The following is a 47,935-nucleotide window of genomic DNA, read 5'->3' as shown; positions in this document are numbered from 1 at the left end:
GCCCGAGGACACGCGCCCTGCGCTGCCGGCGGCGGCGGCCCGCAGACTCGCGATGCTGCTCGCCGACCGGCCGGGCACGGGCGGCGGCGGGCGCAGGGGTACGGCACCGGATCTGATGGAGCTGCTGCCGCAGTGGCTCGCGACGGCGAACGCCCGCGGTTACGCGGCGCCTCCGCAGTTGCTGCCCGCCCTGCTGGACGCGGCCCGGGGGCGTACGGACCTGCGGCCGGCGGCGCTGGCGTTCGCGGGTTCGCGGGCCACCTGGCTCGCCCGGCTGAACCCGGACTGGCGGTTCGCCCTGCGAGCGACACCCGGCGGCGGAACAGCCCTGCCGTCGCCGCAGGACACCGCGAGCGTCCGACGGCTCTGGGAGGAAGGGCTGTTCGCCGAGCGGGTGGCCCTCCTCTCGGCGATACGCGCCCGGGAGCCGGCCGCCGCGCGCGAGTTGCTCGCGACGACGTGGGCGACCGAGCGGGCCGAGGACCGGCTGATGTTCCTCGACTCGTTGCGGACGGGTCTGGGGGCGGAAGACGAGCCGTTCCTGGAGCAGGCGCTGGCCGACCGGAGCCGCAACGTACGGGCCACGGCCGCGGAGTTGCTCTCGGCGCTGCCGGGTTCGGCGCTGGCGGCGCGGATGGCGGTCAGGGCCGGGGCGTGCGTGGCCGTCGACCACACCCAGGACAGGCCGACGATCGTCGTCGAGGCGCCGCACGAGTGCGACTCGGGCATGGAGCGCGACGGCGTCGTGGCGAAGGCGCCCGCGGGGCGGGGGGAACGTTCCTGGTGGTTCGGGCAGTTGGTGGAAGCGGCGCCGCTCGGGGTGTGGCCGGGGCGGCTCGGTGGGCGGACGCCCGAGGAGATCGTGGCGCTGCCGGTGGCGGACGGCTGGCGGAACGAACTGCACGCGGCGTGGTGTCGGGCTGCCGTACGGCAACGGGACGCCGGGTGGGCGCGAGCGCTGCTCGGGACACCCGCGGCGCCGGAGGCCGGGGGCCCCGGGGCGGTATCACTGGCGGAGCGCGCCAGGCTCCTGAACACGTTGGGCTCCGCCGAACGAGCCGATTGGGTCGCGGCGTTCATCGCGACCCACGGATTGTCCGAGGCGTTTCAACTGCTCGGGGTCTGCGGGGTGCCGTGGGCCGCGCCGCTCGGGCGGGCGGTGGTCGACGCGCTCAACATCGCACGGGACGCGGGAAGTTATCCGTGGAGTTTCAGCGGGGTGATGGGACTGGCGGAGCGGTGTCTCGATCCGGCCGAGGCGGGGCGGCTGGAGGGCCTGATGGCGGTGCCGGACGAGGGCGAGGACGCGAGCCCCGGGGCCGGCGGCTACTGGGCGGAAGCCTTCCAACGCCTGGTGACAACCTTGCGGCTACGGGCGGCGATGACGGAGGAGCTGGGGGTGGCGTAGCTCGCGCGCGGAGTGGGTTGACGCCCCCAACGCCGGCGGGCGACGGACGGCGGTCGGTGGGCGCGGTCGGTTCGGCCGCCGGGTCCGGTGATCCCGGGTCGCGGCGCAGTGCTGAGCAGCGAGGTACGGCAGGCTGCGGGCGGCGGGGTCCGGTGATCCCGAGTCGACACGGCGCAGGTCGGGGCGCCGGGCCGTGCGGATCACGGCGGGTGCGACGGAGCCGGAGCAGCGCCTGGCGGACCGGGGCGGCCTGGCGGGCGCGCAGCGGCGAGGCACGGCAGGCTGCGGAGGCCCGGTGATCCCGAGGCGGCACGACGCAGGGCGGAGCGGACGAGGTACGGCAGGCTGCCGGGGTGTGGGGTTGGTGATCCCGAGGCGGCACGGCGCGGCGCAGGGGGAGCGCCGGCCGTGCGGATGACAGGTGCGACGAAGCAGGAGCAGCGGCCGGCGGACCTGCTGCGCGGCGGCCTGGCGGGCACGGAGCCGGCGGGATACGGCAGGCAGCAAGTGCGACTACCTAGGGGCGCGGGGAACTGCGCGACCAGCCACAACGCACCCGCACCCGACAACGCACCTCGAACCCCTTGACCCACACGGTCCGCTTGACCCACTTGGCCCACTTGCCCACTGCACCCGCTGAAGCCGAGCGCAGCGGCTACGCAGGCTGCCGAACGTTCTCCCGGACCCAGTCCACGATCGACCCAGTCGTCGCCCCCGGCGTGAAGATCTCGGCGACGCCCTTCTCCTTCAGCGGAGGGATGTCCGCCTCCGGGATGATCCCGCCGCCGAAGACCAGGATGTCCTCGGCCTCCCGCTCCTCGAGCAGGTCGATCACCGCGGCGAACAAGGTGTTGTGGGCCCCGGAGAGGATGGAGAGGCCGATCGCGTCGGCGTCCTCCTGGATCGCGGTGTCGACGATCTGCTCGGGGGTCTGGTGGAGGCCGGTGTAGATGACCTCCATGCCCGCGTCGCGCAGCGCCCTCGCGATCACCTTGGCTCCGCGATCATGACCGTCGAGCCCCGGCTTGGCGACCACCACGCGGATCGGACCGGCTGTCACACCCATCACTGCCTCCATGAAGCGACTACGCCCATTCCTGTGTCCATGCCCGTATCCATTCCTACCGACTAGTACCGCACAGACCGGGAATGTGAACGAACGTTATCGGCACCATCACGCACCGTGCAGTTTCGCGGCGGACCCCGAGGGGGAAATCACACGTGGGACACGTTCGGGAGCCGCAACGAGGTCGCCGCACCGCCGCGCCGCAGGCCGCGCGCCACGGTGGTGCGGCGCGCCGGCGACGGCACGAAGGGCACGTAGGACAGGTAAGGCACGACAGCGGGGAGCCTCGTCGCCACACCGACAGGGCGGCTCGTCACGTCACCGGCGCAGCACCAGCACCCACACCACTCACCTCACCAGCACTACCGCATCCACCCGCTCCACCCGCTCCACCCGTTCCGTCGGCTTCACCAGCAGCCGCAGCCGCAACCGCAGCCGCCCCGGAACCCCGCGCCGCCCGCCGCACCCACCCCCCGCGCCCCACTCGCGCCGCGTCGACGACGCCCTCCGCCGCGACTTCCCATGAGCGCACACGGGGGACGGAGCTGTCCTCCCGTGTGCCGACAGGAGGTCGGCCATGAAGGTCACCAAGACGGCGCTGCCGTTTCTCCCGCTCTGCCAGCGTCTGCTTCCCGGCAGGCTGGCGGGACTCTCCCTGGCCCTCCTGAAGGCGACCGCGCTCGAGCTGGCGATCCTCGCGGGGCATCTCCTCCTCTACCCCTCCGGGATCACCCAGGAGCGCCGCTCCCCCCTCCCCCTGCTCCCCTCGCCCGAGGCCGGCGCGGCACAGCTGCCGACGGAGGCGAAGCCCCCGGTCGTGCTGCTGCACGGCTTCATCGACAACCGTTCGGTCTTCGTGCTCCTGCGCCGCAGTCTCGCCCAGCACGGCAGGCAGCAGATCGAGTCGCTCAACTACTCCCCGCTGACGTGCGACATCCGCGCGGCGGCGGAGCTGCTCGGCCGGCACATAGAAGGGATCTGCGAACGCACGGGCAGCGAGCGGGTCGACATCGTCGGGCACAGCCTCGGCGGCCTGATCGCGCGGTACTACGTGCAGCGCCTCGGCGGCGACTCCCGGGTCCGCACGCTGGTGACACTCGGCACCCCGCACTCCGGCACCCGGGTGGCGCCGCTGGCGAACGCGCACCCGATCGTGCGCCAGATGCGCCCCGGCTCGGAGTTGCTCGAGGAGCTCACCCGGCCGGCCCCGGGCTGCCGTACGCACTTCGTCAGTTTCTGGAGCGACCTCGACCATCTGATGGACCCACTGGAGACCGCCTGCATCGACCATGCGGACCTGATGGCGCAGAACGTCCGGGTGAGCGGGATCGGACATCTCSCCCTGCCCGTGCACCCCGCCGTGGCGACCGGCATACGGCAGGTGCTCGACACCGCGCGGGCCGGGGAGGAGACGGCCGGCCGGGCCGGGGGACTGACCGTGGCGTAACGGTCGTATCGACCACCGGACACAGGCCGCCAACAGTTCCTCGACAGCCGTCGGACCGCCAACCGACATCGAACAGCCTTCGAACACAAGGCCAAGGTCACGCCCACAGTCCCCCGAATCACGGCCGAATGCCCGTTTCCTGCGCGCCCGAAACCAGTTGAAGATTGTCGCGCCCGCATACCGCCGGGTACAGTCACCGCACTGCTCTGGCAGCCCCTGTTGTCGAGGCGAAAGAGAAGTTGGTGAACGACCGTCATCCGTCGGGGACCATGACCACCCCGACTCCGGCTTCCGACGCCGACTCGTCGCACTACGCGTCGTACGGCACCCAGGAAGCCCAGTACGGCGACTTCACCACGTACGGCGGCTATGACGCCACTGGTTTCGACGCCACAGGCACCACTGGCACCGCCGGCGCGCACGCCACCGGCAGCTTCGAGACCGACCCGCTCTTCGGCAACATGCCGGGCGACGGCACCGGTTCGTACGACGCCTCGACGTGGACCACGGGCGGTCACCAGACCCTGAACTACGACATGTACGCGGCCCAGCACCACGCCGCCTACGACACCGGCGCGTACGACGCCACGCAGTGGGGCGGCACGGACCACCAGCTGCTCTCCGTGATCCCTCCGCAGTCGGGCAGCACCGACCACAGCGGACAGTGGGACGCGAGCACCTGGAACCAGCAGGACCAGTCCGCGGGGCCGGCCGACCAGACCCAGCAATGGGAGTGGGGCACGCAGGCCTTCGACACCGGGGCGTACGACGCCACGCAGTGGAACACCGACGGCACGGCGGCCGACCCGCAGGCGACGGCCGGCTTCGAGCAGGTCGGGTACGGCGAGGGCCACACCTACGACGAGACCCACGCGTACGACGAGGCCCACCCGTACGGCGAGGCGAATCCGCACGGCGACACCTACGCCGAACACGCCCCGCACGACAGCGAGTCGGCCGCCCTGACGGCCACCGGCGAGATGCCCGCCGTCCACGACGCCGACGCCCCGCTCCTCGACGACCAGGAAGAAGCCGATCCGGCGCCGATCCCCGCCCAGGGCTCCCGCGTGGCCGCGCGCAACGCCGGCCGCTCCCGCCGCCGTATGCCCGCCAAGCGCTCCGCGCTGCTGACGATCGCCGTCCCCTCGGCGTGTGTCATGGGTGTCGCCGGGATCGCCGCCGCCTCGGTCGGCACGCTGACCGGCGACGGCCAGGAGACCTCCACGACCCTGGCGGATCCGACCGCCGTCAAGCCGGCCATCGCGAACAACAAGCTGGACACCCAACTCGAGAGCCTCTCGGCCGGTGCCGACGACTTCGCCGACCGAGCCAGCCGCACGCAGGAACGCATCGACCTCAAGGCCCAGCAGGCGGCCGAGAAGAGGAAGGCGGCGGAGGAGGCAGCCCGCAAGGAGCGGCTGCGTCCGAAGTTCGCCCTCCCGGTCGCACAGCGGGGTCTCAGTGCCTACTTCGGCCAGGCCGGCGTCAACTGGATGTCCGTCCACACCGGCATCGACTTCCCGGTGTCGTACGGCACGACGGTGATGGCCGCGACCGACGGCACCGTCCGGACGCAGTGGAACAGCGCGTACGGCAACATGATGGTCGTGACGGCGATGGACGGCACCGAGACGTGGTACTGCCACCTCTCCAGCTACCGCATCGCCTCCGGTACGACGGTCAAGGCCGGCGACCCGATCGCGTACTCCGGCAACTCCGGCAACTCGACCGGTCCCCACCTGCACTTCGAGGTGCACCCGGCGGCCGGTTCGGCCATAGACCCACTGCCGTGGCTGCGCAGCCACGGGCTGGACCCGACGTAGACCTCGGGCCCAGCCCCCCGGTTACAGCTTCTCGACCGGCGCGTACCGCAGCAGCAGCCGCTTCGGCTTCGCTTCCCCGAAGTCGATCGTCGCCTCCGCGTTCGCCCCCGTGCCCTTCACCCCGACCACCGTGCCGAGCCCGAACTGGTCGTGGGTGACGCGGTCGCCGACGGCCAGCGCCACCACCGGCTTCTCCGAGGTCCTGCGCGTCGCGAAGCCGGACGCGCCCGACGCCGAGGAGCGGGAGCGGGAGGACGACAGCGAGGCGGCGACCCCCGAGACCGGTCCCGCGGGAGCGGCGCTCGAACCCGTGCGCTTCCAGTCCACGTGCTGTGCCGGGATCTCCTCCAGGAAGCGGGAGGGCGGGTTGTACGACGGCTGCCCCCACGCGCTGCGCAGCGAGGACCGGGTCAGATACAGCCGCTCACGCGCGCGCGTGATGCCGACGTACGCCAGCCGCCGCTCCTCCTCCAGTTCCTTGGGCTGGCCGAGGGCGCGCATGTGCGGGAAGACGCCGTCCTCCATGCCGGTGAGGAAGACGACCGGGAACTCCAGGCCCTTGGCGGTGTGCAGGGTCATCAGGGTGATGACCCCGGAGCCGTCCTCGTCCTCGTCGGGGATCTGGTCGGAGTCGGCGACCAGGGCGACCCGCTCCAGGAAGTCGGAGAGGGAACCGGAGGCCTCGCCCTCGCCGGACTCCTGCTCGAACTCCAGGGCCACGGCGGCGAGTTCCTGGAGGTTCTCGATACGGGTCTCGTCCTGCGGGTCGGTGGAGGCCTGCAACTCCGCGAGATAGCCGGTGCGTTCGAGGACCGCCTCCAGGACGGTCGCCGGGCCCGCCCCGGACTCGACGATCGTCCGGAGCTCCTCCATCAGCACGTTGAACCGCTTCACGGCGTTGGTGGAGCGCGCGGCCATGCCGTACGCCTCGTCGACGCGCTTGAGGGCCTGCGGGAAGCTGATCTTCTCGCGCTGGGACAGGGCGTCGATCATCGCCTCGGCGCGGTCGCCGATGCCGCGCTTGGGGACATTGAGGATCCGGCGCAGCGGCACGGAGTCCTCCGGGTTGGCGAGGACGCGCAGGTAGGCCAGGACGTCCCGGACCTCCTTGCGCTCGTAGAAGCGCACGCCGCCGACGACCTTGTAGGGCAGGCCGACGCGAATGAAGACCTCTTCGAAGACACGGGACTGGGCGTTCGTACGGTAGAAGACGGCCACGTCACCGGCCTTCGCGTCGCCCGCGTCGGTGAGACGGTCTATCTCGTCGGCGACGAACTGCGCCTCGTCGTGCTCGGTGTCGGCGACATAGCCGGTGATGCGCGCGCCCGCGCCCGCGTTGGTCCACAGGTTCTTGGGGCGGCGGGACTCGTTGCGCTCGATGACGGCGTTGGCGGCGGTGAGGATCGTCTGGGTGGAGCGGTAGTTCTGCTCCAGGAGGATCGTCGTCGCGTCCGGGTAGTCCTCCTCGAACTGGAGGATGTTGCGGATGGTCGCGCCGCGGAAGGCGTAGATCGACTGGTCGGCGTCACCGACGACACAGAGCTCGGCGGGCGGCAGGTCCTGCTCGCTCGGCGGTACGTCCACCGGGTGCTCGGAGGTCCCGACCAGCTCCCTGACCAGCGCGTACTGAGCGTGGTTGGTGTCCTGGTACTCGTCGACGAGGACGTGCCGGAAGCGGCGGCGGTAGTGCTCGGCGACATCAGGGAACGCCCGGAGCAGGTTGACCGTGGTCATGATCAGGTCGTCGAAGTCGAGGGCGTTCGCCTCGCGCAGCCGCGACTGGTACATGGCGTAGGCCTGGGCGAGGGTCTTCTCGAAGCCGTCGGTGGCCTGGGCGGCGAAGTCCTCCTCGTCGATCAGCTCGTTCTTCAGGTTGCTGATCTTGGCGCTGAAGGACTTCGGCGGGTACCGCTTGGGGTCGAGGTCCAGGTCGCGGCAGACCAGGGCCATCAGGCGCTTGCTGTCGGCGGCGTCGTAGATCGAGAAGGAGGAGGTGAAGCCCAGCTTCTTCGACTCCCTGCGCAGGATGCGCACGCACGCGCTGTGGAAGGTCATCACCCACATCGCGTTCGCGCGCGGGCCGACGAGGTGCTCGACGCGCTCCTTCATCTCGCCCGCGGCCTTGTTGGTGAAGGTGATCGCGAGGATCTGGCCCGGGTGGACGTGGCGCTCGCCGAGGAGATGGGCGATGCGGTGGGTGAGCACGCGGGTCTTGCCCGAGCCGGCGCCGGCCACGATGAGCAGCGGGGTGCCGGAGTGCACCACGGCCGCGCGCTGGTTCTCGTTCAGCCCGTCCAGGAGCGCGGCCGGGTCCACCACCGGGCGGGGGGCGCCGTCGCGGTAGTACGCGTCCCGGTCCGGGGGCGCGTCGAACTTCCCACCGAACAGGTCGTCCGGAACGGGTTCCGGTACGTGCTCGTCCTCGGGCGGCGGCGGTTCTTCCCCGTGGGCCCTAGGGGCCTGGAGGTCCGCCAGGAAGCTGTCGTCAAAGAGGCTGCTCATCGCTCTCCGAGTCTAGGGTGCCCCACTGACACACCGCGGCCGCCCTGAGAACATCCACTCGGATCAGAACCCGATGATCTTCCAGACCTGTAAGTCGTCACAGATCACACCGGATGGACCACGGGGAGCGACGCCTGAGGTCAAGGTCACGAAAATGTATCGGGCATATCGAACATCAACCTTCACAGAGGCCACACCCGTTGGCTACCGTTCCCAGCAGGCCGTACGACCCCCACCGGCGAACGTCGCCGGGCCGCACGGCCTCCGCCGAGTCCGCAGCGCCGCCGCGCGCCCGGAGCCGGGGACCCACCGATACCTGGGGTGAATCGGCCGACTCCCGCGCAGGGAGCGCCGTAGGGCAAACCTTCCGAAGCTCCCGCCCGAACCCGACAGCTAACTCGGCAGGCGGAGCACGGAAGGAGTCGCCTCCCTTGGCGTCGCACCGCAAGTCGCGTCCCGTGGGTACGCGCGTAGCAGGCATACGGACCCCGGCCCTCGCGACGGCCGCCCTCACCTCCGTGGCCCTGCTGTCCCAGTCGGCGAACGCCGCGCCGGCCGATGACAAGCCGAGTCTCGAAGAGGTGGAGAAGAAGGTCGACGACCTCTACCGCCAGGCCGAGTCGGCGACCGACAACTACAACGCGGCCAAGGAGAAGACGACCACGCAGCGCAAGCAGGTCGACACGCTCCTCGAGGACGTCGCCCGGCGCACCGAGAAGCTCAACGAGGCGCGGGAGGAGCTCGGTTCCTTCGCCGCCGCCCAGTACCGCACCGGCGCCGGGGCCTCCGGCACGGCGACCTTCCTGCTCGCCGACACGCCGCAGGACTACTTCGACCAGACGCAGTTGATGGGGCGTCTGACGAACCGCCAGAAGGGCGCGGTCGACGACTACGTCTCCGAGCAGTCCGCGACGATGAAGAAGCGCCAGGAGGCCTCCCAGAGCCTTCAGACGCTCACCGAGACGCAGAGCGACCTGAAGACGGCCAAGGCGACCGTCCAGAAGAAGCTCGCCGACGCGCGCGAGATGCTGTCGGAGCTGACGGCCCAGGAGAAGGCGCGCCTCGCCGCGCTCGAGGAGCAGAAGCAGGAGGCGGCGGCCCGCAAGGCCGCCGAGCTGGCGCGGCAGCAGGCGGCCGCGGAGAAGGCCGCGCAGGAGACCACCGCCCCGCCGCAGGGGAGCACGTCGACGGCGACCGACTCCTCGTACGCCACCAAGGCCGCCAAGGCCCTCGCCTTCGCCCGCGCGCAGATCGGCAAGCCGTACGTGTGGGGCGCCACCGGGCCCGACTCCTACGACTGCTCAGGCTTCACCCAGGCCGCCTGGAAGGCCGCCGGCGTCGACCTCCCCCGCGTCACCTACGACCAGGTCAACGCCGGCACCACGGTCTCCCTCGCCGATGCCCAGCCCGGTGACCTGGTCTTCTTCTACGACGACATCAGCCACGTCGGCCTCTACATCGGCAACGGCATGATGATCCACGCCCCCAAGCCGGGCGCGTACGTCCGCGAGGAGTCCATCTTCTACGACGGCGAGTCGGCGATCCACAGCGTCGTGCGCCCCGCCTGAGGCACCGCCGGTCACCAGCGCGCGGGCGGGACTCCTGCGCCCGCGCGTAATCTTCGCGATTTCCGCACGCGCGCGTGCGCGCCCCTCCGGCACGGCAGGCGGAGCTTCCTAGCATCGGCACATGTCCGGTACCTCCCCGCACTCTCCCCTGCACGTCTGGTGGACGCAGCTCTCGCCCGCGGCCGGAGCCGCCGTGATGGCGACCGGCATCGTGTCGATCGGGCTGCAGCTGACCGGCCACGAGACGCTGTCCCGGATCGCCCTGGTGATCGGTTGCACGATCTGGCCGGCGCTGGCCGCCGATTTCGCCGTACGACTGCCGCGGGAGCGCGCGCGACGGTTCGCGGACGCCGGGGCGGCGGGCGCCCTGACGGCCGTGGCGGCGACCAGCGTCCTCGGCACCCGTTTCTCCGCGCTGGGCCGGCAGACCGTCGCCGAGGCACTGCTGGCACTGTCCGCGCTTCTGTGGCCGGTGCTGATCGTGTTCGCCGTCGGGCACGGGAAGCGGCGGATGCCCGGCGGGGTGTTCCTCGGCTGTGTGGCCACCCAGGGCCTCGCCGTGCTCGGCGCCACGCTCGCCGCGGCCGAGTCGGCGGCATGGCTCGCGCACACGGCGCTCGTACTGTTCTGGCTCGGCCTGGTCCTCTACTGCGTCGCGCTCTTCCGCTTCGACCTGCGCCAGGTGCTGGAGGGGCCGGGCGACCAGTGGATCGCGGGCGGCGCGCTCGCCATCTCGGCGCTCGCCGGCTCGAAGCTGATCGCCGCCGACAGCGCGCGCCTGTACCTGTGGAACGACGACGACCGCGGCGTCCTGCGTGCGGTGACCGTCGCCCTGCTGGTGCTCGGCCTGGCCTGGTACGGCGTACTGCTGGTGGCTGAGCTCGTCCGCCCCCGCCCGCGCTACGACGTAGGCCGCTGGGCCACCGTGTTCCCCATGGGCATGACCGCGGTGGCGATGCTGTCGGTCTCCGACACCGTGGACGTCCCGTGGCTCGAAACGCCGGGCGAGGTGCTGCTGTGGATCTCGGTGGTGGCCTGGTGCGCCGCCGCCGCGGGGGCGGTCGACTCCGCCCGCGCCGCCGTCAGGTCCACAGCACCGCGATGAAGATGTTGGCCGTGGTCAGCGCGCCGACCAGGCCGAACAGCCTTTTGTCCACCGTTTCGTCGTCCCGCTTCACATAGACGAGGCCGAGGATCACGATCAGCAGGGCGAGCTTCACGCCGATCTTGATGTTGTTGACGTGCTGGTCGTCGGCCTGGTTTAGGCCGACCAGGACGACGCCGGTGACCAGCATCGTCGCGGCACCGTGCAGCATCGCGGGGACGAACCGGGCGGTGCCCCGGCCCATCGCCTTCATCTGCGTGAGGAAGCCGCCGAGCAGCGCGGCGATGCCGATGATGTGCAGGCCGACGAAGAGATGGATGAGTACGTCCATGAGGCCGGAGCCTATGCCGGGCCGCGTGGGGCACCCGCACAGGCCCCTTCGAGAGATCTTGCATATATGCGGCACATAGCACTCGGCACCCGCCGTGGGTCCCGAAATCCCGACTTCGGTCAGCGCACCGCGCGAAGTCGACGGAGCCGGTCCGCGATCACGGTCACCTTCGGTCACCCGGCGGTCCACCGGCGGCAGTTCCGCACAACGCGTTACCTCCCCGTCACGGTCAGGTTTAGCGTCCTCCACCAGGTGACCGGCTCCCCACCGCCGCCCGGGCCAGGGGCGGCAGTCGGCCACCACCGCCGAGAAGGTCCGGCGGCGGCCCGCTCCCCCTGTGCAGGCCGTCGCCGGACGCGCACACCGCCCCGGGCGGTCGTACGGCCGCTCCCCCTGGCGTTCGTACGTCCCCGCAGCCCGGGGCGAGCGAGCGGTCGAGGAAAGGACGTGCAAGTCCACGTGGCAGCGCACCGCAAGTCCCGCAGACGCTCGGTCGGCGGCCATACGGTCCGTACGGCAGCGACGATCGCCCTCGCGGGGGCGGCGACGGCGACGGGCTTCGACGGGACCGGACACGCCGAGCCGCAGCTCACACCGACGCAGGTCAAGGCGAAGGTGGACCAGCTGTACCAGGAGGCCGAGGCCGCCACCGAGAAGTACAACGGCGCGAAGGAGAAGGCGGACGCTGCCGAGACCCGGCTGGGCACCCTGCGGGACGAGGCGGCCCGCAGGACGGAGCAGCTCAACGAGGCACGGGACGCGCTGGGTACGATCGCCGCGGCGCAGTACCGCGGCGGCGGCCTCGACCCCGCGATGCAGCTCGCGTTCACCGACGACCCCGACCGGTACCTCGACAGCGCAGAGTTCGTCGAACGGGCCGGTACCCGCCAGGCCGCCTCCGTGGCGAACGTACGCCGACAACTGCGGGAGATCGAGCAGTTGCGCGGGGCCGCGCACATCGAGCTGGCCTCGCTGAAGTCGCGTCAGGCGGAGCTGAAGCGCCACAAGAAGACGATCACCGGCAAACTGGGCGCGGCCCGCCGGCTGATGTCCCAGCTGCCGGCCGGGGAACACGCGGGGTTGCCGGCGGGCGGGGATCGAGCCTCCCGGGCCACTACGGGCGGGCGCGAGGAGCTGACGGCCCCCGGCGCGACCACCGACGTAGCCCCCGACTCCCGTGCCGCGGCGGCCGTTTCCTACGCCTACTCCAAGCTGGGCAGCCCCTACGTCTGGGGCGCCACCGGCCCGGACGCCTTCGACTGCTCGGGCCTCGTCCAGGCCGCGTACCGCTCCGCGGGTATCTCCCTGCCCCGCACGACCTACGCCCAGATCGATGCCGGCCGGCGCGTCTCCCGCTCCGAACTCCTCCCGGGCGACCTGGTGTTCTTCTACTCGGGCATCACTCACGTCGGTCTCTACATCGGCGACGGCCGGATGATCCACGCCCCGAACCCGTCGGCGCCGGTGCGGGTGGCGCCGATCGACGAGATGCCGTTCGCGGGGGCGACGCGGGTGGGGTGACCGTCAGACCAGGCGCCGTGCCGTCGCCCACCGGGTCAGCTCGTGACGGTTGGACAGCTGCAGCTTCCGCAGCACCGCCGAGACATGGGACTCGACCGTCTTCACGGAGATGAACAGCTGCTTGGCGATCTCCTTGTAGGCGTAACCGCGCGCGATGAGCCTCAGCACCTCCCGCTCGCGCTGGGTGAGGCGGTCCATGTCCTCGTCGACCGGCGGGGCGTCGGTGGAGGCGAAGGCGTCCAGGACGAACCCGGCCAGGCGCGGCGAGAAGACGGCGTCGCCCTCCTGGACGCGGAAGACGGAGTCGACGAGGTCCGTGCCGGTGATCGTCTTCGTCACATAGCCGCGCGCGCCGCCCCGGATCACCCCGATCACGTCCTCGGCCGCGTCCGAGACGGACAGCGCGAGGAAGCGGACGGGCTGTTCGGCGTCGGCCATCAACGGGGCGCAGCGCCGCAGCACTTCGACCCCGCCGCCGCCCGGGAGATGGACGTCCAGGAGGACGACCTCGGGGCGGGTCGCGGTGATGACGGTGACGGCCTGGTCGACGTCCGCGGCCTCGCCGACCACCTCGACGCCGGTCTCCTCGGTCCGGCCGATCTCGGCCTGGACGCCCGTACGGAACATGCGGTGGTCGTCGACGAGGACCACGCGCACGTGCCGCCCGCCCGCGCCGCCGGCCGGCGTCGGCTCCACGGCGTCCGTGTTCACCTCGGTGGGGTCACTCATGACGTCTTCTCCGCCCTCTCCATCTCCAGCTCGACCTCCGTGCCGCCGCCCGGCACCGCACGCAGCCGGGCCGTGCCGCCATGGCGCTCCATGCGGCCGATGATCGATTCTCTGACACCCATCCGGTCGGCGGGTATCGAGTCGAGGTCGAAGCCGGGGCCCCGGTCCCGGACGGACACGAAGACCGTCCGGCCCTCGACTTCGGCGTAGACCTGTACGGCGCCGCCCTCGCCACCGTACTTGGCGGCGTTGACCATCGCCTCGCGCGCGGCCTGCATCTGCGCGCCGGTTCTCTCGTCGAGCGGGCAGTCGCCGACGACCACGACCTCGATGGGGACGCCGTGCTTGTCCTCGACCTCGGCGGCATTGCGCCGCACGGCGTCGGCGAGGTCGGTGGGTTCGTCGGCCTCGTCCTTGCCGGTGCCCTCGGGTTTGTACAGCCAGGTGCGCAGGTCGCGCTCCTGGGCTCGGGCGAGGCGGCGCACCTCGTTCGCGTTCTCCGCGTTGCGCTGGATCAGGGTCAGGGTGTGCAGCACCGAGTCGTGCACGTGGGCCGCGACCTCCGCGCGCTCCTGGGCACGGATGCGCATCAGGCGCTCCTCGGAGAGGTCCTGGGTCATACGGACGAGATACGGCCCCGCGAGGAGCGTTATCCCGACGAGGACCGCGAGGGCCGCCTGCAGGACGGAACCGAGGTGGGCGGCGGAGCCCTGCAGGACGAAGACCCCGGAGACACCGGCGGTGACGAGGAGGACACCGCCCGCGGCACGCAGCAGCGTCAGGGTGCGCCGCCGGCGGCCCACCTCCATCCAGCGGGCCCGGCGGGCGTTGTCCGCCTGGCGCCAGACGAGGGCCACCCCCGCGCCGACGAGGACGATCGGCCAGAGGTAGGCCTTGGCGCCGTTGCCCACATTGACGTTGCCGACGAAGACCATGGCCACGACGACCATGAGGAGCAGGGCCACGATCTGGCCCTTGTCGGGGCGGCGGGCGACGAGTCTGCGGCGGCCGTCCGGCGAGGTCTCGGTGGACACCAGGGACGGGGGCCGCTGGCCGCCGACCCCGCCCACGCCGAGCGGAACGAAGAACCAGAACGCGGCATACAGCAATGCACCGAGCCCGTCCGCCATGAACAGGCCCACGAAGACGAGCCGCACCCAGATCACGGGCAGCCCGAGATGCCCGGCGAGCCCCCGCGCCACACCACCCAGCCAGCGTCCGTCACTGCTGCGGTAGAGCTTGCGCGGCGGCCGCGGTTCGACGAGTGGCGCTGTGGCGGCTTCCGGCATGCCATCGATGGTCACACGGCCGGGGTGCGGGGGCATCAGGGTTGTCCCCCGAGACTCCCCTGATCTTCGCTCGGCGCGCCGCCCGAACGCTTCCCTCCCCCGTTCTCAGGGCCGATATCAGGGTCCGGCCAGGGTCGTTCCGACTCCCGCCACGCCCCCACGACCGTCACCATGGACACATGACAGATCACCAGCACGCCGCGGGCGCCGGATCCGGCGGAGGTCCGGACCCGGGCACCGGCCCCGGCGCGGGCACGCGGAAGGAAAAAGAAGGAGGCACACCGGCGGGCACGCACACCGAGGCCCTCGGAGGGCGGGCACCGGCGGACGCCCCCGCCCCGCCCGCCACCCCACAGGGCACAGCCCCCGCCGAGGACGCGCCCTCCGCCCCCCTCCGCTTCCGGCGGGACCGACGGCACAAGTTGCTCGCCGGGGTGTGCGCCGGGCTCGGGCGGCAGTACGACATGGATCCGGTGATCTTCCGGATCACGCTCACCGTGCTGTCGGCGACCGGCGGCATCGGGCTCATCTTCTACGGCTTCGCCTGGCTCCTCGTCCCCTACGACGACGAGGACGAGAACGAGGTGCGCAAGCTGCTCACCGGCCGGGTGGACGGCCAGGCCCTGACCGGTGTGCTGTTCGCCCTGGTCGGCTGCGGGGTGTTCCTCACCATGCTGGGCAACACCAGCGTGCTGACCTTCGCCGTGGTCCTCTCCCTGCTCCTGGCGGGCGCCGGGTACTGGTCGCGCAACCGCGGCACCCCCGACCCCGACCCGCTCTCCGCGCAGGCCGTCGCCGACGCCCCGCCGGAGGCCCAGGCCCCGCCGGTGCCCGCCGGCTACCCGTCCTGGTGGCGCGACCCCATCGTCAAGGACGGCACGCACGTCGGCGGCACGGGCTATCTGTGGGGGCCGGGGGACTCCCACGACCGTGACATCGCGGCGGCCGTCAACATCGGCCTGGGCGCCCCCTGGAGCCGGCGCGAGGACATCCGCGTGGCCCACACCCGCGGGCCGAAGCCGCGCGGCCCCCGCTGGATCGGCGGCTGGGTCTTCCTCCTCGCCCTGCTGGCGGGCGGCCTCGGTACCGGAGCGACCTGGGAGGACCACGCCCTGGGCACCAGCCTGCAGACCGGTCTGTCCTGCGCGCTGATCGTCCTGGGCCTGGGCATAGCGATCAGCTCGTTCCTGGGCCGCACAGGAGCGGGCTCGATCTTCCTGGCGATCGTCACGGCGGGCCTGCTCGCCACCGCCGCCGCTCTCCCGAAGGACATCACCACCCACTGGGTGCGCACGAACTGGACACCGGCAGCCGTGCAGGACATCCGTCCGGAGTACGAACTCGGCACCGGCGTGGGCACCCTGGACCTGTCCCGCCTCGATTTCACCAAGGGCCGGACAGTGACGACCCAGGCCGACGTCGGAGTGGGCCGGCTGGTGGTGATCGTGCCACCCGACGTGACCGTGCAGGCGGTCATCGACGTGGGCGTAGGCGACATCCAGTTGCCGGGCGACGAGCAGGCGGACGTGGACGTGGCACCGGGCAAGCGCAAGGAGGTCACCCTGACACCGGTCTCGGGCGCCAAGAACGGCGCCACCCTCGACCTCGACCTGCGGGTCGGCATCGGCCAGGCGGAGGTGAGCCGTGCTGCGTCATGAGTTCCGACCGGGAAAGCTGGTCGCCGGGTTCTTCCTGACCATCGCGGGCATCACCTATGCCGGTGACGCGGGCGACGCGTGGGACACCCCGTGGTTCGCGGTGATCCCCATGGTCGTGGGCGGCCTGTGCCTGGCAGGCGTGGTGGGCCTGCTGACCCGGGCCATCCGCAACCGACGCGACAGCCGCCGTACGAGCACGCCACCGGAGGTCGACCAGTCACCCCAGCCACCCGTACCCCACTGATCACGAGGAGCACGAGGGCGCACGAGCGGGACGACTGATCAAGGCACCTTCCCGGTACGGAGACGACCCGCACCGGGCCACCGCCGCTCCCCCGCCACCGGTACCTCCGTCGGCCTCCGCCGACCGGAGCTACCGGTACCCCCCCGACCGCTGCCGTCGCCGGGCCCGCAAGGCGGCGTCCACGGAGAACACGGAGGCGCCCGCGAGGACGAGGGGCAGCCAGGCCATCAGATAGGCGAGGTCGTTGCCGTAGTAGTAGGGGTCGGAGGCCCAGCTCACGGTCAGCCACAGGCTGAGCGAGATCAGCGCACCGCCCAGCGCGGCCAGGCGGGCGAGGATGCCGAGCAGGGTGCCGATACCGACGGCGAGCTCACCGAAGGCGATGGCATAGCCGAAGCCGACGGGATTCTTCAGGGACAGGTCGACCAGTGCGGGGATGGCCGAGGAGTCCCGGACGCTGCGCATCAGGTCGCCGACGGAGCCCGAGCCGGAGCTCTTCATGAAGGCGCTGTCGGTCAGCTTGTCCAGGCCCGCGTAGATGAAGGTGACACCGAGGAAAATGCGCAGTGGCACCAGGGCGTACTGGCTGATGCTGTCCCGCCAGGATCGTTCTTCGCCGTAGTAGGGGGCGTGCGTGTCCGTTCGAAAGCTGTGAGTCATCGCTTCGAGCCGCCTCTCACCAGCATGCCGAGACCCCTCATCAGACGATACGCACGAAGAGGCCGCGGCGTTCAATGCGATGTCGAGTTTCTGCGCGCCCCCGCCGCTCAGTCCGTCACATCGATCGCGTACCGATTCGTCTCCGCCCCCGCCGCCGTCACCACCTGTACCTCCACGCGGCCCGGCTCCACATCCGCCGGCACCGGCACGGTCAGCACCTCGTCCGTGGGGTTCCTGAAGCCCCCGGCCACCGGCACCAACGGCACGTGCACGTTCACCGCGCCGATCCGCACCACCATCCGGGACAGCCGATCCGCCCGCTGCGCCCCCGGCGGCACGAACCCGGCGCCCCGGATCTCGATGTCGTCGCCGGTACGGATCGGCCCGTCCAGATCCCCGGCCTCCCGCGACCGCACCACGGACAGGATCACCGGCCGCCCGCCCTCCGCGTACTTCCCCGCCACATAGGTGGCCGCGGACACCAGCACCACCACCGCCAGCCCCCACGGGAGATCGGGCAACTGATCCGGCCGCCGGGCCAGCCGTACACACGAGAACGCCAGGGCGACGGCGCCGATCACGACGTACTGAATGTCGGCGAAGGTCCCCCGTCCGGAGTCGTCCGTCAGCAGGTCGGCGGCGCGGGGCCGATCTGCCCGCACCTTCTGCAGCCGCTGCCCGAGCACTCGCAGCCCGACCACCCGTCGCACCAGCACGGCGATCCCGCAGACCACGGCGAGCACGGTCACCACACCCGCGCCGCGGGCGAGTTCGAGCCCGGAGAGCAGCGCATCGCGCTCACGACCGTCGGAGGCCGCGGCCAGCCGCCCCACCAGCAGCAGCACCGCATAGGCGACGAACAGCACCCACGCCACCGCGACGGCCCGCGAGGTGGACAGCCGGTTGTCCTCGCCGATGAGCGGCGCGAGCACCCCGCCCCGGGCCCGGTGGAACCAGGACGCCGCGGTCAGCGACCCCGCCACCACGAGCGCCGCGACCAGCCCGGCCGTGCGCGCCGCGGTCCATCCCGCCCCGATGGCCGTCAGCGCCTGGACGAGGAGCAGCACCACGACGAAGGCCCACACCGCGTACGCGGTTCGCCGCCACAGCCGCGCGAGCCAGGCGGCCCCCTCCGCACGCCCCCGCTCGGCCACGGCCTCCGCGGACTGGGTCAGTTCCTCCGAGACCCACTGCCGGGAGGCCGACGCGGAGTGCGCCACCGCCGCGGGCAGCCCCTGCCCGGCCGCGAACCCGTCCCGCATCAGGAGGAACTCGGCCACCGCGCGCCGATGCCCGGCCCGTGCCCCGTGCGGACAGTCCCCACAGGTGCAGCCGCCCTCGTGCGCACCGTAGGGTTCGCCCCCGTCCGCGCCGTGTCTCGCTTCCTGCACCGCCACGTCCGACGCCTGCCTTCCCACGACCCTCGTGACCCTCTGACCCCACATGACCTCGCGGCCGGACCGGCCGCAGATCCACAAACCCTCACGAAGAACCCCGGACAACTCCCCGGCGACAGCGAATTGTGCCCTATGGCACACCCTCCCCGTCCGGCAGGTCTGGTCAGCGCGGGTGAAGCGGGGCCCGCCGTGTTGACCCGGCTGCGAGAATTTCCGTATGGCCGAGATCATCCAGCGTGACGGGACCTGGGCCTTCGACGGCACAACGGTCAGAATCACGCCGGGACTCCACCGCTCCGTGCCACTGTTCCGGCAGACGTACGGCGAGGTCGCCGTGCCCCTGGAGGCGATTTCGGGCGTGGCGTTCGAGCCGGAACGCAAGCGTGGCCGGTTGCGGATGCGGCTGCGCGAGGGCGCGGACCCGCTTCTGCACGCGACCGGCGGACGCCTGCCGGACCCGGCGGATCCCTATCGGCTGATCGTGGACGTCGACCGCGCCGGGGTCGCCGAGTACGTGGCCGAGGAGATCCGCCGCGCCCTCCTCCTCGACCAGATCCCCAAGGAGCCGACGAAGACGTATCTGCTGCCCGGCCCGCCGGTCCCGGTCTCGGTGCGGTCCTCCGACGGCACGGTCTCCTTCGACGGCACCCAGGTCCGCATCGACTGGGCCGACACCTCCGACCGCGTCAAGCGCGCGACCGGCCCGCGGATCATCGCCGTGGGGGACCTCGTCCAGGTCGAGTGGCTGCCCAACTCCGGTTACGAGGACGGCTTCATGCGGTTCGTGACCCGCGAGACGTCCTTCTCGAAACTGCCGCCGGACAAGGACCCGTACGCCCTCGACCTGTGGGGCAGCACGCGCCGCGATCTGCTCACGGCCCTCGTCGCGACGGCGGTCACGGCCCGGCTGCCGCACCCGTCCACCCGCGGCGACCTCGCGTACGACGACGAGGGCGCCCGTCGTCCCCGGCTCGCCGCCGCCGTTCCCCCGTCGGCCGACCATCACGACGTACTCCTGCGCAGGCTGCGGGAGTTGGGTGAGCTGCACCGGGACGGGGTGCTGACGGACGAGGAGTTCGCGATGACCAAGGCCGCCGTACTGCGGGGCTTCTAGGTCCTGCGCGGTTTCTGGCTCCTGCGGGGCTTCTAGCTCAGCAGGTCCGGCTCGCTGCGGCTGATGTCCTGCCACGTCGGCTGATAGTTGATCCACGCCACCAGATCCCCGCCCAGTTGCTCCCGGGTCGCCACCGCCGCCCGGTGGTCGATGAGCACCGGCCGTCCCGCTGCCCGGGCGAGGAGCTGCACCTGGCTGGACCGTTCCATCGACAGGAACCACCAGGCCGCCGCGTCCACCGAGTCCCCGACGGTCAGCAGCCCGTGGTTGCGCAGCACCAGCGCCTTCCGGGACCCGAGCGCGGCGGCGATCCGGCGGCCCTCCTCGGCGTCGACGGCGACCCCGGTGTAGGCCTCGTACAGCGCGTGGTCCTCGTAGAAGGCGCAGCTCTCCTGGGTGAGGGGGTCCAGGAGCTCGCCGAGCGTGGACAGCGCCCGCCCGTGCACGGAGTGGCAGTGGGCGACGGCGACGACGTCGGGGCGGGCGGCGTGCACCTGGGAGTGCACGGTGAAGGCCGCCTGGTTGACGTGGTAGCGGCCGTCGAGCACCTGCCCGTCGGAGTTGGCGAGCACCAGGTCGCTCACGGTGACGTGCTTGAACGGCATGCCGAAGGGGTTGACCCAGAAGCAGTCGGTGAACTCCGGGTCGCGTGCGGTGATGTGCCCGGAGACCCCGTCCTCGAAGCCGAGCCGGCCGAAGATCCGCAGCGCGCCCGCGAGCCGTTCCTTGCGGTGCCGGCGTTCCTCCTCGACGGAGTCGTGCATCGGCGGCATCGCGAACTGCAGCTTCTCGGTGGGCAGCGGCATCGGCGGAGTGGGCCCGAGGGGCGTCTCGTGCATGTGCTCCTCCAGCACTGGGGTTGTTTACGGGGCGGAAGTTACCGTCGGTCAGCGCAAGAGAACAGGGGTGGTTTGTAAAGATGGCGCATGCAGTCAATACCCGACAGAAGATGTCGGGTATCGGCGGAACACTGACCGGTATGAACTGGGCAGCTTTCACCTCCGCGGAACCCGATCTCGCCAAGACCGTCGAAGAACGCTTCGGCGCCTTCACCCACCACGTCCTCGCGACCCTCCGCAAGGACGGCTCCCCCCGCACCACCGGCCTGGAGGTCCGCTTCCTGCACGGCGAACTCTGGCTCGGCATGATGCCCGACTCGCTCAAGGCGCTCGACCTGCGACGGGACCCGCGGTTCGCGCTCCAGGCGAACCCCGGGGAGGGACAGTCCATGGGCGGCGGCGACGTACGGATCGCCGGGCGGGCGGTCGAGGTCGAGGACGGCGACGCCAAGGGGGCGTACGTGACAGAGGTGGAACCGCCGGAGCCGTTCCACCTCTTCCGTACCGAGCTGACGGAGGTCGTCAGGACCTCCGTCGAGGACGAGAAGTACCTGGTCCTCCAGATCTGGAAGCCCGGTCAGCCCTTGCGCACGATCAAGCGCACCTAGGGCCTACTCCCACTCGATCGTCCCCGGCGGCTTCGACGTCACGTCGAGTACCACACGGTTGACGTCTGCCACCTCGTTGGTGATCCGCGTCGAGATCTTCGCGAGGACGTCGTACGGCAGCCTCGACCAGTCGGCGGTCATGGCGTCCTCGCTCGACACCGGGCGAAGGACGATGGGGTGGCCGTAGGTCCGGCCGTCGCCCTGGACGCCGACCGAGCGGACGTCGGCGAGCAGGACCACCGGGCACTGCCAGATGTCACGGTCGAGGCCGGCCGCGGTCAGCTCCTCGCGGGCGATGGCGTCGGCGTCGCGCAGCAGGTCCAGGCGCTCCTTGGTGACCTCGCCGACGATCCGGATGCCGAGGCCGGGACCCGGGAACGGCTGCCGCTGGACGATCTCGTCCGGGAGCCCGAGCTCCTGGCCGACCATCCGCACCTCGTCCTTGAACAGCTTGCGCAGCGGCTCGACGAGCTGGAACTCGAGGTCCTCGGGGAGACCGCCCACGTTGTGGTGGGACTTGATGTTGGCGGTGCCGGTGCCGCCGCCGGACTCGACCACGTCCGGGTAGAGCGTGCCCTGCACCAGGAAGGCCACCTCGGGGCCCGCGTCCGCGATGATGTCGGCCTGCGCCTGCTCGAAGACCCGGATGAACTCCCGGCCGATGATCTTCCGCTTCTCCTCGGGGTCGGAGACCCCCTTGAGCGCGGTCAGGAAGCGCTCCTCAGCGTCGACGACGACCAGCTTCACACCGGTCGCGGCCACGAAGTCCTTCTCGACCTGCTCGGTCTCGCCCTTGCGCATCAGGCCGTGGTCGACGTACACGCAGGTCAGCTGGTCGCCGATGGCGCGCGCGACCAAGGCAGCGGCCACTGCGGAGTCCACCCCGCCGGACAGACCGCAGATCGCGCGCTTGTCGCCGACCTGCTCGCGGATCAGGGCGACCTGCTCCTCGATCACGTTGCCGGTGGTCCAGTCCGGCTTCAGGCCGGCACCCCGGTACAGGAAGTGCTCCAGGACCAGCTGGCCGTGCGTGGAGTGCATGACCTCGGGGTGGTACTGGACGCCGTAGAGCTTCTTCTCGTCGTTCTCGAAGGCGGCGACCGGGACGACGTCCGTGGACGCGGTCACGGTGAAGCCCTCGGGGGCGGCGGAGCAGGCGTCGCCGTGGGACATCCACACCGACTGCTCGTCCGGGGTGCCCTCGAAGAGGGTCGAGCCGGACTTCGAGACGTGCAGCGGCGTACGGCCGTACTCACGGGCGCCGGTGTTGTCGACGGTGCCGCCGAGGGTGGTGGCCATCAGCTGGAAGCCGTAGCACATGCCGAAGACCGGGACGCCGGCCTCGAACAGCTCGCGGTCCAGGCGCGGGGCACCCTCCGCGTACACCGACGAGGGGCCGCCGGAGAGGATGATCGCCGCCGGGTTCTTGGCGAGCATCTCCGCGACCGGCATGGTGCTCGGCACGATCTCGCTGTAGACCCGGGCCTCGCGGACACGACGGGCGATGAGCTGGGCGTACTGCGCACCGAAGTCGACGACCAGGACGGTGTCGGGGGCGGCGGCGGGGTTCGCTGATGACACGGGTTGCCTTCCGGCGGTGAGCGAGGTGTGTGTGGGGCCGAGTCTACCGGGAGCCGCGGGCCCGGACCGGGGCCGAGCTCCGTCTCAGGATGCGAACCGGCTTGGACCCTCCCGAAGGGCCCGGCATACTGCTCCCATGCGCACGCAGACGACCTTCCTGTTTACCTATGGCACCCGGCCCGCCGGCTGCCATGGTCGTGCTGCTTGAGCAACTGACAAGCGACTTCCCAGGCGCCCCGGGCCGACAAGGTCCGGGGCGCCTGGTGTTTTCCGGACCTTGCCGCTCCGGGGCACCCGACCCCACCCAGGAGCCCTACGTGACCACCACACCGGAAGCGACCATCGCGGACGCCCGTGAGCGCATCGACGCGCTCGACGACCGGATCATCGGCCTGATCCAGGAACGGATGGCCGTCTCGTCCGTCGTCCAGCAGACCCGTATCGCCTCCGGCGGCCGACGGGTCCACCTCGCCCGCGAGATGGAGATCCTCGGCCGCTACCGCGAGGCGCTCGGCAGGCCGGGCACCTCCCTCGCCATGACGCTGCTCGAACTGTGCAGGGGTCGCATCTGAGTTCGAGCCCCGCCTCACCCGTACGGCGCGTGACCACGCACCGGGGCGCTTCGTTGGTGGTGGTGTCCGTGCCAGCCAGGGGCGGGCCCGCCAGAACCACGCGTGGCTCGCTGGAGCGATTGAGATGTACGGATCTTGCCGTGCGTCGTGGGACCTCGCTCCAGGAAGTGACCGGACGGCAGGGGACAGCAGCCCGGTCACCAAGAGAACGGCCGGCTCCGGGGACGCCCGGGGCCGACCGGCGGGACAAGTACCGGCACAAGGCTGGGTCAAACGGTTGCGGAGGCCGCGCCCATCCAGCACGATGCCTAGAAAGCCCCCAAGTCCCTCCGCAGACAACTGCATTCGCACTGCGTCGATGTACTGCCAAAGGTCCAGACCATTCGCGCGCCCCTTGTGCGCCGGGGCGCCGACCGGGAGCACGGCAGGTGGCAAGGACGCAGCGCACACCCGCATGGAGAGCAAGCGGCGCAACCCCCCGGCGCCGCTCCCAGGCACCGGCGCAGCCCTGACGTCGGTGCTGACGAAAGAAGGGCCCCACGGATCCGTCCCGTGGGGCCCTTCGCCTGGGTGGACTCAGACGCGGGACACCGTTCCGCAGCCTTCACCACGGTCCGGGTCGAGGTTCCGGCTGCGGTCGTACGGGTCCGTCGTCGGTCCCGTGGGGGCCGCCCCGGTCGGCTCCGCCGACGCGAAGTCCGGGTGCAGGTAGCCGTCGTAGACATCGCACGCCGAGTTGTTGATGTCCTGGTCCCAGTTCACGACCGAGAGCTTTCCCGGGGTCACCTGGTACCTGGCCGGGTCGGAGATCTCGACGTCGAGGACACGGCGGATGATCGTGCGGGTGACCTCCGTCGAACCGTTGGTCTGGACGACCGGGTAGACGAAGGTGTAGTCGGCGTGCACGGCCACCGAAGCGTGATCACCGGCCTTGAACGTCATCCGGCCGCGCGTCTTCACGACATCGCCGACCAGCCGGACCTCCTTGGGGTCGAAGCGGCTGAACATCCACAGCGGGTCGTGCTTCTCGTCCGGCTTGCTCAGGCCGGTCTCCAGGAGCCCACGGACGTCCTTCTGCACCGGGTCCAGGACGTCGAGCGCCGCCTTCGGGCGTTCGCCGCGCAGGGTGGCCGGGTCGAGGTTGGACTCGACCAGGAGCTTCCTGGTCAGCTCCAGGGCCTGCTCGGTCGTCGCCTTGGACCGGCCGCCGACCGCCTTCGCCTTCGGTACGGCGATCCCGGCGGCGCCGTCGGCCCAGCGCTTGGCGGGCGAGCCGGCGAACGGGTCGTCCAGGGTGGGGATCGCGGAGGCCTCGGCGGAGGGCGCGGCGGTCGGCGCCGCCGTCTCCTCGGGCAGCGGGGAGGACGCGGCCTCGGCGGAGGTTCCCCCACCGAAGGGGTCACCCGGCACCAGCGAGGGCTTCACCGCCACAACGGCGACCACGACCGCGACGGCGACACCGAGGACGCCCCACAGGCCACGCCGGCCCTTCTTCTGCTGCCGGGCCGGTCCGGTACGCCAGCCCTCCGGCAGTTCGCCGCGCGCTTCCTGTCGCCGCAGTCGCTCCGTCACCTCACGGGCCCGCGCGGAGGGTTCCTTGGGGGCGGAGTCTCGGATGTCCCGCTCCGAGTCACGGGCGAACCGTTCCCAGACGTCGTCGGGGATCTTGGGGTCTTCTGACACGTGGGTCAGTTCTAGGGCCTGGGAAAGCCCGTTCACAAGAAGAACCCATGTGTGACTCAGCCCACATAAGTTTTCTGTGAATGCCCGCACAACCATTCACAGGTGTCGCGGATCAAACCTCACGAACCACGGGCCCCACCCGCGCCCCACACGCGGAGGCCTCTCCCTGACGCGTGCCGCGGGAAACGCGGCACACCCGACTTCCGAGGTCTTCATGAAGCTTCGCCGTGCACTGGCCGCCGCGGCCGCGACCGCCGCGATAGCACCGCTGGCCCTGTTCGCCGCGCCGACCGCGTTCGCGGACGAGTCCCCCAGTGCGACCGCGACGGAGAGCACGCCCGCCTCCGACGCCACCACGACGGCCCCCGAGAGCACCCCGACGGACCCGGCGACGACCCCGGAGGCCCCGGAGAGCACGCCCGCCACCGGCGCTCCCTCGACTACCGCCTCCGGCTCGGCCACCGCGAGCACCAGCCCGTCCACGAGCCCGTCCGGCTCGGCCTCCGCCAGCAGCAGCCCCTCGCCGAGCGCGAGCGACGAGCCCGTCGACGAGTGCGAGGTCGACGAGGACGGCGCCCCGGTCCTCAACGACAGCGACGCGCTGCACAGCTCGCTGACCGGTCTGCCCGAGAGCATCGTGGCGGGCAGCGGCTGGACGAACTTCAAGTTCAACGTCAGCAACTCCGGCGACGACACGATCAAGGACATTCAGCCCATCGTCGGCGTCGGGGCGGTCGACTGGGACTTCGAGACGGACTACAGCGACCTGGTCACCCTGCAGGTGAAGCAGGGCGGCACCTGGGTCGACGTGGCCACGGAGTTCGGCGAGGGCGGCTCCTTCAACGCCTTCTCCCTCGACGGCGGTGACTCCCTCAGCTACCAGCTGCGCGTGAAGGTCGACCGCGAGGTCCCGAGCGCGATCGGCATCGCCATCGGTCTCGCCGAGTACTCGGACGACGAGGGCTGCTGGGTCTCCGACGACGAGAACGCCGGCATCTACTACTTCGAGGTCCTGCCGGCCGGCTCCAACCCCGGCAAGCCGAACGACTCCAAGCCGCAGACCGGCGGCAAGAGCCCCATCTCCGACGTCAACGACGTCGACGTGGACGGCCGGCTCGCCGAGACCGGTTCCAGCTCGGCCCTGCCGGTCCTCGGCCTGGTCGGCGGCTTCGCCGTCGTCGCCGGTACCGGTGTGGTCTTCGCGGTGAAGCGGCGCAAGGGTGCGACCGGCGCCCACGCCTGAGTCGTAGGGCCGTGAAAGCCGTACACACAGCTTGACCGCAAGAAAAAGAGAAGGACCTGTGCTCGGAGGGGGGTGCAGGTCCTTCTCTTTGGCGTTTTCCGGCTCTACGACTTCTTCGGCATCGCCGGCATCCCCAGGAACGGCAGCTTCAGAGCGCCGAAGGCCTCCGCCGGGACCGCCGGTGACCTGGGCTCGACGGGCTTCAGACGCTCGTACGCCTCGCCCTGCGCCGGACGCGGGTCCTGCTCGCCCTTGTTGGGCCAGTACGACATCGCCCGCTCCGCCTGCGCGGTGATCGTCAGCGAAGGGTTCACGCCGAGGTTGGCGGAGACCGCGGAGCCGTCCACGACCGAGATCCCCGGGTGGCCGTAGAGCCGGTGGTACGGGTCGATGACGCCGGTGTCGCGGGAGGAGCCGATGGGGCAGCCGCCGAGGAAGTGGGCGGTGAGCGGGGCGCCCATCAGCTCGCCGACGTTGGAGCCGGGGAAGCCGTTGATGTCGGCGGCGATCGCGGAAGCGGCCTCGGAAGCGGCCCTGATCTGTTTGGGGTTGGGGGCGCCGTGGCCCTGGCGGGCGGTGAGCAGCCCCTTGCCGACGCCGTCCGGTTTCAGGTACGTCGTCAGGGAGTTGTCCAGTGACTGCATGACCAGGCCGATGATGGTCTTCTCCGACCAGCGTCGGTTGGACAGGGAGCGCAGGACCAGCACGGGGTGGCGGGCCGCGTTCGCCAGCCAGGCCATGGCCCTCGACGAGCCCTCGGCGTACGGCACCTGGAGGATCGACAGGCCGCCCATCGAGTTGGAGCCCTTGCCGTAGCGGACCGGCTCGATGTGGGTGTTCTCGTCCGGGTGGATGGACGAGGTGATGGCGACGCCCTGGGTGAAGTCGACCTTCGGCACGCCGGTCGCCCTGCGGTAGCGGCGGTTGTCGGTCTGCGCGCCGACCAGGGCCTCGGAGTTGGTGCGGGTGAGCTCGCCCAAGCGGTCCGAGATGTACGGCAGTTGGCGGCCCGCCTTCATGCGGTGCAGGAGGGTCTGGGTGCCGTAGGTGCCGGCGGCGATGACGACCTGGCGGGCCTTGAAGACGCGGCCCTTCGCCTTGCGCCGCTCGCCGGTGGGGAGGGTCGCGACGGCGTAACCGCCCTGGGAGTCGTCGGTGACCGACACGACGGAGGTGAGGGGGTGCACGACCGCGCCCGCCTTCTCGGCGAGGTACAGGTAGTTCTCGTTCAGGGTGTTCTTGGCGCCGTGCCGGCAGCCGGTCATGCACTCGCCGCACTCGGTGCAGGCCTTGCGGGCGGGGCCGGCGCCGCCGAAGTAGGGGTCGTTCACCTGCTCGCCCGGTTCGGCCTTGGCCGCTCCGTCGGCGTCCTCGCCGTCGCCGAAGAACACGCCGACCGGGGCCATGTGGAAGGTGTCGCCGACGCCCATCCGCTCGGCGGCCGCCTTGAGGTGGACGTCCGAGGGGGTCATCGTCGGGTTGAGCCGTACCCCGAGCATGCGGCGGGCCTGGTCGTAGTACGGCGTCAACTCCTCCTGCCAATCCGTGATGTCACGCCACTGGGGGTCCTCGAAGAAGGGCTTCGGGGGGACGTAGAGGGTGTTGGCGTAGTTGAGGGAGCCGCCACCGACGCCGGCCCCCGCGAGGACCATGACGTTGCCCAGGAGGTGGATGCGCTGGATGCCGAACATGCCGAGTTTCGGCGCCCAGAGGTAGTTCTTCAGGTCCCAGGAGTTCCTGGGGAGGGTCTCGCGGGTGAAGCGGCGGCCGGCTTCCAGGACACCTACGCGGTAGCCCTTCTCGGTGAGGCGAAGGGCGGTGACGCTGCCGCCGAAGCCTGATCCGACGACGATGACGTCGTAGTCGTAGGTGTCCTGTGGCACGTGCTCTCCTCGTTGAGAACGGACTTCTACTTGAAGCGGAAGGCCTTCATCACCTTCAGGCTCCGGCTCATGAACTGCGCGTACTTCTCGTCGTCCATCCCCAGCGAGGGCGCCATCGGCAGCAGCCGCTGCTGGGCGACCGTCTGGGCCTCCGTGTACTTGAGGATGCCCTCGGAGCCGTGGCGGCGGCCGAGGCCGGAGTCCTTCATGCCGCCCATCGGGGACTGGACGCTGCCGTAGGCGGAGGCGTATCCCTCGTTGATGTTGACCGTGCCGGCCCGCACCCGCGAGGCGATCTCGCGGCCGCGCCTGCCGTCCTTCGTCCACACCGAGGAGTTCAGGCCGTACGGCGTGGAGTTGGCGAGCTCGACTGCCTCGTCCTCGGTCTTGAAACGGTAGAGGGAGACGACCGGGCCGAAGGTCTCCTCGGCGCACACGGCCATCGGCTCGGTGACGCCGTCGAGGATGGTCGGCTCGAAGAAGTAGGGGCCGACGTCCGGGCGGGCGACGCCACCGGCGACGACCTTGGCACCCTTGGACACGGCCTCCTCGACATGCCGGGTGACCGTCTCCAGCTGCCGCTCCCCCACCAGTGAGCCCATGTCGGCGCCGTAGGCGAGGGACTTGCCGAGCCGCATGGCCTTGGTGCGGGCGGCGAAGCGCTCCAGGAAGACGTCCGCGATCGACTCGTGGACGTACAACCGCTCGATGGAGATGCAGAGTTGGCCGGCCGAGGAGAAGCAGGCGCGGACGGCACCGGCGGCGGCCTTCTCGATGTCGGCGTCCTCCAGGACCAGCATGGCGTTCTTGCCGCCGAGTTCGAGGGAGACGCCGACCAGGCGGGCTGCGGCGCCCTGGGCGACCTCGCGCCCGGTGCGGGTGGAGCCGGTGAAGGAGACGTAGTCGGCGTGCCGGACGACCTCGGGGCCGACGACGGGACCGTCACCGAGGACGACCTGGAAGACCTCGGCGGGCAGCCCGGCCTCGACCAGCAGGTCGCGGGCCCACAGGGCGGTCAGGCAGGTCTCGGTGTCCGGCTTCATGACGACGGCGTTGCCCGCGACGAAGGCGGGGAGCGCGTCACCGACGGACAGTTCCAGCGGGTAGTTCCAGGGGGCGATCTGGCCGACGACCCCGCGCGGGTGGCGCAGCTCGGTGACCTTGGTGAGGGTCGGCACGGCGCCGGTGTGCCGCTTCGGCTTGAGATAGGCGGGCGCTTTACGGCCGTAGTGCCGCGCCGCCACGGCGACCGCCTGCACCTCCTCGTGGGCGTGCAGGCGCGCCTTGCCGGTCTCCAGCTGGATGAGGTCGAGGACCTCGGCCTGGCGTTCGAGGATCAGGTCGTGGAAGCGGAGCAGGACGGCGGCGCGCTGCCGTACCGGGGTGCGCTCCCACACCGCCTGTGCCCGGCGGGCCGCCTCGAAGGCCTTCTCCACGTCCTCGGGCGTCGACTCGGGCAGGTCGGCCAGCTTCTCGCCGGTGAACGGCGTGTGGTTCGCGGTACGGCCGGACCCGGTCACGCCCTTGGTGAGCTGGGCGACCAGCTCCGGGGTGACCACGTCGGCCGCGGTACGGGCACCCGCCGGGGCGGGGGCTAGGGGGTTCGTGCCGGTCTTGGCCGGGGCCTGCGCGTCCGTCATGAGCCGCAGGGTATTCGGGAGCGGGAGCTTTGGGTACCCGTCGGTAACGGGCGTTCACGACGTACACACACCTTGCCAGTGATGACTGGCGGTGAATGTGCTGATCAAGGGGTTGGGCGGGGACGATCAGCCGCGTTCGGGTTTTTTCTGAAGCAGGAGGCCGAGGGCGGAGAGGGCCGTGAGGCGACGGGGTTCATGGGCCGCGGTGGTCGGCTCGGGGACGTCGGCAGGGGGCAGCACGGGGGTGGGTGCCGGGGCTTCCGCGGCCGGAGGTGAGGCGAGCGCTTCCCCGGCCGGAGGTGCGGCTTGCGCGGCCCACTCCGGGAGGCTCGTCCCTGCGACCTCGGCCAGCACCTCGGCGGCCTCCGCCGCAGCCGGCCGTGCCTCCGGTTCGGCGGCGAGGAGCCGGTCCAGCAGCCGGCCTAGGGAACCGCTCTCCGCGATCCCGCCGCCCGCCACGGCCGAGCGGAGCAGCGCACCCAGCGACCACAGATCGGAGGCGGGACCCGCACCCCGCCCCGAGACGCACTCCGGGGCGACGAAACCGACGGCGGCCCCCTCGGCGTTGCCCTGCCCGGTGGCGCCGATGCCGAAGTCGGTGACGACGACACGCTCGCCGCCGGCTTCGAGGAGGACGTTGGACGGCTTCAGGTCGCGGTGGACGATGCCCACGCGGTGGGCGGCGTGCAGCGCACCGAGGACGGCGAGCCCGACCCGGGCGGCCTCGGCGTTGGCCAGCGGTCCCCGTCCGGCGAGGGCGGCCTCCAGCGACTCGCCCTCCACCAACTCCATGACGATCCAGGGCAGTTCGTCTTCGAGGAGTACGTCGTGAATGGCGACGGCCGCCGGATGGTCGACCCGCGCGGCGGCACGGGCCTCGTGCGGCAGCCGGTGCACGGCCCGCTGCCGCTCCTCGTCCTCCGGATCCCCGCTCAGCCGGGGCTCCTTGACGGCGACATACCGCTCGCCCTGCTCGTCGCGAGCCCGCCACACCGTGCCGTTCGGCCCGGAGCCGACCCGCTCGACAAGCCGGTAACGCCCACCGATCAGACGTCCGCCGGGCGGGTGTTCGCCGTCTTCGCTCATGGCACATGAGTACCGTGCGCATCGTGCCGTTGTCTAAGCGGCGGGGTCAAAGGCCGTCCCGGGCCTCGAAGTCGGTGTCGTCAGAGCCTGTCCACGCCCAGATTGGCGAACGCCGTCCGCGCCACCTCTCGCCCCCGCCCGGTGAAGTCCCCCTTGCCGGGATAGCTGACGGTGAGTTTGTACATGTCGCCGGTGGAGGTGCGGTAGTAGAAGATCTGGAGTTCGCGCGGGCGGGGGTTCTGACTGTCCGTGGTCCTGTACGTGACGGTGTTCTTGGCGGCCTTCCGGCCCTCGTACGTCTCGTCCTCCGGCCGGGTCTTCGCGTTGGCCGGCATGCTGAGGTCGTACTCGCCGCTCTCCTTGAACCGACCGTCGTCGTCGTACATCTCGGCGGCCGCGGATCCGGCGATGTCGTGGGAGGTGTCCTCCGCCTTCCGGTCCAGGGTCAGGCCGATCCAGATGCTGCCGCTGTAGTCGGCGTACGTGATCCAGTGGGTCTTGTCCGTCTTCCGGTCCGGCGTGGTGGGCTGGTAGTCCGCGGGCACCGCAAGGGTCGCGGCGACGTCCTTGGTGTGCTTCTTGGTCCAGCCGTCCGGCAGCGGTCCCGCGAACGGGTCCGCGATCACCAGATACGCCGCCACCGCGGCAGCGACGACCGCCGCGCCGAGCCCGATCCACGCCTTGCGGCCGAGCCGTGGGCCGCCGCCCGCCGGGACCTCCACGGTCCGCACGATCTGCGTGGGCTCGGGGACGGGCGGGTGGGCGGTGGCCTCCAGGAGCGCCCTGACCTGCGCGGCGTGCGGGCGGCGCGCCGGGTCCTTCTGGAGCAGGCCGTTGATGGCGTCGGCGAGCGGCCCAGGCGCGGCGGCGGGCGGCGCGGGCGTGGCGTTGAGGACCGACTGGAGCGTCGCGGGGGTGTTGCTGCGGCGGAACGGCGAGACGCCCTCCGTCGCCGCGTACAGGACAACGCCGAGGGACCAGAGGTCGGAGGCGGGGCCGGGACGCTGACCCAGCACCCGCTCGGGGGCGATGAACTCGGGCGAGCCGACGAAGCCGCCGGTGTCGGTCAGGTTGGTCTCGCCCTCGATCTGGGCGATGCCGAAGTCGGTGAGGACGACCCGGTCGTACCGGCCGAGCAGGACGTTGTCCGGTTTCACATCCCTGTGCAGGATGCCCGCGGCGTGCGCGGCCTCCAGGGCGCCGAGCACCTCGAGGCCGATTCTCGCCGCTTCGCCCGCCCCGAGGGTGCCCTCCTGCAACGCGTCGCCCAGCGAACGGCCCTGCACCAGCTCCATCACGATCCACGGCCGGCCGTCCACGACCGCCACGTCGTGCACGTTCACGACGGAGGGATGGTCGAGCCGGGCCGCGGCTCGTGCCTCACGACGCATCCGCTCGAAGGCGTTTCCTTGTTCACGTTCGGGAAGATGATCCGGGACGCGAGGTTCCTTGACGGCCACCTCTCGGTCCACCGTCTCGTCCTTGGCCCGCCACACCGTGCCCATGCCACCGTGCCCGAGCTTGGCGAGCAGCCGATACCGGCCCGCGATGAGCCGGCCGACGCCCGGCTCCGGCTGAGGGGCCCTGGGAGGTTGCAGAACATAACTCGTCGTCTCGTCGGACTCGTGGCCGACTCCCCCGCTGCTGCTCATGGGTTCATCCATATCGCGCCAGACCCGCAGGCATCCAGAGGTGACGCGTTCCGGTCACACACCCGTGACGTATCTCTACGGCAAAGTGAACGTGTCGAGCGCCACGTCGAAGTACTCCTTGGCCTCCCGCGCCTTCCCGATCGGCGCCGACACCCATACGTCGTACAGCCGGCCGTCCTCCTCCCAGCACACGTCGTAGGTGTGCCGGGCGCCCTCGGCCGCGCTGAAGCCGTCCCAGGTGAACTCCCAGAACGCGGCGGGGTGTCCGCGGTGCGGGACCGAGGTGACCCGGCCGTCGCGGTAACCGGGGTTCGTCTCCGGGCCCTTGGCGGCCGCGCGCCGCATCACGCCCGTCGGACCCCCGGGTTGGGGGTCGGTCACCTTGATGCCGAGCCGGAAGGTCTCCCCGGACGACAGGTAGAAGACCCGCTCACCCTGCGGCTCACGGGTGAACCCGTCGGGCACGGCGAGCGCGAACCCGGCGGGGTCCTCGGCGACGCGGTAACCGGAGGGGGCGGAGGGGAGGGTCACGGTGGGTGTGGGTTTCGCCGTTCCGGTCCGGCTGCTCGTGGGGGTTCCGGGCACCGGACTACCGGCGGCCGTACGGCCGTCACCCCCGCCCCGGTCCATCAGCAGCACCGCCGCCGACACCCCCGCTCCCGCCGTCACAGCGGCCAGCAGCACCGCCGTGAGCACGCCCCGCCGCCACCGCACCGGCACCATGGGCCCACCGCGCCCGGCCCGCTCCGGCGCCGGGGACCGCCGTAGCGGAAGATCCCGCTGGGTCGGCGTGTACGCCCGCTCGGGCGCCCGGCGCGGCGGCGTGCGGCCCGTCTCCCCGAAGGCCCGCAGCATCCGTTCCGCCTCCACCGCGTCCAGCCGCCGCTCGGGATCGCGCTCCAGCAGTCCCCGTACGACGGGAAGGAGCGGCGCGGCCTGCGCGGGCGGCCGGATCTCGTCGATGACGACGGCGTGCAGGATGCCGCCCAACGAGTCGCGGCGGAACGGGGATTCACCACTGAGGGCCGTGCACAGCAATGCTCCCAGGGACCACAGGTCGGCCTCCGGGCCGGTCCTGGCCCCGGACATCCGCTCGGGCGCGGTGTACTCGGGCGAGCCGACGAAGGAGCCGGTCTCGGTGAGGGTGGTGGCGCCCGCGACCTGGGCGATGCCGAAGTCGGTGAGCACGACCCGGCCGGTGCCGGACTCGACGAGCACGTTGGCGGGCTTGATGTCCCGGTGCAGCACCCCGGCCGTGTGCGCCGCGCGCAACGCGCTCAACAGGTCGGCCCCGATCCGGGCGGCCTCGGCTGCGTCGACCGGGCCGTGCGCGGAGATCCGGTCGGCGAGGGAGCCGCCGTCGATCAACTCCATGACGATGTACGGCCGTTCGTCCTGCTCGACGACGTCGTGGACCACGATGATGTGCGGGTGGGACAGCCGGGCCACCGCACCGGCCTCGCGCAGGGTCCGGTCGCGCTGGAGCCGGGCGTCCTCGGCGGAGAGCGTCTCGTCGAGGGGGATCTCCTTGACGGCCACCTGCCTGCCGAGCAGTTGGTCGGTCGCCCGCCACACCACGCCCATGCCGCCGCGCCCGATCCTCGCCTCCAGGCGATAACGGCCCGCGATCACACGGAAGGTGTCCCCCTCGGTCCCCATGCGCCCCATCATGCCGCAGCGGACGGATACCCTCCGGGGCGGTGACCGGCCAACTCCATCAGCTGTTCGGCTCCTTCCAGCCCTGGAGCACCTTCGTGAACTGCTTGCTGGTGGTCGGCCAGTCCTTCGCGGGCGCCGATATGTAGATCACGTACTCGACGCCGTCCCGGGACATGTACGTCTCCTCCGCGGCCCGGCGCGGCCCGGGGAAGGCGATGTTCTGCGGCAGCGCGGTCCAGGTGTACTCCCACCGGGCGCCCGGCCGGTCCCGGTAGGTGTTACTGACCATGCCCACGCGGTGGTAGTCCTTGAGCCCGTCGATCTGCCGTTCCAGATTGCGCTGGTGGGCGAGGGGGTCCAGGTAGTCCGGCGAGGTGTCCACGGCGATCCGGACGAAGTGCTCGCCCTCGTCCGGCGAGTAGTCGATCTGGGTCAGGCCGTCGGCGGGGGTCCCGAAGACCGACCGCTCCCAGCCCTGGGGCAGATACACGCTGAAGCCCACGGGATCGGGGTAGTGCTTCCAGCCGTCCGTGGCGCCTCCCCCGGTCTGCGGGCTCGGTGTGGGACTGGGCGACGCACTCGACGTACCGCCCGAGTCCCGCCCCTCGTCCCACTTCTGCAGGCCGAACGCGGTTCCGGCGCTCACGATCGCCGCGAGCGCGACCACGAGCACGAAGGACCGCAGGCGGCGGCGTCTGGGTGGGGCGGCGGGGGTCATGGGGCCGGTGCCTGTGTGGGGCGGACCGATGGTGGTGGGGGCGGTCGCCTGCGGGTACGGCGCACCGGCGCCCGAGTGGTAACTCGGGCCCGAGCCCGAGGAGTACGACGGTGCGGTGGCCGGGGCGTACGACGTACCGCTGACCGATGTGCCCGTCGTCGGGGTGCCGAGCCCACTGTGGGAGCCGCTGTGCGCCCCCGGCTCATGGCGGGAACCCACATGTTGCGTCGGCACATACGCCTGTGCCGCGCTCGGTCGCCGTCCCTCCGCCGCCTCGGCGAGCATCTGCTCGGCCTCGGCCGCGTCGGGCCGCACGGCGGGGTCCTTCTGCAGCAGGGCCGCGATGACGGGCCCGAGCGGACCGGCGTGGCGCGGCTCGGCGGGTTCCTCGTCCACGACGGCCTGCATGGTGGTCAGAGGGGTCGTACGGCGGAACGGCGAGCGTCCCTCGACCGCCGTGTACAGCGTGGCGCCCAGCGCCCACAGGTCGGCGGACGGGCCGGGGTCGGCGCCGCGCACCCGCTCGGGGGCGAGGTAGTCGACCGAGCCGACGACCTCTCCGGTGCGGGTGATGGTGGTGTCGCCCTCGATCTGGGCGATGCCGAAGTCGGTGAGCAGGACGCGGCGGTCCTGCGCGAGAAGGACGTTGCCGGGCTTGATGTCCCGGTGCAGCACCCCGGCGGAGTGCGCGGCACGCAGGGCCCGCAGCACCCACAGCCCGATCCGGGCCGCCTCGCGCGCCTCGATACGGCCGTCCTCCTTGACGGCGTCCGCCAGCGAGCGGCCCTCGACCAGCTCCATCACGATCCAGGGCCGGCCGTCGTGGTCGAGCACGTCGTGCACGGTGACGACGGCCGAGTGGTTGATCCGGGCGGCCGCGCGCGCCTCGGCGCGGGTCCGGGCGAGCAGCACGGCCCGGTCGCTCTCGGAAACGTAGAGCGCGGCGGTCAACTCCTTGATCGCCACGGCCCGGTGCAGCACCTCGTCATGGGCACGCCAGACGCGGCCCATGCCGCCCTTGCCTATCGGGTCGGCGAGCCGGTAACGCCCCGCAAGGAGCAGGCCCTGCATCTGATTCACGTTTCCCCGCAATGCTCTTGACGCAGTCAGACTAAGGACCGGCCCGCGCCGAGGGGAACCAGGGGGGCGTCAAGGAGACCTCACTGTGACGGTTGTCGCTTCCGCGAAGGGCCAGTGAACCCGGGGGGCCCGCACGGCGTCCGTCAGCCGGTCACCTGATAGGTGGCCGACGCCTGCTCGTACAGCCGGGTCACCTCGTCCCGCTCCGCCTCCGGACCGCGTACCTGCACGATGTGGTACTTCCCGCCGATCAGGATCGCGACATTGCGTACGTACAGCTCGCGCCCGTCGTCGCCGGTCCAGGTGAACTGCCCCTCGGCCATGCTCCGCGTGCCCACCTGGATCGACTTCAGCCCGGTGGCGGTGGCCCAGCTGGAGTCGCGGTACGGCTGGAGCTCGGGCTCCTTCTCCCGCTGGTAGGCCATGGGATCGTCGCCGTTCGCGGCCGCGGTGTCCCGCCCGGGGACGACGATCAGCTCGAAGTTGCCCTGCGAGTAGACCACTTGACCGCGGCCGTTCCTCGGGGTGCGGTCCCAGCCGCCCGCCACCGCGACCTTGAAGCCCTCGGGGTCGGTGCGCAGGGTGAAGCCGTCGGCGACCTCGGGCCCGGCGGTCTGCGTCTCGGCCGCCCCGCCGGACCGCGACGGCTCGGGGGTCGTCTGCTCGGGCCGCGGCTCACTGCTGGTCGACGGGGACTGCGCGGTACCGGCCTGACTGGTGGAACCTGTCTCCTGGGAAGCTCCCTTGTCGTCGGGATCCGACTTCGGCATGAAGTACATGGCGTAGACGATCGCCGCGGCCATCACCAGCAGGATGAGCAGCAGCAGATTGCGGCCAAGGCGGCGCGGCGAAGGAGCGGCCTCCTCGCGGGCCCGCTTGTGCCGTCCGTGCGTCGCGGGCAGCCCGGCGCGCCGCCTGCGCACCAACTCGCCCCGGCGCCGCACGATCGGCAGCCGGCTCGTGTCCACCGGGGGCGCGGCGACGACATGAGCGCCGGCCTCCGGCTCGGGCGCGGACCGCACCAGCGACCGCAGCCAGCCGCGCAGTTCCTCGAAGTCCAGCCGCTCCGTCGGGTCCTGCCGCAGCAGCGACTCCACGACCGGCCTGAGCGGCCCGCACTCCTCCGCGAAGGCGGGCGGCTCGGCGCACACCAACTGCACCAGTTCGGCCGTCGACTCCTCGGGATAGGGCGCATGCCCCTGTACGGACCGGAACAGCAGCGCCCCGAGAGCCCACAGATCGGTCGCCGGCCCGATGGGCGCGGCGAGTTGCCAGTTCTCGTGCACCGGCCCGGCCTGCTCCGGCGCCCAGCGCTCGGTGACCGGCCCCACCACGGCCATCCGGGCCTGCCGCGCCCGCTCGGCGGCGAGCGCGGTGGCGGGGCCACGGCGGGCGGGAGCATCGGCAGGGGGGAGGTCCTCCCAGCGGGTCGGCGCGGGCACCTGGTCGACGGCAGGCGCAGCGTCGGAAACGGGAACCTCACCCACGGGCGTCGCACCCCCGCCGCGCGGCACGGCACCGTGCCAGGGAGCCGGGCGCGCTCCGTAGGGGTCGGCTATCTGCCCCGGAGCCCCGGCCCCGGGCGCCTGCTCGATGCCGTTCACCGTCGGATGCGGTGACTGTGCAAGGCCGTTGGCCGAAGGATACGGCGGCTGGGTCACGCCGTTCCCCGACGGATACGGCGGCTGCGTCACGCCGTTCCCCGACGGAAACGGCGACTGCGTCAGGCCGTCCATCTGTACGGCGGGGTCGGTGCCGGGTGTTCGTGCGGCGGGGTCGGACTCCGGTGCCGGGCGGGCTCCGGGCAGGGCGGCCCTGCTGCTCTGCGCCTCCTGGACCCGGGCCGCGGCCCGTGCCCCCGCGCGATACGCGGCGATCGCGCCGGCCCGCGCCGCGCGGATGTCCGTACCGGTGTCGGGTTCCCGGCGGACGAGCTCGGCCGAAGCCCCGGTGCCGTTCGCCCCCTCCACCCCGGCGCTGGGCAGCCCACGGGCCTCCCGTGCCTCGATCGCGGCCCGTCGGGCGGCCTCGGGATCGCCTCCGCCGAAGGTGACCGCACCACCCGGGCCCGGTCCGGCGCTTCGGGCGTCCAGCCCGAAGGCGGCACCCGCGCCACCGTTCCCGAGAGCCGTACGAGCGCCACCCGGCCCGCCAGGCACCCCGGCACCACCGCTCCTGCCCACGGCGTCCAACCCACCGGCCGGCCCCGTCGACTGCCCGGGAACCCCGTATCCACCAGGTCCCCCACGTCCGTCGGCGCCACCGGGCCCACCAGCCGGGCCCGCGGCAGACTCACGCGGTCCCGCACCCGCACGTCCACCGCCCAGGCCGCCATCCGCCCCGGCCCCGGACTCCCCGCCTCCGGCGCCCCAGTCACCCGCCTCGACCGGCACCGGGTCGTACCCGCACAGTGCCTCCTCGGCCGCGCCGACCGCGAGGCCCGTCAGCATGACCCGGCCGTCGTCGCAGACCAGCACAGTACGGGCGGTGATGTTGCGGTGCACCCAGCCGTGCGCGTGCAGTACCCGCAGCGCCATGAGCACGTCCGAGGCGACCTCGGCCGCCCGGTACGGCGTCAGCGGCTTCTCGGCGAGCAGTGCCGCGAGCGGTCGCGCGGGCACCAACTCGCTGACGATCCACAGCGAACCGCCCTCGGCGAACACGTCGAAGACCTGGTCGAGCCGCGGATGGTCGGGGATCCGGGCGGCGGCCTGCGCCGCCTCGACGGCCCGCCGCACGGCAGGCTCCGTGGGCCGGCGACTACCACCCCGTCCCGAAGTCCGCCGCGCACCCCGGGGATCCCGGGCCGTGAACCCGTCGGGCAGCCCCTCCGCGTCGAGCACCTCCGCCTCGACGACCTCGGGCAACGGCACCTGCCTGACCAGGACTTCCTGCCCGCTGTAGGTGTCGAAGGCGCGGGTCTCGGTGAGTTCGTACTCGTCGGACGGAGGCAGCGGCAGGCGGTAGCGGTCGGCGAGCACCCGACCCGCATAGTCGTCCACGTTGCCTCCCCCGGCCGCCCGGTTGGTCAATTCCGTTCGTCTTGCGGCCCGTTCCGTACCCATACCTGGATGCGGACGGTCCACAAACACTCACGATACGTGCCGGAGGCAACCCGCAAAGAGGGGATTCCAGATCTCAGGGTCCAAACACATGACCGTTTACCGCAGAGCGCTTCACGACTTCGGTTCGAAGGTACGAGCGAGCGTGTGCCATGTGTCCTTGCGCAGCTCAGTGCCCCAGTTCGCGGCTTTCGCGGTGTACATCAAGGCATATCCGAGATGGCCGTTCACGACGAATCCACGATCGATCGTCCGGTACTTCGTCCCACTCTCCACATAGGTGAACTCCCAGTCGGCCGCGTTCCAGCCTCGGTAGCCCACCTTCTCTATCCGGATCTTGGTGTACTGCGAGCGGCGCATGCCCTGTTCCTGGTTCTCCCAGTCCGCCACCGGGTCGCCCTTGGGCGTGGTGGTCCAGGCGATGAGCAGCTTCTGCCCGTCGGGCCCGGTGAACCGGTCGCCGGCGGAACCGCTGGTCTGGAACTTCCACCCCTTCGGCAGCCCGATCGAGTACCCCTGGCTCCCCCGGTACGTCGAGGTCACCGCACCGTCGTCGGCGGCACCCGCCGAACCGGAGGACCCTTCCGAACTCCGGCCGCTCTCCTCGGTACTCGGCGTGTTCCCGGCCCCCGCGCCGGCCTCCGGCGAGGAGGACGCGGTGGTGGCCTCGTCGCTGCGGGTGCCCCCGCTCTCGTCCTCCTTGGTGTCGGCACTGGTGCTCGCGCCCGCCGTCACCTTGGAGCCGCCGCCCTTCGCCCCGTCGCTGTCGTCCCCGCCCAGCGTGAGGGCCAGCACCGTACCGAGGATCGCGAGCGCCACGACCACGGCGATGATCACCAGAGTCCGCCGCGGCACCACGTCGGTCAGCGGTGCCCTGGGCACCGGCCTCGGCGCCAGGTCCGGCGGTGGCGTCATCACGGGCCATCCCGAACTCCGCCCGTCGGAGACCGCGTTGGCCTGCTGTGTCTTCCCGTCCCGGACCCCGGTCGTCCCACTCGAGGCCGACGTCGTGGCCGACGTCGAAGCCGACCCGGACGGCGCACTCGCCGCGCCCTTCTCCTGAGACGCGGAAGGAGCCGGGGTGGCCGGAGAGGCCGGGGCAGCGGGAGAGGCCGAGACAGCCGGAGCCGCCGACGCGGCCTCGGAGGCCTGGGACGGCACCTTTCCGCCACCGGAACCCGCAGTGCCGCTCCCGGACTTGGTGCGCGTCGCGGCCGCGGACGTCGCCGCGGCCCCGGCGGCCTTGCGCACGGAACGCAGCGCCCCGCGCAGCCCCTCCCCGCCCGCACGCTCCTGCGGCTGTGCCGGCAACGGCACCACCCGGGTCGCGTCCGCCGCGGGTTCCGGCTCGGCCGGCTTCGGCTCGGGCGCGTGGATCACCGCGGTGAGCATGGCGCGGGCACGGCCGTCGTCGAGCCGTTGAGCGGGGTCCTTGGTGAGCAGGCCGTAGATGACGTCCTTGAGCGGTCCCGCGTTCTTCGGCTCCTCCAGCGGCTCGGTCATCACCGCCGTGAGCGTCGCGATCGCGGACCCCTTGTCGTACGGCGGGGCGCCCTCGACCGCCGCGTACAGCAGCCCGCCGAGCGACCACAGGTCGGCCGCGGGTCCCGGCTTGTGCCCACGGGCCCGCTCCGGGGAGATGTAGGAGGGGGCGCCCACGAGCATGCCGGTGGAGGTGATGGACGGGTCGCCCTCGACCTGGGCGATGCCGAAGTCGGTGAGCACGACCCGGCCGTCCTCGGAGATCAGCACGTTGGACGGCTTCACGTCCCGGTGCAGAATGCCCTCGCGGTGCGCGGACCTGAGCACGTCGAGAACCGCGAGGCCCACCTCCGCCGCGCGCTTGGGCTCCAGCAGGCCGTCCTCCCGGATGACCTCGGCGAGCGACTTGCCCTCGACGAGCTCCATCACGATCCAGGGCCGGTCGTCCTCGTCGACCACGTCGTACACGGTCACCGCGCTGGTGTTGCGGATCCGCGCGATCGCCTTGGCCTCACGCAGCGTGCGCGTGATCAGCCGGCGCTTCTCGTCCTCGTCGATGCTGGACGGGAACCGCAGTTCCTTGACGGCCACCGTCCTGCCCAGGGTCTCGTCCTCGGCACGCCACACCGTGCCCATGCCTCCGCGGCCGAGAACTCCTCCCAGCCGGTACCGCCCGGCGAGGAGACGGCCGTTCTCGTCCTGCCGGGATGCTCCCGCCCGCTCCGCGTCCGACATGCGTCCCCTCATGAACCCGCCCTGACAGAGCCTCCATTGTCCCTCACCCGACAAGTGCCCGACGCCCAGGGTGCCCCTGGCTCCGCCGCGCCCGCGGCACGGCCCGGCGATGCCGGCACACAGACCCCGCCGGCCCCGCCGCACCCCTCGGCCCACAGCTCCGCCCGGCCTGGCCCTGCCGCCACATTCCCGTGGTCCGCCCGGGGGGTGGACCCGCACAGCGACGATGAGGACCCCGCCCGCGCGAGCCCGGTTCGAGCGCAGGGAAGCGTGCACTCGCAAGGCACCGGAACGCTCGCGGCCGAGCCTCGGCGGCTCAGCAAACGCGGCGAGCACAAGCCCGGTTCGAACGCAGGGCAGCCACTCGCAAGGCACCGCAGCACTCACGCGACGGAGCCACGTCGACGGCTCAGCAAACACGGCGAGCACAAGCCCGGTTCGAACGCAGGGCAGCCACTCGCAAGGCACCGCAGCGCTCTCGCGGCCGAGCCACGTCGGCGCTTCGGCAACGCGGCGAGCGCACGTGCCAGGCGTCGCGCGGCAAGCGGCCCACGGCCCACGGAGTCCACGCGGCGCACGTGAATGTGACGACAGGGCTCAGGGTCTCCTCCGCCGCACCTGCCCCCCAGGCTGGCCACACCCCGTCGGCGCCCGGCCGCCACCCGGCCTCCGGTGCTCCCCGGCACCACGGCGGCCACCCCCGCGTGGACCGGGTGACGCCCCTGTTGCGCAACCCTGCATGATGGCTCCGACAAGGAAGGACCCGCCATGCCGCCGCTTCGGACACTCCTGGTCGTTCTTGTGTCCCTGGCGCTGCTCGCCCTGGCCCCGGCAGCCTCCTCGGCACCCTCGGCCCCGCCCACGGACGCGGTGCTCCCGCTGCTGGTCGCGCGGGGCGGCGCTCCCGCCGCGGCGCTCCTGGCCCGGGATCAGAGCGAGAGCCGTTACGCCGAGGCGGGCCCGGGAATCGCCCGCGCCGACCACTTCCGCGCCGGCAGCATCACCAAGACCTTCATCGCGACGGTCGTCCTCCAACTTGCCGCGGAACACCGGCTGAAGCTGTCCGACACCGTGGAGCGGCACCTGCCCGGCCTGGTGCGCGGAGCGGGCAACGACGGCCGCGCGCTGACCCTGCGCGCCCTGCTCACCCACACCAGCGGCCTGAACGACTTCACCGCGGACACCCGGGGCCTGATCCCCCTCACTCCTGCTCAAGCCGTCCGTATCGCTCTCACCCACCCTCCGGCCGACCCCGGCCGCTACTCCTACTCGAACACCAACTACGTCCTGCTCGGCATGTTGATCCGTCAGGTCACCGGCAACTCCTACGCGGTCGAGGCCGAGCGGCGGATCATCGCCCCGCTGCGCCTGACCGGCACCTCCTTTCCTGGTTCGCGCACCTCTCTGCCCTCTCCACACGGTCGTGCCTACACCGCCGACGGGTCCGACATCACCGCGCTCGACCCGCGGGTGGCCGGGGCCGCGGGCGAGCTGGTGAGCACCCTCGCCGATCTGGACCGCTTCTACGCGGCGCTGCTCGGCGGACGGCTGCTGTCCCCGTACTGGCTGCACGAGATGACGGACACCCGCACCGCACACGGCCTGTACGGCATGGGGCTGTTCCCGGTGAAGCTGCCGTGCGGCACGACGGTGTGGGGGCACAACGGCCGCATCACCGGCAGCTACGTGCGCACCGCAGCCACGGTCGACGGCCGTCGCGTCCTCACCTTCCGCGTGAACACGACGTCGATCGCAGACCCCGACCTCGAAACGGCCCTGCTCGCCGCCGAGTTCTGCCCCCGCACCTCGTAGAACGACCGGGTTCCGACCGAAGATCCCGACCCACGACACTCGTTCGAGTGATGCTCGGCCCAGTGGTACTGCGTCCAATCACGCTGGGTCCAGTGACGCTCGGACCAGTGACACGCGGTCGAGCCGCATGCCGAACTCGCCCGGGGCTTCAGAGCGGCGCGATGTCCGGCGCCCCCAACCGCGCCGCGTCCGCGGTCAGGTCGTCCGGCTGCCGCTGCGACTCGCGCTCCGCCTCCACCCGCTTCTCGTAGTGCTCGACCTCGCGCTCGATCTGGTCCTTGTCCCAGCCGAGCACCGGCGCCATCAGTTCGGCGGCCTCGCGGGCCGAGCGCACACCCCGGTCGAACGTCTCGATGGAGATACGGGTGCGCCGGGTCAGCACGTCGTCCAGGTGCCGCGCGCCCTCGTGCGAGGCGGCGTAGACGACCTCGGCACGCAGATAGTCGTCGGCGGCCTGAAGCGGCTCGCCCAGCGTGGCGTCCGAGGCGATGAGGTCGAGGACCTCCTCGGCAAGGGCGCCGTACCGATTCAGCAGATGCTCCACGCGGACGACATGGAGCCCGGTGCGCGCCGCTATCCGCGCTCGCGCGTTCCACAGCGCCCGGTAGCCCTCGGCGCCCAGCAGCGGCACGTCCTCCGTGACGCATTCGGCGACCCGGGTGTCGAGTCCGTGCACCGCCTCGTCGACGGCGTCCTTGGCCATCACCCGGTAGGTCGTGTACTTGCCGCCCGCCACCACGACGAGTCCCGGCACCGGATGCGCCACGGTGTGCTCCCGCGAGAGCTTGCTGGTGGCGTCCGACTCCCCGGCGAGCAGGGGCCGAAGGCCCGCGTACACGCCCTGGACGTCGTCCCTGGTCAGCGGCACCGCGAGGACCGAGTTCACGTGCTCCAGCAAGTAGTCGATGTCCGCGCTGGAGGCGGCCGGGTGGGCCTTGTCGAGGTCCCAGTCGGTGTCGGTGGTGCCGATGATCCAGTGCCGACCCCAGGGGATGACGAACAGCACGGACTTCTCGGTGCGCAGGATCAGCCCGGTCGTGGAGTGGATGCGGTCCTTGGGCACGACGAGGTGGATGCCCTTGGAGGCGCGGACGTGGAACTGTCCCCGCTCGCCGACCATCGCCTGGGTGTCGTCGGTCCACACCCCGGTCGCGTTGACCACCTGCTTGGCGCGGATCTCGTACTCCCCGCCCGCCTCGACGTCCTGCACCCGGGCCCCGACCACGCGCTCGCCCTCGCGCAGGAAGCCGGTCACCCGGGCGCGGTTGGCGGTCTTGGCGCCGTAGGCGGTCGCCGTGCGCACGAGGGTGGCCACGAAGCGGGCGTCGTCCATCTGTGCGTCGTAGTACTGAAGTGCCCCGACCAGCGCGTCCTTCCTCAAGGCGGGCGCGACGCGCAGGGCGTGACGGTGGCTCAGGTGCCGGTGCGTGGGCAGACCCCGACCGTGCCCGCGGGCCATCGACATGGCGTCGTAGAGCGCGACGCCCGAGCCGGCGTACAGGCGCTCCCAGCCCTTGTGCTGCAAGGGGTACAGGAAGGCCACGGGCTTCACGAGATGCGGGGCGAGCCGCTCGAGGAGCAGTCCGCGCTCCTTCAACGCCTCGCGTACGAGGGCGAAGTCGAGCATCTCCAGATAGCGCAGACCGCCGTGGATCAGCTTGCTGGAGCGGCTGGAGGTGCCCGACGCCCAGTCACGCGCCTCGACCAGCCCCACGGACAGGCCCCGGGTCACCGCGTCGAGCGCGGTACCCGCACCGACCACGCCGGCTCCCACCACCAGGATGTCCAGTTCGCGCTCGGCCATTGCTGCGAGTGACTCGGCACGCTGTGCCGGCCCCAGTGTCGCTGTCCTCACCACTGCCTCCCGCTGTCGATCGCGCTGGTCTCACACGTACCGGCCCGTGTCCAAAGTCTGACCGGCTTGCCCGACTTCGGCCACTAGTCACCCTCAGCCTGTGGATAACTTTCACCGCCGCGTACCCCGAAGGCCACTCCGGCTCACAACCCTGCAGGAAGACACACGGACCCAATGCCGTATTTCGGTCATATTTACTCCTAGTCTGACATTGCGCTCGCTCGTCCAGTCCACAGGGCTTGCGCACCTGTCCCGCTTCGGTTACTGGGAAGGACGGCCCACGCCATGCCCGCAGATCTCGCCGTGATCGGACTCGGCCCCTACGGACTGCCCCTGGCCCAGGCCGCTGTCGCCGCCGGCATCTCCACCCTCGGTTACCGCACCGGCCCCGAGGCCGGCTCCCTCAGCCCCGCGGAACTGCGCCGGATGCTCTCGGGGGGCTTCCGGACTGCCGCGGGGCCGACCGAGCTCGGCCGTGTCCGTACGGCGGTCATCTGCGCACCGACCCCGCCTTCCCCGGACGGCGGCCTGGACCTGAGCCAGGTCGAGGGGGCCGCCCGCACACTGAGCACCCGCCTGCGCCCGCACACCACCGTCATCCTGGAGTCCCCCGTGCCCCCGGGCACCACCGAGGAGTTCCTGCGCCCGCTCCTCGAGAAGGGCTCGGGTCTGCGCGCGGGCCGCGACTTCCACCTCGCCTATTCCCCCAGCCGCGTCGACCCCGGCAACCGCGACTTCACGCCCGCCAACACCCCCAAGGTGATCGGCGGCCTCACGCCCGCGTGCACGGAGTCGGCAGCCGCCTTCTACTCGCGCCTCACCGACAAGGTGGTACGCGCGCGTGGTCCGCGGGAGGCGGAGACGGTCCAGTTGCTGGAGACCAACTTCCGGCACGTCAACATCGCCCTCGTCAATGAGATGGCCGTCCTCTGCCACGACCTCGGCGTCGACCTCTGGGACGTCATCCGCTGCGCGGAGACCAAGCCCTTCGGCTTCCAGGCCTTCCGCCCCGGCCCGGGCGTCGGCGGTCACGCGGTACCCCGCGACCTGACCGGCGGCAGCCTCGGCGGCGGCCGCACCCTGCGCATGGTCGAACTCGCCCGGCAGGTCAACGACCAGATGCCCCGTTACGTCGTCCAGCGCGGCGCCGCTCTCCTCAACGAGCACGGCAAGTCCGCGCGGGGTGCCCGCGTCCTCCTGCTCGGCGTCACCTACAAGCCCGACCTCGCCGACCAGCAGGGCACCCCCGCCCAGGAGGTCGCCGTACGCCTGATGGAACTTGGCGCCGCTGTCAGCTACCACGACCCCCACATCCCGTCCTGGAGCGTCCTGGACCGCCCGGTCCCGCGCGCGGACTCCCTCTACGAGGCGGCGGCCGACGCGGACCTGACGATCCTGCTCCAGCAGCACCGGACGTACGACCTGCAGGGCCTGTCGGTGAAGGCCCAACTGCTGCTGGACACACGGGGGGCCACGCCTACGGGGGCGGCGCACCGCCTCTGACGTCAAAACGCAGGTGGCTCTGTCGGACCCACCTGTTAATCTCCCCTCACTCGTCGCACAATCGTGCGCACATTTCTCTGCTTTTCCATTCCGCTCGTTCCGTCCCGTGGGGGGATTTCTGTCATGAGCCAGTCAGCGCCACCGCCTGCCCAGCCGCCTGCCGAGCCGCAGGCCCAGCAGCAGCCGGTCGACGGCAATCCGTACGCCCAGCAGCCGGGCGCCGTTCCCCCGCCTCCGGCACCGGGGGTCCCGTACGGGGCCGTCCCCGCCCCCGCTCCGGTGCGCAACAACGTCGGCCTCGGTCTGGTGGCCGCCTTCGTCGCCGCCGTGGTCGCCGGCGGTGTCTACGGCGCGATCATCGGCCTGACCAAGCACGAGATCGGCTGGGCGGCGGTCGGCGTCGGCTTTCTGGTCGGCCTCGCCGCAGGGCGCCTCGGTGGCCGCAACCCCGTGCTGCCGGTCGCGAGCGCGGTCCTGTCGCTGGGCTCCGTCTACATCGGCCAGCTGGTGGGCGAGGCCGTAATCGCCGCCAAGGAGACCCCGCTGAGCTTCAGCGAACTCTTCTTCCAGCACTTCGACGTCCTCCAGGAGGCTTGGAAGGCGGACGCCGACCCGCTGACGTTCCTGTTCTTCGCGATCGCCGCGTACGTCGCCTTCACCGGCGCCAAGAAGGCGGCGCTCTGACGCTGCCAGTGCCCGGCGAAGGGGCGGCGCATCGGTTGTGAAGGGGGGCGCACAGGTGGACCTGCGGCCGGAGCTGGTGGCATGCGGGACGCGGCGCGGGTACCTTACGGAGACAGGTGGGGTCGGCCGCAGGGGGTACTGCGGCAGACTCGTGGATGGTTCACGGAGTGTCCGCCCCTAGTTCTCGTGGGGGCGGCCGCGCATCGGCCCACCAACAAGGTGGAGCCCACCGCAGCGGCCACTGCGGCAGGCTCCTGATGGTTCACGGAGTGTCCGCCCCTAGCTTCCTTGGGGGCGGCCGCTCACCATCCGAAAATCCGCAAGATCCACCTCCTCCGGCACTTCACCATCCGCAGACGGAGTCGGTCCCAGCGAGTGGGCTTGCGGTGACGTCCCATGGACGCCCCCTTCCACGATGCCGCCCATTGACCCGGTAGGCGGTCCGTCGGACATCGGGCCGGGCCCCGAGGAGCGGGGTCCGGAACCAAATCCTTGGAAGGGGGCGCTCCAGGAACCTGGGGCGCCGACACGGACGTTATCGCCCTCGGCCCGGCTGACCAGCCCGTTTCCACCCCGAACGCAACCGCGCGCCCCCGCACCACCCCGCGCGCCGCCCGCCTCGCAAAGCCCCGGGCACACGAAAGGAGGCCGGTCACCACCAGGTGACCGGCCCCCTTTCCGCCGTAGGCCCTACCG

General features: G+C 71.6%; 35 protein-coding genes and 1 riboswitch (1 of these 36 running past the window's edge). Of the genes, 15 read left to right on the top strand and 20 right to left on the bottom strand.

Features of this window, described 5'->3' with window-relative positions; translation table 11 throughout:
• Nucleotides 1–1,408: DUF5691 domain-containing protein (locus BFN33_RS28020; RefSeq protein WP_069762928.1), on the top strand; the 1,408-nt coding region annotated here is incomplete at its 5' end.
• Nucleotides 1,409–2,063: 655 nt separating this feature from the next.
• Here BFN33_RS28020 and BFN33_RS28015 read toward each other — a convergent pair.
• Nucleotides 2,064–2,474 carry a cobalamin B12-binding domain-containing protein gene (locus tag BFN33_RS28015; protein WP_069762898.1) on the bottom strand — a complete coding sequence of 137 codons (411 nt, stop codon included), beginning with the start codon at nucleotides 2,472–2,474 and terminating at the stop codon, nucleotides 2,064–2,066.
• Nucleotides 2,475–3,051: 577 nt separating this feature from the next.
• Between BFN33_RS28015 and BFN33_RS28010 the strand changes: the two genes are divergently transcribed.
• Together BFN33_RS28010 and BFN33_RS28005 are read left to right on the top strand one after the other, a co-directional pair.
• Complete coding sequence (locus BFN33_RS28010) at nucleotides 3,052–3,921, top strand: alpha/beta fold hydrolase (protein ID WP_069762897.1); 870 nt, start codon at nucleotides 3,052–3,054, stop codon at nucleotides 3,919–3,921.
• A gap of 269 nt (nucleotides 3,922–4,190) precedes the next feature.
• Nucleotides 4,191–5,744, top strand: coding sequence for a M23 family metallopeptidase (locus BFN33_RS28005; protein ID WP_069762927.1), 1,554 nt, complete (start codon nucleotides 4,191–4,193; stop codon nucleotides 5,742–5,744).
• A gap of 21 nt (nucleotides 5,745–5,765) precedes the next feature.
• Here the strand turns inward: BFN33_RS28005 and pcrA are convergent, their stop codons facing one another.
• Complete coding sequence (gene pcrA / locus BFN33_RS28000; RefSeq protein WP_069762896.1) at nucleotides 5,766–8,246, bottom strand: DNA helicase PcrA; 2,481 nt, start codon at nucleotides 8,244–8,246, stop codon at nucleotides 5,766–5,768.
• Nucleotides 8,247–8,501: 255 nt separating this feature from the next.
• Nucleotides 8,502–8,669, top strand: a riboswitch (cyclic di-AMP (ydaO/yuaA leader).
• 8 nt (nucleotides 8,670–8,677) lie between these two features.
• Here pcrA and BFN33_RS27995 point away from each other — a divergent pair.
• Nucleotides 8,678–9,814, top strand: coding sequence for a C40 family peptidase (locus tag BFN33_RS27995; RefSeq protein ID WP_069762895.1), 1,137 nt, complete (start codon nucleotides 8,678–8,680; stop codon nucleotides 9,812–9,814).
• Nucleotides 9,815–9,935: 121 nt separating this feature from the next.
• Nucleotides 9,936–10,919 (top strand): tellurite resistance/C4-dicarboxylate transporter family protein, encoded by a 984-nt coding sequence (locus BFN33_RS27990; RefSeq protein WP_069762894.1) that lies wholly within the window; start codon nucleotides 9,936–9,938, stop codon nucleotides 10,917–10,919.
• On the opposite strand, the gene BFN33_RS27985 is transcribed toward BFN33_RS27990, so the two are convergent.
• On the bottom strand, nucleotides 10,897–11,250 hold the full coding sequence (locus BFN33_RS27985; RefSeq protein WP_069762893.1) for a hypothetical protein: 354 nt from the start codon (nucleotides 11,248–11,250) through the stop codon (nucleotides 10,897–10,899). The genes BFN33_RS27990 and BFN33_RS27985 overlap by 23 nt on opposite strands.
• A 459-nt stretch (nucleotides 11,251–11,709) precedes the next feature.
• On the opposite strand from BFN33_RS27985, the gene BFN33_RS27980 reads away from it, so the two are divergent.
• Nucleotides 11,710–12,771, top strand: a complete 1,062-nt coding sequence (locus BFN33_RS27980; protein ID WP_069762892.1) for a C40 family peptidase — start codon at nucleotides 11,710–11,712, stop codon at nucleotides 12,769–12,771.
• A 3-nt stretch (nucleotides 12,772–12,774) separates the two neighbouring features.
• On the opposite strand, the gene BFN33_RS27975 is transcribed toward BFN33_RS27980, so the two are convergent.
• Nucleotides 12,775–13,500 (bottom strand): response regulator transcription factor, encoded by a 726-nt coding sequence (locus tag BFN33_RS27975; protein ID WP_069762891.1) that lies wholly within the window; start codon nucleotides 13,498–13,500, stop codon nucleotides 12,775–12,777.
• Nucleotides 13,497–14,825: an ATP-binding protein gene (locus BFN33_RS27970; protein ID WP_176742484.1), complete on the bottom strand. Its 1,329-nt coding sequence runs from the start codon at nucleotides 14,823–14,825 to the stop codon at nucleotides 13,497–13,499. Before BFN33_RS27970 ends, BFN33_RS27975 begins: the two co-directional genes overlap by 4 nt.
• Before the next feature lie 143 nt (nucleotides 14,826–14,968).
• Between BFN33_RS27970 and BFN33_RS27965 the strand changes: the two genes are divergently transcribed.
• Together BFN33_RS27965 and BFN33_RS27960 are read left to right on the top strand one after the other, a co-directional pair.
• Nucleotides 14,969–16,447, top strand: coding sequence for a PspC domain-containing protein (locus BFN33_RS27965; protein ID WP_069762890.1), 1,479 nt, complete (start codon nucleotides 14,969–14,971; stop codon nucleotides 16,445–16,447).
• Nucleotides 16,434–16,691, top strand: a complete 258-nt coding sequence (locus BFN33_RS27960; protein ID WP_069762889.1) for a hypothetical protein — start codon at nucleotides 16,434–16,436, stop codon at nucleotides 16,689–16,691. The genes BFN33_RS27965 and BFN33_RS27960 overlap by 14 nt, the downstream gene beginning before the upstream one ends.
• 129 nt (nucleotides 16,692–16,820) lie before the next feature.
• Here BFN33_RS27960 and BFN33_RS27955 read toward each other — a convergent pair whose 3' ends face one another.
• Together BFN33_RS27955 and BFN33_RS27950 are read right to left on the bottom strand one after the other, a co-directional pair.
• Complete coding sequence (locus BFN33_RS27955) at nucleotides 16,821–17,351, bottom strand: DoxX family protein (RefSeq protein WP_069762888.1); 531 nt, start codon at nucleotides 17,349–17,351, stop codon at nucleotides 16,821–16,823.
• Nucleotides 17,352–17,458: 107 nt separating this feature from the next.
• On the bottom strand, nucleotides 17,459–18,748 hold the full coding sequence (locus BFN33_RS27950; protein ID WP_069762925.1) for a hypothetical protein: 1,290 nt from the start codon (nucleotides 18,746–18,748) through the stop codon (nucleotides 17,459–17,461).
• Between the two features lie 217 nt (nucleotides 18,749–18,965).
• On the opposite strand from BFN33_RS27950, the gene BFN33_RS27945 reads away from it, so the two are divergent.
• Nucleotides 18,966–19,862, top strand: a complete 897-nt coding sequence (locus tag BFN33_RS27945) for a DUF4429 domain-containing protein (protein ID WP_069762887.1) — start codon at nucleotides 18,966–18,968, stop codon at nucleotides 19,860–19,862.
• Between the two features lie 32 nt (nucleotides 19,863–19,894).
• Here BFN33_RS27945 and BFN33_RS27940 read toward each other — a convergent pair whose 3' ends face one another.
• Nucleotides 19,895–20,701: a class II aldolase/adducin family protein gene (locus tag BFN33_RS27940; protein WP_069762886.1), complete on the bottom strand. Its 807-nt coding sequence runs from the start codon at nucleotides 20,699–20,701 to the stop codon at nucleotides 19,895–19,897.
• Between the two features lie 140 nt (nucleotides 20,702–20,841).
• Between BFN33_RS27940 and BFN33_RS27935 the strand changes: the two genes are divergently transcribed.
• On the top strand, nucleotides 20,842–21,309 hold the full coding sequence (locus BFN33_RS27935; RefSeq protein ID WP_069762885.1) for a pyridoxamine 5'-phosphate oxidase family protein: 468 nt from the start codon (nucleotides 20,842–20,844) through the stop codon (nucleotides 21,307–21,309).
• A 3-nt stretch (nucleotides 21,310–21,312) separates the two neighbouring features.
• Here the strand turns inward: BFN33_RS27935 and guaA are convergent, their stop codons facing one another.
• The gene (guaA, locus tag BFN33_RS27930; protein WP_069762884.1) at nucleotides 21,313–22,890 is read right to left on the bottom strand and encodes a glutamine-hydrolyzing GMP synthase; all 1,578 of its coding nucleotides are present in this window, start codon (nucleotides 22,888–22,890) and stop codon (nucleotides 21,313–21,315) included.
• A 317-nt stretch (nucleotides 22,891–23,207) separates the two neighbouring features.
• Between guaA and BFN33_RS27925 the strand changes: the two genes are divergently transcribed.
• Complete coding sequence (locus BFN33_RS27925) at nucleotides 23,208–23,462, top strand: chorismate mutase (protein ID WP_069762883.1); 255 nt, start codon at nucleotides 23,208–23,210, stop codon at nucleotides 23,460–23,462.
• A gap of 576 nt (nucleotides 23,463–24,038) precedes the next feature.
• Here BFN33_RS27925 and BFN33_RS27920 read toward each other — a convergent pair.
• Nucleotides 24,039–25,181 carry a hypothetical protein gene (locus BFN33_RS27920; protein WP_069762882.1) on the bottom strand — a complete coding sequence of 381 codons (1,143 nt, stop codon included), beginning with the start codon at nucleotides 25,179–25,181 and terminating at the stop codon, nucleotides 24,039–24,041.
• Nucleotides 25,182–25,359: 178 nt separating this feature from the next.
• Between BFN33_RS27920 and BFN33_RS27915 the strand changes: the two genes are divergently transcribed.
• Nucleotides 25,360–26,388, top strand: a complete 1,029-nt coding sequence (locus tag BFN33_RS27915; RefSeq protein WP_069762881.1) for an LPXTG cell wall anchor domain-containing protein — start codon at nucleotides 25,360–25,362, stop codon at nucleotides 26,386–26,388.
• A 104-nt stretch (nucleotides 26,389–26,492) separates the two neighbouring features.
• Here the strand turns inward: BFN33_RS27915 and BFN33_RS27910 are convergent, their stop codons facing one another.
• From BFN33_RS27910 to BFN33_RS27875, 8 genes are all read right to left on the bottom strand, one after another.
• On the bottom strand, nucleotides 26,493–28,271 hold the full coding sequence (locus BFN33_RS27910) for a GMC oxidoreductase (RefSeq protein ID WP_069762880.1): 1,779 nt from the start codon (nucleotides 28,269–28,271) through the stop codon (nucleotides 26,493–26,495).
• 26 nt (nucleotides 28,272–28,297) lie between these two features.
• Nucleotides 28,298–29,911 carry a succinic semialdehyde dehydrogenase gene (locus tag BFN33_RS27905; RefSeq protein WP_069762879.1) on the bottom strand — a complete coding sequence of 538 codons (1,614 nt, stop codon included), beginning with the start codon at nucleotides 29,909–29,911 and terminating at the stop codon, nucleotides 28,298–28,300.
• A gap of 126 nt (nucleotides 29,912–30,037) precedes the next feature.
• Nucleotides 30,038–30,997 carry a serine/threonine-protein kinase gene (locus tag BFN33_RS27900; protein WP_069762878.1) on the bottom strand — a complete coding sequence of 320 codons (960 nt, stop codon included), beginning with the start codon at nucleotides 30,995–30,997 and terminating at the stop codon, nucleotides 30,038–30,040.
• A gap of 80 nt (nucleotides 30,998–31,077) precedes the next feature.
• A complete protein-coding gene (locus BFN33_RS27895; RefSeq protein WP_069762877.1) occupies nucleotides 31,078–32,649 on the bottom strand; it encodes a serine/threonine-protein kinase in 1,572 nt (523 codons plus the stop codon).
• A 75-nt stretch (nucleotides 32,650–32,724) separates the two neighbouring features.
• Nucleotides 32,725–34,308 carry a serine/threonine-protein kinase gene (locus BFN33_RS27890; protein WP_069762876.1) on the bottom strand — a complete coding sequence of 528 codons (1,584 nt, stop codon included), beginning with the start codon at nucleotides 34,306–34,308 and terminating at the stop codon, nucleotides 32,725–32,727.
• A gap of 58 nt (nucleotides 34,309–34,366) precedes the next feature.
• Nucleotides 34,367–36,097, bottom strand: coding sequence for a serine/threonine-protein kinase (locus BFN33_RS27885; RefSeq protein WP_069762875.1), 1,731 nt, complete (start codon nucleotides 36,095–36,097; stop codon nucleotides 34,367–34,369).
• A gap of 152 nt (nucleotides 36,098–36,249) precedes the next feature.
• Entirely contained in the window at nucleotides 36,250–39,108 is a 2,859-nt protein-coding gene (locus BFN33_RS27880; RefSeq protein WP_370743323.1) for a protein kinase, read from the bottom strand.
• A 174-nt stretch (nucleotides 39,109–39,282) separates the two neighbouring features.
• A complete protein-coding gene (locus tag BFN33_RS27875; RefSeq protein ID WP_069762873.1) occupies nucleotides 39,283–41,385 on the bottom strand; it encodes a serine/threonine-protein kinase in 2,103 nt (700 codons plus the stop codon).
• A gap of 768 nt (nucleotides 41,386–42,153) precedes the next feature.
• Between BFN33_RS27875 and BFN33_RS27870 the strand changes: the two genes are divergently transcribed.
• Entirely contained in the window at nucleotides 42,154–43,197 is a 1,044-nt protein-coding gene (locus tag BFN33_RS27870; RefSeq protein WP_069762872.1) for a serine hydrolase, read from the top strand.
• 148 nt (nucleotides 43,198–43,345) lie between these two features.
• Here BFN33_RS27870 and BFN33_RS27865 read toward each other — a convergent pair whose 3' ends face one another.
• Complete coding sequence (locus tag BFN33_RS27865; RefSeq protein ID WP_079141039.1) at nucleotides 43,346–45,052, bottom strand: glycerol-3-phosphate dehydrogenase/oxidase; 1,707 nt, start codon at nucleotides 45,050–45,052, stop codon at nucleotides 43,346–43,348.
• A 285-nt stretch (nucleotides 45,053–45,337) separates the two neighbouring features.
• On the opposite strand from BFN33_RS27865, the gene BFN33_RS27860 reads away from it, so the two are divergent.
• Both BFN33_RS27860 and BFN33_RS27855 read left to right on the top strand, forming a co-directional pair.
• Nucleotides 45,338–46,555, top strand: coding sequence for a nucleotide sugar dehydrogenase (locus BFN33_RS27860; RefSeq protein ID WP_069762870.1), 1,218 nt, complete (start codon nucleotides 45,338–45,340; stop codon nucleotides 46,553–46,555).
• A 123-nt stretch (nucleotides 46,556–46,678) separates the two neighbouring features.
• The gene (locus BFN33_RS27855) at nucleotides 46,679–47,239 is read left to right on the top strand and encodes a hypothetical protein (protein ID WP_069762869.1); all 561 of its coding nucleotides are present in this window, start codon (nucleotides 46,679–46,681) and stop codon (nucleotides 47,237–47,239) included.
• A gap of 690 nt (nucleotides 47,240–47,929) precedes the next feature.
• Here BFN33_RS27855 and BFN33_RS27850 read toward each other — a convergent pair.
• A protein-coding gene (locus tag BFN33_RS27850) for a GuaB3 family IMP dehydrogenase-related protein (RefSeq protein ID WP_069762868.1) crosses the window boundary here: on the bottom strand, nucleotides 47,930–47,935 show its final stretch. Its footprint extends 1,119 nt past the window's final position; the window shows 6 of its 1,125 coding nt (coding positions 1,120–1,125); its start codon lies off the right edge, out of view; it ends in the stop codon at nucleotides 47,930–47,932.

This window comes from Streptomyces sp. LUP47B (genome assembly GCF_001746295.1).
GTDB lineage: Bacteria > Actinomycetota > Actinomycetes > Streptomycetales > Streptomycetaceae > Streptomyces.
This window is presented reverse-complemented; position numbering and strand designations above follow the sequence as displayed.

Coding starts and splice junctions, on each gene's coding strand:
- pcrA (WP_069762896.1), bottom strand. CDS start 8,246: ATGAGCAGCCTCTTTGACGACAGCTTCCTGGCGGACCTCCAGGCCCCT.
- BFN33_RS27965 (WP_069762890.1), top strand. CDS start 14,969: ATGACAGATCACCAGCACGCCGCGGGCGCCGGATCCGGCGGAGGTCCG.
- BFN33_RS27975 (WP_069762891.1), bottom strand. CDS start 13,500: ATGAGTGACCCCACCGAGGTGAACACGGACGCCGTGGAGCCGACGCCG.
- BFN33_RS27945 (WP_069762887.1), top strand. CDS start 18,966: ATGGCCGAGATCATCCAGCGTGACGGGACCTGGGCCTTCGACGGCACA.
- BFN33_RS27855 (WP_069762869.1), top strand. CDS start 46,679: ATGAGCCAGTCAGCGCCACCGCCTGCCCAGCCGCCTGCCGAGCCGCAG.
- BFN33_RS27870 (WP_069762872.1), top strand. CDS start 42,154: ATGCCGCCGCTTCGGACACTCCTGGTCGTTCTTGTGTCCCTGGCGCTG.
- BFN33_RS27900 (WP_069762878.1), bottom strand. CDS start 30,997: ATGAGCGAAGACGGCGAACACCCGCCCGGCGGACGTCTGATCGGTGGG.
- BFN33_RS28005 (WP_069762927.1), top strand. CDS start 4,191: ATGACCACCCCGACTCCGGCTTCCGACGCCGACTCGTCGCACTACGCG.
- BFN33_RS27860 (WP_069762870.1), top strand. CDS start 45,338: ATGCCCGCAGATCTCGCCGTGATCGGACTCGGCCCCTACGGACTGCCC.
- BFN33_RS27905 (WP_069762879.1), bottom strand. CDS start 29,911: ATGACGGACGCGCAGGCCCCGGCCAAGACCGGCACGAACCCCCTAGCC.
- BFN33_RS28015 (WP_069762898.1), bottom strand. CDS start 2,474: ATGGGTGTGACAGCCGGTCCGATCCGCGTGGTGGTCGCCAAGCCGGGG.
- BFN33_RS27885 (WP_069762875.1), bottom strand. CDS start 36,097: ATGCAGGGCCTGCTCCTTGCGGGGCGTTACCGGCTCGCCGACCCGATA.
- BFN33_RS27915 (WP_069762881.1), top strand. CDS start 25,360: ATGAAGCTTCGCCGTGCACTGGCCGCCGCGGCCGCGACCGCCGCGATA.
- BFN33_RS27875 (WP_069762873.1), bottom strand. CDS start 41,385: ATGTCGGACGCGGAGCGGGCGGGAGCATCCCGGCAGGACGAGAACGGC.
- BFN33_RS27985 (WP_069762893.1), bottom strand. CDS start 11,250: ATGGACGTACTCATCCATCTCTTCGTCGGCCTGCACATCATCGGCATC.
- BFN33_RS27955 (WP_069762888.1), bottom strand. CDS start 17,351: ATGACTCACAGCTTTCGAACGGACACGCACGCCCCCTACTACGGCGAA.
- BFN33_RS27895 (WP_069762877.1), bottom strand. CDS start 32,649: ATGAGCAGCAGCGGGGGAGTCGGCCACGAGTCCGACGAGACGACGAGT.
- BFN33_RS27970 (WP_176742484.1), bottom strand. CDS start 14,825: ATGCCCCCGCACCCCGGCCGTGTGACCATCGATGGCATGCCGGAAGCC.
- BFN33_RS27935 (WP_069762885.1), top strand. CDS start 20,842: ATGAACTGGGCAGCTTTCACCTCCGCGGAACCCGATCTCGCCAAGACC.
- BFN33_RS27940 (WP_069762886.1), bottom strand. CDS start 20,701: ATGCACGAGACGCCCCTCGGGCCCACTCCGCCGATGCCGCTGCCCACC.
- BFN33_RS27890 (WP_069762876.1), bottom strand. CDS start 34,308: ATGGGGACCGAGGGGGACACCTTCCGTGTGATCGCGGGCCGTTATCGC.
- BFN33_RS27990 (WP_069762894.1), top strand. CDS start 9,936: ATGTCCGGTACCTCCCCGCACTCTCCCCTGCACGTCTGGTGGACGCAG.